General features: G+C 42.4%; 56 protein-coding genes and 2 pseudogenes (1 of these 58 running past the window's edge). 40 read left to right on the forward strand and 18 right to left on the reverse strand.

Translation table 11 applies throughout. From position 1 onward, the window contains the following. The first annotated feature begins 101 nt into the window (after positions 1 to 101). On the forward strand, positions 102 to 878 hold the full coding sequence (locus ACE01R_RS01350; RefSeq protein WP_395544352.1) for a hypothetical protein: 777 nt from the start codon (positions 102 to 104) through the stop codon (positions 876 to 878). Between the two features lie 181 nt (positions 879 to 1,059). Here ACE01R_RS01350 and ACE01R_RS01355 read toward each other — a convergent pair whose 3' ends face one another. Further along, entirely contained in the window at positions 1,060 to 1,866 is an 807-nt protein-coding gene (locus ACE01R_RS01355; RefSeq protein ID WP_395544353.1) for an inner membrane protein YpjD, read from the reverse strand. Positions 1,867 to 2,004: 138 nt separating this feature from the next. Between ACE01R_RS01355 and ffh the strand changes: the two genes are divergently transcribed. The 3 genes from ffh to ACE01R_RS01370 all read left to right on the forward strand — a co-directional run bounded on the left by ffh (position 2,005) and on the right by ACE01R_RS01370 (position 4,900). Continuing rightward, the gene (gene ffh / locus ACE01R_RS01360; protein WP_395544354.1) at positions 2,005 to 3,408 is read left to right on the forward strand and encodes a signal recognition particle protein; all 1,404 of its coding nucleotides are present in this window, start codon (positions 2,005 to 2,007) and stop codon (positions 3,406 to 3,408) included. A 191-nt stretch (positions 3,409 to 3,599) separates the two neighbouring features. Further along, positions 3,600 to 4,175 (forward strand): RBBP9/YdeN family alpha/beta hydrolase, encoded by a 576-nt coding sequence (locus ACE01R_RS01365; RefSeq protein ID WP_395544356.1) that lies wholly within the window; start codon positions 3,600 to 3,602, stop codon positions 4,173 to 4,175. 161 nt (positions 4,176 to 4,336) lie between these two features. Next, positions 4,337 to 4,900, forward strand: a complete 564-nt coding sequence (locus tag ACE01R_RS01370; RefSeq protein ID WP_395544357.1) for an RBBP9/YdeN family alpha/beta hydrolase — start codon at positions 4,337 to 4,339, stop codon at positions 4,898 to 4,900. Between the two features lie 16 nt (positions 4,901 to 4,916). On the opposite strand, the gene ACE01R_RS01375 is transcribed toward ACE01R_RS01370, so the two are convergent. Both ACE01R_RS01375 and ACE01R_RS01380 read right to left on the reverse strand, forming a co-directional pair. Next, complete coding sequence (locus ACE01R_RS01375; protein ID WP_395544358.1) at positions 4,917 to 5,654, reverse strand: type III pantothenate kinase; 738 nt, start codon at positions 5,652 to 5,654, stop codon at positions 4,917 to 4,919. Positions 5,655 to 5,663: 9 nt separating this feature from the next. Continuing rightward, positions 5,664 to 6,422, reverse strand: a complete 759-nt coding sequence (locus ACE01R_RS01380) for a biotin--[acetyl-CoA-carboxylase] ligase (RefSeq protein ID WP_395544359.1) — start codon at positions 6,420 to 6,422, stop codon at positions 5,664 to 5,666. Positions 6,423 to 6,452: 30 nt separating this feature from the next. On the opposite strand from ACE01R_RS01380, the gene ACE01R_RS01385 reads away from it, so the two are divergent. The 7 genes from ACE01R_RS01385 (at position 6,453) to bfr (ending at position 16,886) form a co-directional block, all read left to right on the forward strand. After that, positions 6,453 to 7,262, forward strand: a complete 810-nt coding sequence (locus ACE01R_RS01385; protein ID WP_395544360.1) for a sulfite exporter TauE/SafE family protein — start codon at positions 6,453 to 6,455, stop codon at positions 7,260 to 7,262. A 352-nt stretch (positions 7,263 to 7,614) separates the two neighbouring features. Beyond that, positions 7,615 to 8,310, forward strand: coding sequence for a GntR family transcriptional regulator (locus ACE01R_RS01390; RefSeq protein ID WP_395544361.1), 696 nt, complete (start codon positions 7,615 to 7,617; stop codon positions 8,308 to 8,310). Positions 8,311 to 8,320: 10 nt separating this feature from the next. Next, positions 8,321 to 11,773 carry a chromosome segregation protein SMC gene (smc, locus tag ACE01R_RS01395; protein ID WP_395545202.1) on the forward strand — a complete coding sequence of 1,151 codons (3,453 nt, stop codon included), beginning with the start codon at positions 8,321 to 8,323 and terminating at the stop codon, positions 11,771 to 11,773. A 1-nt stretch (position 11,774) separates the two neighbouring features. Then, positions 11,775 to 12,743, forward strand: a complete 969-nt coding sequence (locus ACE01R_RS01400) for a cell division protein ZipA C-terminal FtsZ-binding domain-containing protein (protein ID WP_395544364.1) — start codon at positions 11,775 to 11,777, stop codon at positions 12,741 to 12,743. A gap of 91 nt (positions 12,744 to 12,834) precedes the next feature. Next, on the forward strand, positions 12,835 to 14,874 hold the full coding sequence (gene ligA / locus ACE01R_RS01405; protein ID WP_395544369.1) for an NAD-dependent DNA ligase LigA: 2,040 nt from the start codon (positions 12,835 to 12,837) through the stop codon (positions 14,872 to 14,874). A gap of 169 nt (positions 14,875 to 15,043) precedes the next feature. Further along, positions 15,044 to 16,018 carry a 23S rRNA (adenine(1618)-N(6))-methyltransferase RlmF gene (rlmF, locus tag ACE01R_RS01410; protein ID WP_395544376.1) on the forward strand — a complete coding sequence of 325 codons (975 nt, stop codon included), beginning with the start codon at positions 15,044 to 15,046 and terminating at the stop codon, positions 16,016 to 16,018. Between the two features lie 403 nt (positions 16,019 to 16,421). Continuing rightward, positions 16,422 to 16,886, forward strand: a complete 465-nt coding sequence (gene bfr, locus ACE01R_RS01415) for a bacterioferritin (RefSeq protein WP_395544385.1) — start codon at positions 16,422 to 16,424, stop codon at positions 16,884 to 16,886. A gap of 349 nt (positions 16,887 to 17,235) precedes the next feature. Here bfr and ACE01R_RS01420 read toward each other — a convergent pair whose 3' ends face one another. Continuing rightward, a complete protein-coding gene (locus ACE01R_RS01420) occupies positions 17,236 to 17,820 on the reverse strand; it encodes a peroxiredoxin (RefSeq protein WP_395544388.1) in 585 nt (194 codons plus the stop codon). A 145-nt stretch (positions 17,821 to 17,965) separates the two neighbouring features. Here ACE01R_RS01420 and ACE01R_RS01425 point away from each other — a divergent pair. The 6 genes and pseudogenes from ACE01R_RS01425 (at position 17,966) to bioD (ending at position 23,266) form a co-directional block, all read left to right on the forward strand. Beyond that, positions 17,966 to 18,294 (forward strand): annotated as a pseudogene (locus tag ACE01R_RS01425) (DUF6176 family protein). A gap of 254 nt (positions 18,295 to 18,548) precedes the next feature. Next, positions 18,549 to 19,280 carry a hydrolase gene (locus ACE01R_RS01430; protein WP_395544389.1) on the forward strand — a complete coding sequence of 244 codons (732 nt, stop codon included), beginning with the start codon at positions 18,549 to 18,551 and terminating at the stop codon, positions 19,278 to 19,280. An 85-nt stretch (positions 19,281 to 19,365) separates the two neighbouring features. Next, positions 19,366 to 20,661, forward strand: coding sequence for an adenosylmethionine--8-amino-7-oxononanoate transaminase (bioA, locus tag ACE01R_RS01435; protein ID WP_395544390.1), 1,296 nt, complete (start codon positions 19,366 to 19,368; stop codon positions 20,659 to 20,661). After that, positions 20,658 to 21,845: an 8-amino-7-oxononanoate synthase gene (locus ACE01R_RS01440; RefSeq protein ID WP_395544391.1), complete on the forward strand. Its 1,188-nt coding sequence runs from the start codon at positions 20,658 to 20,660 to the stop codon at positions 21,843 to 21,845. The genes bioA and ACE01R_RS01440 overlap by 4 nt, the downstream gene beginning before the upstream one ends. A 9-nt stretch (positions 21,846 to 21,854) precedes the next feature. Next, positions 21,855 to 22,625, forward strand: coding sequence for a malonyl-ACP O-methyltransferase BioC (gene bioC, locus ACE01R_RS01445; protein WP_395544392.1), 771 nt, complete (start codon positions 21,855 to 21,857; stop codon positions 22,623 to 22,625). Then, complete coding sequence (bioD, locus tag ACE01R_RS01450; protein WP_395544393.1) at positions 22,622 to 23,266, forward strand: dethiobiotin synthase; 645 nt, start codon at positions 22,622 to 22,624, stop codon at positions 23,264 to 23,266. Before bioC ends, bioD begins: the two co-directional genes overlap by 4 nt. A 413-nt stretch (positions 23,267 to 23,679) precedes the next feature. On the opposite strand, the pseudogene rluB reads toward bioD, so the two are convergent. From rluB to ACE01R_RS01465, 3 genes and pseudogenes are all read right to left on the reverse strand, one after another. Next, positions 23,680 to 24,534, reverse strand: a pseudogene (gene rluB, locus ACE01R_RS01455) (23S rRNA pseudouridine(2605) synthase RluB); the annotation flags it as partial. Positions 24,535 to 24,575: 41 nt separating this feature from the next. Beyond that, positions 24,576 to 25,166, reverse strand: a complete 591-nt coding sequence (scpB, locus tag ACE01R_RS01460; protein ID WP_395544397.1) for an SMC-Scp complex subunit ScpB — start codon at positions 25,164 to 25,166, stop codon at positions 24,576 to 24,578. Next, positions 25,163 to 25,957, reverse strand: coding sequence for a segregation and condensation protein A (locus tag ACE01R_RS01465; protein WP_395544406.1), 795 nt, complete (start codon positions 25,955 to 25,957; stop codon positions 25,163 to 25,165). Before ACE01R_RS01465 ends, scpB begins: the two co-directional genes overlap by 4 nt. Before the next feature lie 483 nt (positions 25,958 to 26,440). Between ACE01R_RS01465 and ACE01R_RS01470 the strand changes: the two genes are divergently transcribed. Then, positions 26,441 to 27,175, forward strand: coding sequence for a GNAT family N-acetyltransferase (locus ACE01R_RS01470; RefSeq protein ID WP_395544407.1), 735 nt, complete (start codon positions 26,441 to 26,443; stop codon positions 27,173 to 27,175). 9 nt (positions 27,176 to 27,184) lie between these two features. On the opposite strand, the gene ACE01R_RS01475 is transcribed toward ACE01R_RS01470, so the two are convergent. The 3 genes from ACE01R_RS01475 to ACE01R_RS01485 all read right to left on the reverse strand — a co-directional run bounded on the left by ACE01R_RS01475 (position 27,185) and on the right by ACE01R_RS01485 (position 28,890). Then, positions 27,185 to 27,472 (reverse strand): hypothetical protein, encoded by a 288-nt coding sequence (locus tag ACE01R_RS01475; protein WP_395544411.1) that lies wholly within the window; start codon positions 27,470 to 27,472, stop codon positions 27,185 to 27,187. A 53-nt stretch (positions 27,473 to 27,525) separates the two neighbouring features. Further along, a complete protein-coding gene (locus ACE01R_RS01480; RefSeq protein ID WP_395544417.1) occupies positions 27,526 to 28,143 on the reverse strand; it encodes an L-threonylcarbamoyladenylate synthase in 618 nt (205 codons plus the stop codon). Between the two features lie 84 nt (positions 28,144 to 28,227). Beyond that, positions 28,228 to 28,890, reverse strand: coding sequence for an elongation factor P hydroxylase (locus ACE01R_RS01485; RefSeq protein WP_395544420.1), 663 nt, complete (start codon positions 28,888 to 28,890; stop codon positions 28,228 to 28,230). Positions 28,891 to 28,987: 97 nt separating this feature from the next. On the opposite strand from ACE01R_RS01485, the gene ACE01R_RS01490 reads away from it, so the two are divergent. The 6 genes from ACE01R_RS01490 (at position 28,988) to lysM (ending at position 33,006) form a co-directional block, all read left to right on the forward strand. Continuing rightward, positions 28,988 to 29,545, forward strand: a complete 558-nt coding sequence (locus ACE01R_RS01490) for a YceD family protein (protein ID WP_395544425.1) — start codon at positions 28,988 to 28,990, stop codon at positions 29,543 to 29,545. 77 nt (positions 29,546 to 29,622) lie between these two features. Continuing rightward, entirely contained in the window at positions 29,623 to 29,805 is a 183-nt protein-coding gene (gene rpmF, locus ACE01R_RS01495) for a 50S ribosomal protein L32 (protein WP_004279227.1), read from the forward strand. Positions 29,806 to 30,010: 205 nt separating this feature from the next. Continuing rightward, positions 30,011 to 30,997 (forward strand): ACP S-malonyltransferase, encoded by a 987-nt coding sequence (gene fabD, locus ACE01R_RS01500; RefSeq protein WP_395544431.1) that lies wholly within the window; start codon positions 30,011 to 30,013, stop codon positions 30,995 to 30,997. After that, entirely contained in the window at positions 30,994 to 31,728 is a 735-nt protein-coding gene (fabG, locus tag ACE01R_RS01505) for a 3-oxoacyl-ACP reductase FabG (RefSeq protein ID WP_395544437.1), read from the forward strand. The genes fabD and fabG overlap by 4 nt, the downstream gene beginning before the upstream one ends. Before the next feature lie 83 nt (positions 31,729 to 31,811). Then, a complete protein-coding gene (gene acpP, locus ACE01R_RS01510; RefSeq protein ID WP_004651013.1) occupies positions 31,812 to 32,048 on the forward strand; it encodes an acyl carrier protein in 237 nt (78 codons plus the stop codon). 475 nt (positions 32,049 to 32,523) lie between these two features. Further along, positions 32,524 to 33,006 carry a peptidoglycan-binding protein LysM gene (gene lysM, locus ACE01R_RS01515; protein WP_395544443.1) on the forward strand — a complete coding sequence of 161 codons (483 nt, stop codon included), beginning with the start codon at positions 32,524 to 32,526 and terminating at the stop codon, positions 33,004 to 33,006. A 38-nt stretch (positions 33,007 to 33,044) separates the two neighbouring features. Here the strand turns inward: lysM and ACE01R_RS01520 are convergent, their stop codons facing one another. Next, complete coding sequence (locus tag ACE01R_RS01520) at positions 33,045 to 33,644, reverse strand: hypothetical protein (protein WP_395544447.1); 600 nt, start codon at positions 33,642 to 33,644, stop codon at positions 33,045 to 33,047. A 423-nt stretch (positions 33,645 to 34,067) separates the two neighbouring features. Between ACE01R_RS01520 and rutD the strand changes: the two genes are divergently transcribed. The 8 genes from rutD to ACE01R_RS01560 all read left to right on the forward strand — a co-directional run bounded on the left by rutD (position 34,068) and on the right by ACE01R_RS01560 (position 41,114). Beyond that, positions 34,068 to 34,889 carry a pyrimidine utilization protein D gene (rutD, locus tag ACE01R_RS01525; protein ID WP_395544448.1) on the forward strand — a complete coding sequence of 274 codons (822 nt, stop codon included), beginning with the start codon at positions 34,068 to 34,070 and terminating at the stop codon, positions 34,887 to 34,889. Positions 34,890 to 35,231: 342 nt separating this feature from the next. Next, the gene (gene rutA, locus ACE01R_RS01530; protein WP_395544449.1) at positions 35,232 to 36,347 is read left to right on the forward strand and encodes a pyrimidine utilization protein A; all 1,116 of its coding nucleotides are present in this window, start codon (positions 35,232 to 35,234) and stop codon (positions 36,345 to 36,347) included. Beyond that, the gene (gene rutB / locus ACE01R_RS01535) at positions 36,344 to 37,105 is read left to right on the forward strand and encodes a pyrimidine utilization protein B (RefSeq protein WP_395544450.1); all 762 of its coding nucleotides are present in this window, start codon (positions 36,344 to 36,346) and stop codon (positions 37,103 to 37,105) included. The genes rutA and rutB overlap by 4 nt, the downstream gene beginning before the upstream one ends. 20 nt (positions 37,106 to 37,125) lie before the next feature. Next, a complete protein-coding gene (gene rutC, locus ACE01R_RS01540) occupies positions 37,126 to 37,506 on the forward strand; it encodes a pyrimidine utilization protein C (protein ID WP_131289406.1) in 381 nt (126 codons plus the stop codon). Between the two features lie 172 nt (positions 37,507 to 37,678). Next, on the forward strand, positions 37,679 to 38,188 hold the full coding sequence (gene rutF, locus ACE01R_RS01545; protein ID WP_395545204.1) for an NADH-dependent FMN reductase RutF: 510 nt from the start codon (positions 37,679 to 37,681) through the stop codon (positions 38,186 to 38,188). Between the two features lie 32 nt (positions 38,189 to 38,220). Beyond that, entirely contained in the window at positions 38,221 to 39,576 is a 1,356-nt protein-coding gene (gene rutG / locus ACE01R_RS01550) for a pyrimidine utilization transport protein G (RefSeq protein WP_395544451.1), read from the forward strand. A gap of 9 nt (positions 39,577 to 39,585) precedes the next feature. After that, positions 39,586 to 40,458 (forward strand): NAD(P)-dependent oxidoreductase, encoded by an 873-nt coding sequence (locus ACE01R_RS01555; protein WP_395544453.1) that lies wholly within the window; start codon positions 39,586 to 39,588, stop codon positions 40,456 to 40,458. A 242-nt stretch (positions 40,459 to 40,700) separates the two neighbouring features. Further along, the gene (locus tag ACE01R_RS01560) at positions 40,701 to 41,114 is read left to right on the forward strand and encodes a TM2 domain-containing protein (RefSeq protein ID WP_395544458.1); all 414 of its coding nucleotides are present in this window, start codon (positions 40,701 to 40,703) and stop codon (positions 41,112 to 41,114) included. A 42-nt stretch (positions 41,115 to 41,156) separates the two neighbouring features. On the opposite strand, the gene ACE01R_RS01565 is transcribed toward ACE01R_RS01560, so the two are convergent. The 6 genes from ACE01R_RS01565 to ACE01R_RS01590 form a co-directional block, all read right to left on the reverse strand. Next, entirely contained in the window at positions 41,157 to 41,762 is a 606-nt protein-coding gene (locus ACE01R_RS01565; protein ID WP_395544467.1) for a DUF805 domain-containing protein, read from the reverse strand. 193 nt (positions 41,763 to 41,955) lie between these two features. After that, positions 41,956 to 42,531, reverse strand: coding sequence for a hypothetical protein (locus ACE01R_RS01570; RefSeq protein ID WP_395544468.1), 576 nt, complete (start codon positions 42,529 to 42,531; stop codon positions 41,956 to 41,958). Positions 42,532 to 42,606: 75 nt separating this feature from the next. Beyond that, positions 42,607 to 42,996 (reverse strand): hypothetical protein, encoded by a 390-nt coding sequence (locus tag ACE01R_RS01575; protein ID WP_395544471.1) that lies wholly within the window; start codon positions 42,994 to 42,996, stop codon positions 42,607 to 42,609. Positions 42,997 to 43,205: 209 nt separating this feature from the next. After that, positions 43,206 to 44,489 (reverse strand): ribonucleotide-diphosphate reductase subunit beta, encoded by a 1,284-nt coding sequence (locus ACE01R_RS01580; RefSeq protein WP_395544474.1) that lies wholly within the window; start codon positions 44,487 to 44,489, stop codon positions 43,206 to 43,208. 137 nt (positions 44,490 to 44,626) lie between these two features. Continuing rightward, complete coding sequence (locus ACE01R_RS01585) at positions 44,627 to 44,758, reverse strand: preprotein translocase subunit YajC (protein WP_086196044.1); 132 nt, start codon at positions 44,756 to 44,758, stop codon at positions 44,627 to 44,629. Between the two features lie 339 nt (positions 44,759 to 45,097). Then, entirely contained in the window at positions 45,098 to 47,926 is a 2,829-nt protein-coding gene (locus ACE01R_RS01590) for a ribonucleoside-diphosphate reductase subunit alpha (RefSeq protein WP_395544476.1), read from the reverse strand. A gap of 590 nt (positions 47,927 to 48,516) precedes the next feature. Here ACE01R_RS01590 and bfmR point away from each other — a divergent pair. Continuing rightward, a complete protein-coding gene (gene bfmR, locus ACE01R_RS01595; RefSeq protein ID WP_086196042.1) occupies positions 48,517 to 49,230 on the forward strand; it encodes a response regulator transcription factor BfmR in 714 nt (237 codons plus the stop codon). 31 nt (positions 49,231 to 49,261) lie between these two features. Further along, entirely contained in the window at positions 49,262 to 50,932 is a 1,671-nt protein-coding gene (gene bfmS, locus ACE01R_RS01600) for a sensor histidine kinase BfmS (RefSeq protein WP_395544478.1), read from the forward strand. A gap of 47 nt (positions 50,933 to 50,979) precedes the next feature. Here the strand turns inward: bfmS and ACE01R_RS01605 are convergent, their stop codons facing one another. Beyond that, complete coding sequence (locus tag ACE01R_RS01605) at positions 50,980 to 51,336, reverse strand: hypothetical protein (protein WP_395544479.1); 357 nt, start codon at positions 51,334 to 51,336, stop codon at positions 50,980 to 50,982. Positions 51,337 to 51,870: 534 nt separating this feature from the next. Between ACE01R_RS01605 and ndhC the strand changes: the two genes are divergently transcribed. The 6 genes from ndhC to nuoG all read left to right on the forward strand — a co-directional run. Further along, a complete protein-coding gene (gene ndhC / locus ACE01R_RS01610; RefSeq protein ID WP_395544484.1) occupies positions 51,871 to 52,416 on the forward strand; it encodes an NADH-quinone oxidoreductase subunit A in 546 nt (181 codons plus the stop codon). Between the two features lie 7 nt (positions 52,417 to 52,423). Continuing rightward, on the forward strand, positions 52,424 to 53,101 hold the full coding sequence (locus tag ACE01R_RS01615) for an NADH-quinone oxidoreductase subunit B family protein (RefSeq protein ID WP_086199188.1): 678 nt from the start codon (positions 52,424 to 52,426) through the stop codon (positions 53,099 to 53,101). Between the two features lie 87 nt (positions 53,102 to 53,188). Continuing rightward, a complete protein-coding gene (gene nuoC, locus ACE01R_RS01620) occupies positions 53,189 to 54,976 on the forward strand; it encodes an NADH-quinone oxidoreductase subunit C/D (RefSeq protein WP_395544492.1) in 1,788 nt (595 codons plus the stop codon). Positions 54,977 to 54,990: 14 nt separating this feature from the next. Further along, positions 54,991 to 55,500, forward strand: a complete 510-nt coding sequence (gene nuoE / locus ACE01R_RS01625; protein WP_313033409.1) for an NADH-quinone oxidoreductase subunit NuoE — start codon at positions 54,991 to 54,993, stop codon at positions 55,498 to 55,500. Beyond that, positions 55,497 to 56,825, forward strand: coding sequence for an NADH-quinone oxidoreductase subunit NuoF (gene nuoF, locus ACE01R_RS01630; RefSeq protein ID WP_395544502.1), 1,329 nt, complete (start codon positions 55,497 to 55,499; stop codon positions 56,823 to 56,825). Before nuoE ends, nuoF begins: the two co-directional genes overlap by 4 nt. 11 nt (positions 56,826 to 56,836) lie before the next feature. Beyond that, positions 56,837 to 57,671 carry the 5' portion of an NADH-quinone oxidoreductase subunit NuoG gene (gene nuoG, locus ACE01R_RS01635; RefSeq protein ID WP_395544503.1) on the forward strand. The gene runs 1,844 nt beyond the window's last position, so only the first 835 of its 2,679 coding nucleotides appear in the window; it begins with the start codon at positions 56,837 to 56,839; its stop codon lies off the right edge, out of view.

Here is a 57,671-nt window from a genome sequence, read left to right on the forward strand (position 1 = left end):
AAAGCTTCTTTGAATTGATGTATTTCATCCGCAGATTATGCACGAATGCTAAGAAAATTAGAGTGAAAATATCAATCAAAAAGGTGGTCATTTTTTGATTTATGAAAGAGATCTATTATTTCACACAAATAACAACATTTGAAAAATTTAAAAGCTGGTTCTTTCGTATCCTAATTTTATATGTGATATGGATGATTTTTTACATACCTTTTTGGTTTAATTCAAATGATTTATTCGGAACTCTACTAAATATTCCAATCGGTTACTTTGTTTTATGGTATCTATCTGGAGTAATAATTGGTGGTAGCCTTTTATTTTTTTGTAGAAATATGGATTCTAAGTATTTGTTAATACTAGCTGTATTTCTATACCTAGTGGGATACCTTTTACAGCAAATTGGAAATTTGCATATATTTACAGGAATTGTAGATAAATTATTAAATTGGTACCCAATATCAAGAAACTTCCTATTTAATTGCTTTCCTTTGCTAGCTATAGGATTCTTGATTAAAAAGAAAGGTTTAGATTTAAAAATAAATATATCTCTGGGTATGGTACTTTTCTCAATATTTTTAGTTATTTTGGAAAGCTATATGAATTATAGGTTTATAAGTATAGATGAATCATTAGATCACTTATTTACGATATTGATCGTAGCCCCAGTCATTTTTATTTATGTGAAAAATATAAAAATAATGGGAAATAATAAAAATTTAGCACTATTTTCAACAGCAATATTTTTGATTCATCCTTTCTTTATGAAAGTACATAGCTTTTTTTCGATTGAAATATCTAGAGTCCTTTTCGTTTTAGTATTAAGCCTAATTGCTGGATTGTTCTTAGTATTACTAAATAAGAAACTCAAATATTTACTTTAAAAAATCTAAACTGAGCATAATACATGTTATACGAAATGCTTGTGTTAGAAATCATTTTATTAGATCTTGCTACTCTGATCTGTAGGGTAGCAGGGTAGCAACTCCTTTATTTTTTGCGTTCCATGCTTATTATTTAATCATTGTTCCATGTTTTTAATTAGCTAAACTGAACAAAAGAATCTTACTTGCCCAAAATCATTTCCAGTACAAACTTTGAACCAATAAAACCTACGGCCAATAAGAAGAAACCAATCAAGGTAAAGCGAATGGCTTTTTGACCACGCCAGCCAAACTGGTAATGACCAATTAAAAGGGAGCCATAGACGAACCAGGAAATAATGCTAAACGTCGTTTTATGGGCTAAGTGCTGGGCAAAGAAATCTTCAATAGTAAAGAAACCAAAACCAAGCGCTAAAGTCAGCAGGATAAAACCGGTAATGATTAAATCAAATAATAACGATTCCATGGCCTGGAATGAAGGTAATAAATTGACCCATAGTCTTTTGGTTTTATTTTTTAATTCACGGTTCTGAAACCACAAAATCACGGCTTGAATGGTGGCCATCAGCAGAACGGCATAGGCTGATAAAGACAAAATAATATGAATGTCTAAACCCAAAGAGTGCTGTTCAATGACCTGATTGGTCTTGCTTAAGGTAAAACCTAAAATGAGACCGATTGCAGCAACAGGAATACCCAGTAAATTCAGTGCCAAAATGGGACGAAAGGTACTAAACAGCAGGCTGAGCAGTAGCATCAGACCAGAGGTAAATGACATCAACACAAAAACATCATAATTGATGCCCGAAGGGGTCAGCATATCGTTATACAGAACAGCGCCATGCAACATTACCCCTAAACCCAGTACAAGCCCAATAAACCAATGGTTTGGATCACGTTTTGACATTAAGTGGATAAACAGATACCAGAAAGATGAGGTATAAGCGATTAATGCTAAGATCGTGTAAACCAGGGGCAGGCTAATCATGTCAAACCTTTTTCAGGATGATGAATATTCATTTATATAAATTCGATGCGAACTACAGTATCCTATAGCATTCTATGCATAAATTTTCTATTTTAAGAAACAATTTTTTGCTCACGGCTATTTTAAGCGGAATTTGCAATGTTTGATACCTTAACAGAACGACTCACGCAGAGTTTAAGAAATGTTACTGGCTCAGGGCAGCTAACCGAAGACAATATTAAAGATACGTTACGTGAAGTACGTATGGCACTTCTTGAAGCCGATGTGGCGTTACCTGTAACTCGTGAGTTCATCGCGAAAGTTAAGGAAGAGGCATTGGGTCAGGAAGTGATGACTCAGTTATCACCAGGCCAGGCATTCGTAAAAATCGTCCATGACGAATTGACTAAAATGATGGGTGAGGCCAATGAAAGCCTTGACCTCGCAGCCAAACCACCCGTAGTTGTACTGCTTGCAGGTCTGCAAGGTGCGGGTAAAACCACCACTGCTGCAAAACTTGCACGCTTCTTGCAAGAACGTCAAAAGAAAAAAGTGGCAATGGTTTCTGCCGACGTATATCGTCCAGCAGCAATCAAGCAGCTACAAACGGTAGCAGGTGAAGTCGGCGCGATTTTCTTTGAATCGAGCGCAGATGAGAAACCAATTGATATTGCCAAACGTGCCATTGAACAAGCTAAAATCCAGTTTGCTGATGTACTGATTGTCGATACCGCAGGTCGTCTACACGTCGATGACGAAATGATGGACGAAATTAAAGAACTCCACGCTGCCATCAAGCCAACTGAAACCCTATTCGTGGTCGATGCCATGACTGGTCAGGATGCGGCAAATACAGCGAAAGCCTTTAATGATGCCTTGCCTTTAACCGGTGTGATCTTAACCAAAACTGATGGTGATGCACGCGGTGGTGCAGCACTTTCTGTACGTGCGATTACCGGCAAGCCAATCAAATTCCTGGGTATGGGTGAAAAACTTGATGCGCTTGAACCATTCCATCCTGAGCGTATCGCGCAGCGTATTCTCGGCATGGGTGACGTACTTTCTTTGGTCGAAGAAGTTGAACGTAAAATCGACAAAGAAAAAGCCGAAAAAATGGCGAAAAAATTGCAAAAAGGCGGCAGCTTCAACTTTGAAGATATGCTGATGCAATTTGAACAAATGAACAAAATGGGCGGCATGATGGGCTTCCTGGACAAGTTGCCTGGTATGAGCAATGCCGGCATTCAGGATGCAATTGCCCAAGCCAACCCTGAAAAGCAAGTGAAAAAGATGGAAGCGATTATCCAGTCGATGACCATCAAAGAACGCCGTAATCCGGACCTGATGAACCCAAGCCGTAAAAAACGTATTGCAGCAGGTTGCGGTATGGATGTTGCTGAGGTGAATAAGCTGATCAAGCAACATGCGCAAATGGCGAAAATGATGAAGAAATTTGCCAATCCATCTGGCATGGCAAAAATGATGCGTTCATTGGGTAATATGCAAAAACAATTTGGCGGCGGTGGTATGGGCCCACTGTTTGGTAATAAAGACCAGAAATAAAGATAGACTTTGTCCAAACTAAAAGAAGGCGCTTAATGCGCCTTTTTTTATTGCATTTTTCCTATCCTAAAAACACTTTGAAACAATCCAGTTTATTTTGTGATGAATAGGCTGGATTTTTTGCTTCTCATCGGCATATCATAATTGAATAAATATGACTCATTCTACAATTTATAATAAGAAGAACAGATATGTCACAATTAAAAAAGCAGGTTTATATTGTGCATGGTGATCAGGCTTCTCCCAATGATCATTGGTTTCCATGGCTCAGCCAACAGGTTCAGCATTCAGGTCATCTGGCAAGGCGACTAATCTTACCCGATCCGAACGCACCGAATTTTCAAAGCTGGCAACAAGCCTTAGCGCTGCAAATACCAAAATTAGATCAAGACAGCATTATTGTGGCGCATAGTCTAGGCTGTCTTGCGAGTTTACATTTTCTCACACAGGCCCTTAGTCAAAATCAAATTAAAGGGCTGATTCTGGTGGCCGGATTTAAAGACAAACTCACCGCATTGCCCGAATTGGACGGTTTTATTCGACAGGCCAAATTAGATATGGCCATTTTGCAAAAACAGATTGCGACACGATTTTTACTATTTTCCTGCAACGATCCTTATGTGTCACCGCCCAAAGCTGTATTGCTCGGACACTTCATTAATGCCCAGATGCAGGAGGTGAACCATGCCGGGCATTTTATGCGTAGTGATGGTTTTGATGAATTTAATCAGGTTTGGGATGTGCTGAAACCTTTACTGCTTCATTAATCTGGCTGGAATCTCTTGCAATCTTTTGGCGAGTGATGGGTTAAATTGCCAGGTGCACACATTCGGCAATTTATTTTTATAAAAAGTGCAACGAATGAATCACTTTATTCAGGCTGAGCGTATTGCACACTAGAGCATCCTGATGAAATGGAACAACAATAATGGCCCAAGTGATTGTCATCCATGGCTATACCGCCAGTCCGGACGAAAACTGGTATCCCTGGTTCCAAAAGCTGGCTACTGAACAGCATTTTAGTTTGAATATTTTGCGTCTGGACCCTTCAATGCATCCCCAGCTGTCAGTATGGCAGTCACAAATCGAACAGCAGGCAGGTCGTTTGGATGAAAACAGTATTGTGATTGCACATAGCCTTGGGACTATCGCGGCATTAGATTATTTATCCAAACATTTAATTCATCAGCGTATCAGGCAGCTGGTTTTGATTGCCGGTTTTAATGGCCGTTTGGGACGTCTGGATGAAGTGAATCCGTTTATTGATGCGGCACAGATTGATTTTGAATTGTTAAAACGCCAGATTGAACATCGGGTAGTGATTTATTCGGAAGGGGATCATCATGTTCGGCCCGAATTTAGTATTGAACAGGCCAAAAGTCTAGATGCTGAAATGATTGCAGCCCGGCATCAGGGACATTTTATTGATTCTGAAGGCTGTACCGAACTGCCGGAAGTCTGGCAGATCATACAACCTTATCTGATTCGTTAAATCTGATGCGTTAAAATCAGGCTTCAGCCAAGGAGTAAATATAATTTTGTAGGCCTTTCAGCAACAGGTCCGGCTCAATCACAGGCTGATACTGTGCAAGATATTTTGCAAATAGCGGAGCATCACCACCGGTTAAAATCAGTTTGCCTGGATATTTTTCCAAGACCTTTTCAATGGTACTGACCAGACTGAGCAGAATGCCATGGTGAACGGCATCGATGGTATTGCGACCCGGGGTCAGTTCATCAAATATAGCATCGGGAATCTTGATGCCTTTGGTATTTTGAATCAGGGAATCACGCTGCAAATACAGGTTCGGCAGGATATAACCGCCCAAGTGCTGCATGCCATCAGTTAAATCAATGGTTAAAGCGGTTCCACAACTAATGACGCAGTATTTTTGCTCCGGATTGTTGACCACTGCCAGCATTTGTAACCAGCGGTCGACACCAAATTTGCTGGTATCTTCATAAGCGCAGCGTAAGCCGTTATATTCAGCATGCACTTTGGCAAAGCTCACCGGAACATTTAAAAACTTGAGAATTTTCTGGATGCGTTCATTGTTCTTTTTGTCCTGAACCGAAGATACCCCGACTTGTTGCAAATCCAGACTTTTGAAATGCTGGATCAGACCTAAGAGCAGGTCGGCAGGGGATTGCAGATGCATTTCTGCGCCCTGTTCAATCACCTGATGATTTTCAGTAATCCAGTATTTAAGTCGGGTATTGCCGATATCGAGCCATAAATTCTTCATTGCATTTCTCTACGCAGAGGTATTCAGGCGGCGTAAACGCCCTTGATAAAACTGTTTTAAACCTTCAGGCGTTTCAATCGTGACAGAACCATCATCCTGAATGCCCAGGAAGATCCCTGAACATACTCCCGAATGATCTTCAAATTCAACAGCCTGGTTTTTAAAAGCCGCATAATAATTAAAACGGGCCGCCAGATTACAGCAGTCATGATTGAACCATGCACCGGCTTGCTGAATGGACATATACAGTTCTGCAATCAGCTGAATACGGGAAATATCCTGTAATCCTAATTCACGCAGTGACGTTGCATGCTGGTCAATCTGTGCCTTGGGAACAGGCTCAAGGTTAATCCCGACACCGACAATGACCTGATGCGGGGAAATCGGTTCAACCAGAATGCCGCCCCATTTACCTTGGCGACTATACAGGTCATTTGGCCATTTCACTTGCAAATCTAAATCCTTCAAGCTCGGCATTTGCAGGATATTTAATGCAATTTCAAGCGCAAGCCGCCCATCAATGGCTGTTCGGGTATTCAGCAATGTGCTTAAATAGATGTTGCCTTCAGGGGACACCCACTGTCGTTGACGCTGTCCACGACCTTGAGTCTGCCGGGTACTGCAAACCAGAACGCTGTGCACGCCTTTGAGTGCAATTTCACGTACATCATCATTGGTCGATGTGGTGACGGGTTTGAGTAGCAAAACTTCAGGAAGCTGATGGGCATCATCGAGGATTTTTTGTAGCTGTCTGGTCTCTAAATCCATTTAAATCTAAGCAATAGTGGAATGTGAATAATGGAGTTAATCATATATTTATTGATTGGTGCAATGGCAGGTTTTGCTGCCGGGCTGTTTGGCGTCGGTGGCGGCCTGATTATTGTGCCTATTCTTTATATTGTATTTACCCAGTTACATTATGATGCTGCGGTCATTATGCATCTGGCGGTTGGTACATCTTTAGCCACCATTATTGTCACCTCCATCAGCTCAATTAGCGCCCATCATAAAAGAGGCGCGGTGATGTGGGATGTATTTCGTAATTTAGCACCAGGACTGGCTTTGGGGGCATTTTTAGGGGCAGGTATTGCGGATTATATGTCCGGTCAGGGCTTGCAATTATTGATTGGCTTTTTTGCTATTTGGGTGGCTTACACCATGTTTAATGGTGCAAGCAAAGCTATTGATCCGAACCATCATCTACCCTCCAAGGGCATGCAAATACTGGCGGGTGCGGGCATCGGGGTTGCCTCTGCCATATTCGGCATTGGTGGTGGCAGCCTGACCGTGCCGTATTTAAGTCGTCATGGCGTGGTGATCCAGAAAGCGGTGGCTACCTCAGCCGCAGGTGGTTTGCCGATTGCCATTGCCGGTGCTTTGGGCTTTATGTGGTTTGGTTCCAATACTGAAACTGGAATACCGCATAGCATTGGCTATGTGCATATCTACGCCTTTATTGGCATTAGCATCATGAGCTTCATGACTGCGAAATTAGGCGCAAAAGTGGCGCATAAGTTATCGCCAGCCATGCTGAAAAGATGTTTTGCCTGTCTGTTGGCAACAGTGGGTGTGTATTTTATTTATCAAGGTTTTTCGACCTTTTTTTAATTTTAAAAAAACAATATAAAATAGGTAAAAAGGTGTGCTATGGTTTTTGCATACGCACCTTGATATCGCTCATCCTGTAATTTTTTGGGATGTGATGAATCAAAAATAAATCTTATTTTATAATTTAAATGAATTACTTATGATGGAGTGAGTCTAGAAATAGCTATTGGAAGGGGATAGAAGGTTTTATTCAATCCGCTAATAACAAACTGATATTGGCCTTAACGACTTGAAAATTGTCTGACAATGTCATATTTTTTGCAGTTAAAATCAAGTAAAAAAGCAAGTAACAGTCAGGATTTATCCAAAAGTTTTTTTTGATTGCATCTTATAAAAACAAGATAGGAACAGTATGCAAGAACAAGAAAAGGACAGTTTGTCCGAGCAAATTGCCAGGCATATTAGTGAGCAAATCATTCGCGGTGAACTGGTTGAGGGTGAGCGCATTCAAGAATTGCGAATTTCCTCTGAACTGGATGTCAGCCGTGGTTCGGTACGTGAAGCATTATTGCTGCTGGAACGTACCCAATTGATCGAAATTTACCCCCGTCGTGGTGCGATTGTCTCGGAAATGTCTGCCCAGCAGGTACGTGCCTTGTTTGAGATGTGTGCATTGCTCAGCGGACAGATTGTGCAGCGCATGGCAGAAACCTGGCGTCCCCATGAAGCCGAAAAAATTCAGGCATTACTGGCACAATTGCAGGAAGAAACACGTCAGGGGCATACCGAAAAATTTTATGATCTAATCTTTCAGGGCTTGTCACGCCAGCATGAAATGGTGGGTAATCCTTACTTGATGAAAGTCTATCAGGAACTGTTACCTTCACTGCGCCGCAGCTATTTTTTAACCTTAAATATCTCGCATCGCGAACTGCAAGAATCATTTGAATTGTTTAAGTTGGTGACTGATGCAGTTTTGATCCGAAAATCACAACAAGCTACTTTATTTATGGATGATTTTTGTCGACACTTGCGCAACCTTGTGTTGGAATCGCTAACACGGATGAAACAAATCGAACTTGCATGGGCAAGACGTTCACGACGTTGATCAGGACATTATGCGTTTAAGCAGCTTAAAACTTTCCGGCTTTAAATCTTTTGCCGATAGTACGACTTTACATTTCAAGGCCAATCGTACCGCTGTGGTTGGGCCCAATGGTTGTGGTAAATCGAATGTGATTGATGCCATACGCTGGGTGATGGGTGAATCCAGTGCACGCCAGCTGCGTGGCGGCAGCATGCAGGATGTGATTTTTACCGGTACTGCGAAACGTAAACCGGTTGGGGTAGCCAGTGTTGAACTGCGTTTTGACAATACTTATGGCAAGCTCGGTGGTGCTTACAATGCCTATAATGAACTGGCGGTGCGTCGTCAGGTCAACCGCGATGGCAAATCCGAATATTTTTTAAATGGCACCAAATGCCGTCGTCGTGACATTACTGACATCTTTTTAGGTACAGGTCTTGGTCCACGTTCCTACGCGATTATTGAACAGGGCATGATTAACCGTCTGGTCGATGCCAAACCTGAAGAAATGCGGGTGTTTATTGAGGAAGCTGCCGGTGTTTCACGTTATCAGGCACGCCGTCGTGAAACTTTACTGCACTTAGATCACACTACACAGAATTTATCGCGTCTTGAAGATATTGCATCCGAACTGAAGTCGCAGCTAAAAACCCTGAAACGTCAGTCGGAAACGGCCATTCAATATAAAGAACTGGAAACCCAGATTCGCACCATCAAAGTTGAAGTGTTGTCTTTTCAGTGTGAGCAAAGCAGCCGTTTGCAGCAAGAATATACCCTGCAGATGAACGACCTGGGTGAAACTTTCAAGCTGGTACGTTCCGAATTGACTACCTTGGAACATGATTTGACTGCCACTAGCGAGTTATTTCAGCGCCTGATTCAGCAATCCACACCGTTGCAAAATGAGTGGCAACAAGCGGAAAAGAAACTGGCTGAATTGAAAATGACGCTGGAGCAGAAGCAGTCATTATTCCAGCAAAATACGACAACCTTAAGTCAGCTGGAACAGCAAAAACTACAGACCAAAGAACGGTTGCAACTGATTGAATTGCAAATTGAAACTTTGCAAGCTCAGCATGAACAGCAGACTGAACAATTACAACAGCAAGAAAGTCAGGGACAAGATCAGAGCCAAAACCTGGGTGATTTGAAAGCACAACAGCAACAAGTACAGCAACAGTTTGCACTGGTCAAAGCTCAAGTTGAAAAGCAGCAGCAGCAAAAAATGCAGATGCTGGCGCAAAGTGAACAATTAGCCAAAAATATTGCCCGGATTGAGCAGCAAAAGCAGACTTTAGAACAGCAAGCTGCGCAGATTCAAAATCAAAGTCAGCTGGATGCTATGGAGCAGCTGATACAGGCCAAGCAAGAGGCATTGAGCCAGCAGTTGCAACGTGAACAAAGTATTATCGATGTCCAGTTGCAGTTAGATGATTTACAAATCCAGTATCAAAGCCAGCAGAGCACACTGAATCAGCTGAATGCGGAAATTCAGGTTCTACAGGCGGAACAAAAGCATTTAAACCAGTTATTGGTCAAAGTCAATTCACAAACTAAGAGTGATCAACCGCAGTTGATGCAGGTTTTGACACTTCATGATGAAGCCAAACCTCATGCCTCTTTGATTGAGAAGTTCCTGGCCAAATGGCTGTCGGCACATTGGCTTGAATCTGCCAGTGATTTTGCTGACAGTGTTGCACGCCAGCTGACTGCACAACCAGTGGCTGAGTCAATTCAGTTGTCAGGTTGTGCAAGTCTGGCCAGCTGGATTGAATCGCCGCAGTCTTCCTTATGGCAAAACGTGGCACTTGCCAATGACCTGCAGCATGCATTGACGCTGCAAAACCAGTTGAAAGCCGGGCAGTCGGTGTTGAGTCTGGATGGTTATCATGTCGGTGCAGACTGGGTGATTGGCCTGTACTATGACGAAGCCAGTCAGGCAGGACAGGGGGCGCTGAGTCATCGTATCCGTCTGGATGAAATTGAGCAGTTACTTGTAGATAAACAGGCAGAGCACACCCAGTTGCAGGTGCAGGTCGCAGAACTGAAAACTCAGGTGCAGACGGTAGATGAACAACTGAAAACCGATCAGCAACTGCTACGTAAAGAAATTCAGGCTACCCAGCAAATTGAGCTTAATATCACCAAAGTCCAGACTGCCCATCAGGCCTTTGAACTACAAAAACAGCAACTGGCCAATCAACTGGCACAGCTGGATGAGCAGCTTGAAGAAGATGCCATGCAAAAAGATGATCTTGAGATCGATCTGCATGCCTTAAACCTCAAGCTGGAGCAAAATCTACCCAACTATAAAACCATGCAGTTTCAGGTCGAGGAGCTGAGTGAGCAGCTGGAAAATACCCAGCATACCTGGCAGCAAGCTCAACAGGAGCTGGAGTTGCTGCGTCGTCAAACCACGCAAACCCAGCAGCAGATAGAGTTGCTGGAAAAAGATGCATCATTCTCAAAAGCACAATATCAGCAGATTATTGTGCAAATGGAGCAGGCGAAAAAGTTTGTCGATCCGGTACAGTTGGAACTCCCTGCGCTGCAATCGCAATTCAACGAGCAGGCGAAAATTACCGAGAAACTGCAAAAAACCTGGAACGAATGGCAAGTTGAGTTGAACAGTGTCCAAGAAAAACAGCAACTGTTGACCGAACAGCGTCATCAGCATCAGCAGCAAGATGAAAAATTGCGTGGTCAGCTCGAAGAGAAGCGTCTGGCCTGGCAAGTGGCCAAATCGGACTTTCAACATTATTCAGAGCAATTGGCTGCATTGAATAGTGACGTCATTAACGGTTTAACAATTGATATCATTAGCCATCAAAAACAGCTGGAACAGGCACAGCAGCGCTTTGAAAAACTGGGTGCGGTCAATCTGGCAGCTTCTGAAGAATATGAGGAAGTATCCAAGCGTTTTGAAGAGCTGAGTCATCAAATTGAAGACCTGGAAAAAACAGTTGATCAATTACAGGGTGCTATGAAAAGTATTGATCAGGAAACCCGCAAGTTGTTTATGACCACCTTTGATCAGGTGAATCATGAACTGCAAGACCTGTTCCCTAAAGTATTTAATGGCGGGGAAGCCAGTTTAAGCCTTGAAGATGACTGGCAATCGGGTGTAAAACTAATGGCGCGTCCACCGGGTAAACGTAACAGTTCTCTGGCGTTATTGTCCGGTGGTGAAAAAGCATTAACAGCATTGGCATTGGTGTTTGCCATCTTCCGTTTAAATCCGGCACCGTTCTGTGTGCTGGATGAGGTAGATGCACCTTTGGATGATGCAAACGTGGGGCGGTTTTGTAACCTGGTAAAAGAACTTTCTGAACAGGTTCAATTCATTTACATTACCCATAATAAAGTTGCAATGACGATGGCAACCGATTTGTTAGGTGTTACCATGCCAGAACCGGGCACCTCAAAATTAGTCACTGTCGATTTGGAACAGGCAAAAGAATACGGTTTAGTTGCGGAGTCATAGTATGGAAGTCACCACGATTGTTGGCATTGTTATCGCCATCATTATTATGCTATTCGGTTTAAGATTATTGTTTAAAAAACCTGCGGATGCAGCACCGTCATTAGATTCGGAACTTCATGTCAATTCTGACAGCCAGCAACCGGTAATTCCTCGCCATGTTCGTGATCAATTACAAAGTGCAACAGAAGCTGAACAAGCCGAACGTGTTGAACCGACTTTAGCTGAAACGGCTGCTGAACAGGTTCCTGCATCTAAGCAGGCAGAAGCGAAAACTGAAAAGGTTGAAAGTGCACAGGTTGAACAGGCAGAAGCACCCGCTCAGGCGGAGTCAAAAGCTGATGCGACAGCTGTAGAAGAGTCAAAACCGGCAGCCAGCACAGAGCCAGCACAGCAAGGTCTACAGGTTGAAGATAAAGATGCTGCTGAATTTAACCTGAACAGCACGATCGAAAAAGCTGAAATTTCAGACTTTGAAGATGAAAGCAGCATTCTGGATGAACATTTGCATGAGCAGCAACGTGTGGATGAAGCCAGTGCATTATCTACCGCAGCCGAGTTTATTGCTCTAAATATTTATCCGGAACGCCGGGTGCTTTCGGGTGAAAAAACCTTAAAAGTCTTGCTGAAATATGGCCTGCGTTTTGGTGAAATGGCATGTTTCCACCGTTATAGTGAAGATGGCAGCAAGTTGTTATTTTCAGTCTTGCAGATTACTGACGAAGGTGCAGCCGGTTTTGATCTGGAAACATTGTCGACTGAACAGGTGAAAGGTTTGGCTTTCTTCCTGGCATTGCCACACAGCGATGTGCAAAATGCCTTTGATACTATGGACAGCATTTCACGCCTGATTGCCCGTGAAATTGACGGCACCGTGTATGACCAGAACAATCAGGAATTTACGCCGCAATTACGTGAACAATGGCGTCATTTAGCGATTGATTACCGTGCAGGTCAGACCACAGAAGTTTAGTTTGAAACTGGCGGACTCGATTTCTATAATAGCGAGTAGATTAAATATTTGTGAAGGGCGGAAATAGACCGCCCTTTTTTATGGTGTAGATATGACCGAACATTCAACTGTCGTGGCGCAAATGCGTCAATTGATTCAAATTTTAGCCAAGCATAATCATGCTTATTATGTGATGGATCAACCATCAATTGAAGACAGTGAATATGATCAACTCTTTCATCAGCTCAAGGCTCTAGAAGAGCAACACCCCGAATATGTACAGGCGGATACCCCGACCAATAGAGTAGGCGGCAAAGCACTGACAAAATTTGCCAGCGTGACCCATACCGTGCCTATGTTGTCATTGGGCAATGTATTTAACCAGGAAGAACTGTTCGCCTTTGCCCGCCGTATTGAAGAACGTTTACCCAATCAGAAGATCCAATACGATGTCGAATTAAAGTTCGATGGCCTGGCCATTTCCCTGTGGTATGAAAATGGCGTGCTGGTTCGTGGCGTCACCCGTGGTGATGGCGAAACCGGTGAAGACATTACCCATAATGTCAAAACCATTCGTAACTTACCGAAAGTACTTTCATCTGCCCACACGCAAGTTCCCACATTTTTAGAAGTGCGTGGTGAAGTGCTGATTCCTAAAGCCGGTTTTGAAAAGCTGAATGCTGAAAATGAAGCCAAAGGTGAAAAGACCTTTGCCAATCCACGCAATGCAGCGGCCGGCAGTCTGCGTCAGCTGGATCCCAATATTGCTGCATCCCGTCCATTAGCCTTCTATGCTTATGGTATTGCACAGTGTGAACCGCATCATGGTCAGACTACCATGTATGCCAGTCTGGAGTGGCTCACCCAGTTTGGCTTTGCCGTGGGTGAACGTCATTTTATTTGTGACAATATTCAGGATGTGCAAAAGGCTTATGAACAAATCAATCAAGAGCGTCCTGATCTGGACGTAGAAATTGATGGCATGGTCATTAAAGTCGATAGTTTGAAACAGCAGCAACAACTGGGTTTCTTAAGTCGTGAACCGCGTTGGGCAACCGCCTATAAGTTTCCGGCAGTGGCTGCATTAACCACGGTGGAAAATATTGACTGGCAAGTGGGGCGTACCGGGACTTTAACGCCTGTTGCACGTTTAAACCCAGTGGCTGTTGGTGGGGTGACCGTATCCAATGTCACCCTGCATAATATTGGTGAAATTCACCGGCTGGATGTTCGTATCGGTGATACCGTCAGCGTGTACCGTAGTGGTGATGTCATTCCGAAAGTGGAAAAAGTCTGGCTGGAATTCCGCCCTGATGAGGCGGTAGAAGTGCATTTACCTGAAAATTGCCCGGTATGTGATTCACCTGTGGTGATGCCTGAAGGTGAAGCTCTGGCACGCTGTTCAGGTGGGTTGTACTGTGCAGCACAGCGTATTGAAGCGATTCGTCATTTTGTTTCACGTAAGGCCATGGATATTGAAGGCTTGGGCGATCGCTGGGTGGAATGTTTACTCCATCTCGACCTGCTTAAAAATGTCGCGGATATTTACTGCTTGCACGAACATCGTGAACAACTCTTAAGCATTGATAAAATGGGGGAAAAGTCGGTTCAAAACTTGTTTGATGCCATCGAAAACAGCAAGAAAACGACACTGGCTTCCTTTATTTATGCTTTAGGGATTCGTGGTGTGGGAGAAACCACGGCACGTATGCTGGCCAATACCTTCCAGACCTTTGAAGCACTACAAAATGCCGATATTGAAGCACTGAAGAAAACGCCGGATGTCGGGGATATTACCGCTGAATGGATTATTGATTTCTTTCAGGCACCGCATAACTTAGAAGTATTGGATCGTCTGTTGGCGGCGGGTATTCACTGGGATGCACCAATTGCACCAACGCGCCAACCACTCAATGGCGAAAGCTGGGTGGTGACGGGAACTTTAAGTTCTATGGGGCGTGATGAAGCAACTCAATTACTGCAAGCTTTAGGCGCACGCGTCAGCGGCAGTGTGTCGAGTAAAACCAAATGTGTCGTTGCTGGTGAGAAAGCCGGTTCCAAGCTGGATAAGGCAGAAAAACTCGGTGTCGCTGTGATCAACGAAGAACAGTTTATTGCTTTGATGAAAGAGCATGGTCAACTTCCTGCTTAATCGATCTTAAGCATGAATTAAAAAAGACATCCTCGGATGTCTTTTTTATGGCTTGATTGGGTTGGGATCGTCATGATGAGCTGAATTCACGTACAATATCGATCTATTGACAGGTATTGAGCCTGTCTTATCAGATGATTCTGTTCTCCCGTTGATTATTGGCATACACATGGCGCAAGCAAAGAAAACTTTTCCGCAACAAAAATCGCAATTACATGCACGAAATCTGCATCGCAGTCGTTACGATTTTCCTCAGTTAATGCAGACTTGTCCGGAACTTGCACCTTTTGTTAGCCCAAATAAATATAACGATCTTTCAGTCGATTTTTCTGATCCACAGGCTGTGAAAATGCTCAATAAAGCATTGCTGAAACATTTTTATGGCATTCAATATTGGGATATTCCTCAAGATTTTCTTTGTCCGCCTATTCCGGGTAGAGCTGACTATATCCACTTTTTGGCTGACTTGTTGAGTGCCAATAATAAAGGTCAGATTCCAACAGGGCATGCCGTTCAAGTGTTGGATATTGGGGTGGGAGCAAACTGTATTTATCCGATCATTGGTCATCGTAGCTATGGTTGGAAATTTGTCGGCTCAGACATTCATTCTACATCCTTTAAAAGTGCTCAATTCATTGTGGAGGCGAATCCAAATTTGCGTAAAGGGATTCAGATTCGATTGCAGAAGAACTCAAGCAATATTTTCAAAGGTGTGATTAAACCCACAGATCATTTTGATTTGACGATGTGTAACCCGCCATTTCATGCCTCGCAAGATGAAGCAAATGCCACAGCAACTCAAAAATTAAGAAAACTTGGCAAGCCGGTTGATCGGACGAAGGTGGTGTTAAACTTTGGTGGTCAAAAAAATGAACTCTGGTGTGACGGTGGTGAAGAACGCTTTGTCTGCCAAATGGTACAAGAGAGCATACAGTTTGCTGAGCAATGTCTTTGGTTTAGCACACTGGTTTCCAAGAAAACAACATTGCCTGTGCTTTTAAATGCGTTGCGTAAGAGCGGAGCAGTGGATGTGAAAACCATTAAAATGACGCAGGGGCAAAAAGAAAGTCGTTTTGTCGCTTGGACTTTTTTAGATTTAAAGCAACAACAAGCATGGAGAAATGCACGTTGGACTTCAGCTTAAGCCTATTTTCGCTGAGGATGAGTGAGCTTGTCGGTGCATGACTAAGATTTGGCCTGCTTATACCAATGAACAAGCTCAATTTTGCTTATATATAATAACCTGATGCCGATGCACTCAGCGTTTCTGATTTGATACGCATATAGTTCAATGAATATATGCCACAATGATTTTGAATCTAGTTACAAAAAACCAATACATTATAAAAGTACTTTGATCTTGTTCATCTAAGCTGAGTACTGAGTGCAAGACATTGTTTTATAAATGGGAATTTATTCAACTAAAACTGTAAATGTAAGTGCTTCTCATTTTAATTGTTTAAAAATCATATATTTACGGAAATTTTATTTTGCAAATCCAGATGATTTTCTCCATAATAAGCCCATAAAGGTAGGGAGTTATAAAAATGCGTGGTAATCCAGAAGTCGTAGATTATTTAAATATGTTGATCGGTGGCGAACTGGCTGCTCGCGACCAATACCTGATCCACTCTCGTATGTATGAAGATTGGGGGCTGACCAAAATCTTTGAACGTATTGATCATGAAATGCAGGAAGAAGCACAGCATGCGGATGCCATTATTCGCCGTGTATTGTTTTTGGAAGGTACACCGAATATGAACCGTGATGACATCGAAACCGGTGAAGATGTGGTGACCTGTTTAAAAGCTGATTTAAAGCTCGAATATCATGTACGTGAAAAATTGGCACAAGGTGTGAAATTGTGCGAAGAGAAAGGTGATTATGTGACCCGTGATATGCTTCGTCAGCAAATGTCGGATACGGAAGAAGATCATACTTACTGGTTAGAAAAACAGATTCGTTTGATTGAATTGATTGGTTTGCAAAACTATATTCAATCGCAAATGTAAGATTTGTTTTTCACTGCTTTATTTTGGATGAAGCAGTGAATGAAGTTACACATCGTGAAAAGCCTCTGGATGAATGTCTAGAGGCTTTTTTATGAGCTAATATCAAACTTGAGCAGCCTGATACTATTTGTATTACCGCATATTGCAATGAGATTCTGATTGGGCTTGTATAGGCGATGCCTTTCTTTTTAGCGATAAAAGTAAAAAAATCCTGTGTTGGCTGAGAGCTTCGTCCATGAAGCTCCAGCCAACGGTGGCATCTATACCACCTCGCACGATAGCAAAATTTCGAGGTGTGAAAAAATGAGATGAATTTGTATATTTAATAGATTTTATTTTTGAAAAATCATTATTTCTTTTTAGAAAATTTCTGAATATCCGCCAAGACTTGAGCCGCATGGGTTTGAGTATTGATACTACTGTAGTGATAAACAATGGTGCCTTGTGGATCAATCAAAAAGCTTTCCCGTTTGGCAATCTGGGTAATACCCAGGTTACGTACAATGCCGAATTGATTCGCCAGTTGATGGTGAACATCGGCCAAAAGAGGAAAAGGTAAGCCGAGTTTTTCTGAAAATTTTTGGTGAGATTTGACATCATCCAGACTCACACCCAACACGACAGCATTATTTTTAATAAATTGAGGATACAGGTTTTTGAACTGATTGGCTTCCTGGGTGCAGCCTGGGGAATTATCTTTGGGATAAAAATAGAGTACTACCCATTTGCCCTGATACTGTTTCAGTTCATGCCATTTGCTGTTTTGGTCTTGCAGTTTAAAGTCCGGTGCAGGTTTACCGACCCATTGCTTTTGCGAATTTTCTGATTTTAAGAAAACAGACTCTTCTGCAGCATGCGCATGCGTTGTTGTATTTAAGCAGAGCAAAGTACTGAATGTAAGTAAGATAATGCTTAATTTTTTTGAGTCATTCATATCGTATACTTTTTAGAATGGATAAGAAGATGTATTGATCTTAGCAAAAATTACAATGTTGTGAATATTAGAAATGATCGGTATTTATTTTGATCGCTCGTATGATACAGTCCAAATCACTTAAATATAAGAAAAATAGAAGCTTATGGATGTTGGTGCGGTACTCATTAAGTTGAAACCGGATGTTTTGGATCAGGTGGAACAATGGCAAAATGAAATTAATGCACGTAAAGATGAAGCGATTGAAACCTTGTAGGCTGAAGGAATAGAAGTGGAATCGTGGTTCCATCTACAGCTTGAGGATTCGGATTATTTATTAGCTTATATGCGTGCGCAAGATATTGCCAAAGCGCAGGAAATTGGCAGAAAGAGCCAGTTTCCAATTGATCAGGCGCATAACAGTTTAAAGACACTTGGGCAAAAGTGATCCCTGCACAGTTATTGGTAGATTTGGAAAATCTTGATCGGAGTTGATTGCTTTCTTTAGGCTGTAATATTGGATAGGCATCCTTTAAAAATTACATATGATTGTAATTTACTTTTGACGGGGCAAAAGTAACAAAACCCCTCTGTTGGTCAAAAGGGATATCCCTATCACCCTTGACTAACGGCGACATTCATGTCGCCTACCTCGATAGCAGATTGTGAGCGAATGTTGAAATGCAGCTACGTGAATTGAAAGAGACGTTTTATACTGTCTCAATGATTTAGTTTTCTTAGAGTTTACATTGAACCAACGTATTTTACTCATCACTGGCTGGGGCGGCGGAACCAAACTGCTAGATCCCTTAAAACAGGCTTTGGCAGTACAAGGACATGATGTTGAACTTTGCAACATCTTTAATGCTTTAGATGAACAGGTTTTACAACAGAAAGTGGAACTGGCTCGACAATTTGATGTGATTACCGGTTGGTCTTTGGGTGGTCAGTTGGCCACAGTTCTGGTGGATCAGATACAAAAGCAATATGAACTAGAAAAAGTATTGATCACTTTGGGTTCCAATCCCTGTTTTGTGGCAAATGAAATATGGCCTACTGCAATGGATCAGCCGACGTTCCAGCAGTTTAAACAGTCATTTGAGCAGGATGCGATTGCCACGCTGAAAAAGTTTGGCTATATGGTATGTCAGGGCACTGAAACCACCAAAACCGACTTTATCAGCTTGCAAAGTTTGATTCAGGCACAGAATTTAGAAACCCTTCGTGAGGGATTAAATTGTCTTGAGCATCTAAATAATGCAGATATCTTAAAAAATTATGCAGGGCGTCAGTATCATATCTTTGCAAAGCAGGATTTTTTAGTTAGTTACAAAGTAGAGCGAAATCTTCGAAAATTCAATGCAAAGTTTTTGGAGACAGAGCTGCTCAGTGGTTCCCATGGCTTTCCTTTATTTGAAGCTGAACTAATAACTGGCAAAATCTGCCAATTTTTAAAGAAAATAGAACAAACAAACGGATAACTGGTTTATATCGCAATTTATTTTTACTTCATGCAGGTTTAAGATCAGGAAAAATTGATTTTCAAGCATCTGCATGGAGTGAAGGATGACCGAATTAACTGATCTGGAATTTGATCTGGCACATATCTGGCATCCCTATACGTCCATGACCAATCCATTGCCGACCTTTAAGGTGAAACAGGCTCATGGTGCCATTATCGAACTGGAAGATGGGCGGCAACTGATTGATGGCATGTCGTCCTGGTGGTGTGCCATTCATGGCTATAACCATCCTGAACTGAATCAGGCCGTTCAGGATCAATTACAAAAAATGTCGCATATCATGTTTGGTGGTCTGACCCATGATCCTGCGATTGAACTTGGAAAATTATTATTAAAAATAACCCCGCCCAGTCTGGATAAAATTTTCTATGCGGACTCGGGTTCAGTTGCTGTAGAAGTCGCGTTAAAAATGGCTGTGCAGTTTTGGACTGCACAGGACCAGAGTCAGAAAACCAATTTTGTCACGCCGCGATCCGGCTACCATGGCGATACCTGGAATGCTATGTCGGTTTGCGATCCGGTCACTGGAATGCATCAGATTTTTGGTTCCAGTCTGCCGAATCGTTTCTTTGTCGCAGCCCCACAAATTGGCTTTGATGATGAATGGAATCCAGCCGATATTTCCGAGCTGGAGCAAGTGTTAAAACAGCATCATTCCACCATTGCTGCTTTAATTCTGGAACCGATTGTGCAAGGTGCGGGTGGGATGCGTTTTTATCATCCGGAATATTTACGTCAGGCCAAATTGCTGTGTGAACAATATGATGTGCTGCTAATTTTTGATGAAATTGCCACTGGTTTTGGCCGTACCGGTAAGCTGTTTGCTTGGGAACATGCCGGCGTTGAGCCGGATATCATGTGCATCGGCAAAGGGTTAACTGGTGGTTATATGACGCTTTCAGCGACCCTCACCAGCAAGCGCGTGGCTGAAACCATTAGTCAAGGCGAGGCGGGGGTGTTTATGCATGGCCCCACCTTTATGGCCAATCCGCTGGCCTGTGCGGTGGCTGTGAAAAGTACCGAGGTTTTATTGGCTCAGGACTGGCAAGCCAATATTCAGCGCATCGAGCAACAGTTGCAACAACATTTACAACCCCTGTCAGCGCTGGATTATGTCAAGGATGTGCGGGTACTTGGTGCGATTGGGGTAGTTGAATTGAACTTCAATGTGGATATGAAAACCCTGCAACAACAGTTTGTGCAACGCGGTATCTGGATTCGTCCTTTTGGAAAATTGGTGTATGTGATGCCGCCTTATGTGATTAGCGAACAGCAGTTGAATACTTTGCTGGAACAATTGGTCAGTGTAGTTGAGCAGATGCAAGAGGTGTCCGCATGAACCTGTTAAATGATGATGCATTCAATAACAATCTGTTAAACGATTATGCAATAAAGTTGGATACCTTAAAACAGCAAGGGAATTTACGTCAGTTTAGTGCCAATATTCAGAAAGGCCGGATGATCGACATTCACGGTCATCAGATGCTGAATTTGTCATCCAATGATTATTTGGGGCTGGCAGCAGACTTAACTTTGCGTGAACAGTTTTTTGACGAAACCCCGAATGAACTGCGCAGAATGAGTTCATCCTCTTCAAGGCTGTTAACTGGAAACTTTCCTGAATATGAACAGCTGGAAGCCAGTTTAAGTCAGGCTTTTCATGGCCGTGCGGCGCTGCTGTTTAACAGTGGCTACCACATGAATATCGGGATTTTACCGGCCTTAAGCGACAGTAAGACTTTAATTTTGGCGGATAAACTGGTTCATGCCAGCATGATTGATGGTATCCGTTTATCGACAGCAAAATATGTACGTTATCGACATAATGACCTAAATCATCTGACACAACTTTTGCAGCAGTATCATGCTGATGAGGCATTTGATCGCATTATTGTGGTGACGGAATCCATTTTTAGCATGGATGGTGACGAAACCGATCTGGCTGAACTGGTTCGCATCAAACAGCAGTTTGCTAAAGTGATGCTCTATGTCGATGAAGCGCATGCCATTGGTGTACGTGGCGAGCAGGGTCTAGGCTGCGCAGAACAGTATGATGTCATTGATGATATTGATTTGCTGGTCGGGACTTTTGGCAAAGCCTTGGCATCGGTCGGTGGCTATCTGATTTGTCACCCGATCATTCGTGAATATCTGATTAATTCAATGCGTCCACTGATTTTTAGTACCGCACAGCCGCCAATTTGTATGGCGTGGACCGATTTTATTTTCCAGAAAGTTTTAAGCTTAAATGATCAGCGGCAAAATTTAAATCAGGTCAGTCAGCAATTGCAGCAAGCAGTCAAAAATCAAGGTTTTGATTGTCCTTCGACCTCACATATTGTTCCGGTGATTATTGGCGAGTCACAAATGACCGTAGAAAAAGCCCAGCAGCTGCAACAGGCCGGTTTTTATATCATGCCGGTGCGTCCGCCGACTGTGCCGAAACACAGTTCAAGATTACGTATTTCACTAACTTCTCAAGTCAATGCAACTGATATCGATCAGCTCGTGGATTTGCTGTGAGTAGCTGCCGTGAATATTGATAAATCTCAGGTCGCACAGCGTTTTGAAAAAGCGGGGAAAAGTTATACGGCACAGGCCATAGTGCAAAAAAAGATTTGCCAGCATCTCCTGCAATTAATGCAGCAATATTTGCCTCAAAAAAGTTTGGAGCGGGTCTTTGAGATTGGCTGTGGATCGGGGAATTTAAGCCAGTTATTGCTGCAAAATTTTGATATGAACACACTGTTTTTAAATGACCTTTATCCGCGAGTTCAGCAGCATTTTCAGCCCAATCCAATCCTTGAATGGCAGATTGGCGATATTGAGCAACTCGACTTTCCCTCCTCTCTAAACCTGATTGCCTCCAGTTCTGCCTTGCAATGGATTTGTGATTTGGACGCAATTTTCAAAAAATGTGCCCAAGCCTTGGTACCCGCAGGTTATTTGTGTTTTTCCACATTTGGTCAGGAAAATTTAAAAGAAATTAAGACTTTGACTGGGCAGGGGCTGGATTATCTTCCAATTGAAGCCATTCAGGACAAGTTAATCCAACAGGGTTTTGAAATTTTGCAGCTCGAAGAAAGTTTGGAAATGTTGAATTTTTCTTCTCCCAAAGAAGTGCTGCAACATTTAAAGGCCACCGGTGTGACTGCAACAGCATCGCAGCATCGCTGGAGCAAACAGTCTTTACAGCAATTTTATCAGGATTATCAGCAGTTTTCAGAGCTTGATCAGACTGGTCAGCGCCAATATCAGCTCAGTTATCATCCTATTTATTGCATTGCACGGAGCACGTCATGACAGCACCCGTTTATTTTATCAGTGGCATCGATACCGGTATAGGCAAGACCTTTACCACGGGTTATCTGGCCAAGTTATGGAATGAGCAAGGCAAGAAAACGATTACCCAGAAACTGGTTCAAACTGGGAATACCGATATTTCTGAAGATATTGAACAGCATCGTGAAATTATGCAGATGGGCTGGTTTCCAGAAGATGAAACTAAACTCACCATGCCGGAAATTTTTACTTATCCGGCTTCGCCACATTTGGCGACGAAAATTGATGGCCGTGAAATTGATTTTCAGAAAATTGAAAATGCAACCCGGCAATTAACTGAAAAATACGAAGTGGTGTTACTGGAAGGTGCAGGCGGTTTAATGGTGCCTTTGACCACGGAACTGTTAACAATTGATTATATTGCGCAGCAAAAACTTCCGGTGATTCTGGTGAGTTCTGGGCGTTTGGGCAGTATTAATCATACGATTTTAAGTTTAGAAGCCTTAAAAAGCCGCGGGTTGGAACTGTATGCATTAGCGTATAATTTGAATGATCAATCACAAGATGAACTCATTTCTAAAGACACAGCAGACTATCTTAAAGGCTATTTGGCGAAGCATTTTCCCAATGCACAGTGGATTGATATTCCAGTTTTATCCTAATGCTATCTCAAAAAAGTCAGTGATAAAAAAGCCACTCAATCGAGTGGCTTTTGATTTGCAAGGAAAGCTTTTAAAAATTAAAATTTCTTAAAGCTTTTATTGCCAAATGGTTTGCGTGGTGCATTTTCATCACGACGTTCACGTTGGCCATAAGTACCTTGATTGCCAAAGTTGTCAGGGCGGTTTTCACGCTGTGCATAGCTATTGCCTTGACGCGGTTCACGTTGAGCATAAGTATTTTGGTTGCCATCCTGACGGCGTTCGCCGCGTTGGGCAAAACCGTTGCCATTGTTGCCGTCACGACGTTCACGTTGGGCAAAACTATTGCCATTATTATCACGGCGTTGCGCATAACCATTCTGGTTTTCACGACGATCACGCTGTGCATAGGCCATTGGGCTCTGGTTTTCACCTTCTTCGCTGTCACGGCGTTGCTGACGTAAATAACCACCACGACGTGCAGCCATTGGTTTTTCTTGCATACGTTCAGTACGGCGTTTTGCCATACCGAATAAACCAGTACCTTGACGCGGTTTCAACTCAACAGATTTGGTCAGGTTGTCGATGTCGGCTTTATCCAGCTCCATCCAGCGGCCGGTACGAAGTTCACGCGGTAAAATCACGGTACCGTAACGGGTACGAAGCAGGCGACTTACTTTTAAACCTTGAGATTCGAAAATACGGCGCACTTCGCGGTTACGACCTTCTTTTACCACCACTTGATACCAACGGTTAATCCCGTCACCACCAATTTCAGAGAATGATTCAAATTTTGCCGGACCATCATCTAAAACCACGCCTTTAAGCATGTTGTTTTTGATTTGTGGCGTTACTTCACCCATAACACGAACGGCATATTCACGTTCAATTTCATTTGATGGGTGCATCAGGCGGTTGGCCAATTCACCATCATTCGTGAACAGTAAAAGACCGGTTGAGTTAATATCCAGACGGCCGACCATCACCCAGCGATCATTGGCAATTGCAGGCAATTGTTCAAATACGGTAGGACGTGATTCAGGATCATTGCGTGAGCAAATTTCACCTTCTGGTTTATAGTAAATTAGAACACGACGACGAATTTCGTCTTCAATCTGGAATTGGACTTTACGACCATCGATGCGAAGCTCATCACCCGGTTCAATGCGTTCGCCCACTTGGGCAACGCGTCCATTGATACTTACACGACCAGCGGCAATGACTTCTTCCATATAACGGCGAGAACCCAAACCTACACGTGCAAGCACCTTTTGTAATTTTTCACTCATGACAGCATAACCTTAGAAATTATCATCAACAGTTCACCTATCTACGACTTCGCTGCGTGAGCATCGAGCGCCATAAAAGCTTCCTTGGCATCCTGCAGGGGAGGCAATTGACCTAAAGACGCCAGGCCAAAAGCATTTAAAAATTGTGGCGTTGTAACTAACAACGCGGGTCTTCCCGGGAGTTCTCTAAAACCGGATTCTTTAATCCAGTTCCAGTCAAACAATGATCGAAGGATTTGACTATTGTTTGAAACTCCACGAATCTGTTCAATATCTGCCCGGGTTACTGGTTGATGATAAGCAATCACAGCAAGGGTCTCGAGCAGGGTGGGTGATAAACGAGTTGGTCGTTCCGGCCACACCTGGGTAATGATATTGCGATATTTTGCCCGAACCTGGAAACGGAACCCTTGTGCGGTTTCTACCAGTTCAATTGATCTGCCATGTTGTAGCATGGCGAGTTGTTGTAACAGCTGACGCAATTCCTGTTTATTATATTGATTTTGGAATGCTTCTTTCAAACGTGCAAGCGAAACTGCTGTTTCACTGGCAAAAATAATGGCTTCCAGTTGCATCAGCACTTCATGCTGATTTTCCGCCACAGATAAAGTGGTCGCTTGATTATCCATCATGCTTGAACTCCCTGAATCGCCAGTGGGGCTTCAATACCGGTGGCAATAATAGTCACTTTTTGTTGGCGAGTAAGCTCTAAAATAGCCATAAACGTAACCACCATGCCCATACGCCCCTGGATTGGACGTAACAGTGCTTCAAACTGCAAAACCTCACCAGAGGCAATTTTTCTTTCAATAAAGGCGATGCGCTCTTCAAGCAACACCGGTTCTTGCTGAATCTGATGGGTAATCGGTTCCGGTCGATTAAATACACAAAACAGGGCATCGCGTAGCAGGCTGACATCATAGCCTTCGTTGTTTTGGGCCACATGACCCAGACTGACATTGCTCGGAAAGGTATCACGTTCCAGTACAGGCATTTGACCTAGACGTTCAGCCGCCTGTTTCACTCTTAAGTAAGTTTCAAGCCGGTCAATCAGTTCTTGTTTGGGATCTTTTTCAACAATAACGCTGGAGCTTGGTTTTGGCAGCAACAGTCGTGATTTCAGGTCGGCCAATAAGGCGGCCATCACCATATAATCTGCCGTCAGTTCAATATTCAAGGACTTCATGGCATTCATGTAAGATAAATACTGTGCGGCAATGGGTGCGATATCGAGCTGTAATAAGTCGAAACCACTTTTTTGAATCAGGTAAATCAGGAAGTCGAGTGGACCTTCGAAATGCTCTAGCAGAATTTCAAATGCAGCAGGAGGAATGTATAAATCCTCTGGAATCGTATCTTGCCACTCATCCATAACGCGGATATGTGAGCTTGGCTCCATAGGATCATGGATAGGTTGATTCATTGCAGTTTTAGGCCACGCGAATTTTCAAAGGCATGCAGAAGATGCTTTTGCCTCGATCTCGCATCGAAAGAAAAAGCACGTAAATTAGTAAGCGCTAGTGTAATGGAAATTTGACTTCAAATAAATTAGTTAAGTCAACAAATACAAAAAAACCTGAAATTAACTAAGGTTTTTTGCAAATTGATTATGTGAAATTGCTTAGGTTTGATTCAGTTTGATTTTTTGACTCATGTATTGGATTGCATGTTTAAATCTTGATCATAAAAAACCCTCTATCTCACTAGGCTTCTTTCATCCTTGTTGATCACTACATTCTTTATTTTTCTTTCCGGGAGAGAAATAAAAGCAATGTATGAACGATGTGTATTTAGTCCTATATCCTGAAGAAAACAAAATTTTAAAGAGAATAAAATCAAGTTCTAAATAGAATAAAACAAAAAAAATAGGCAATATGAAAGCCAATAAAAAGAGATTTCATCTGTCATGAAAGACAATCAAAAAGTACAAGAAAATGAATATGGTCAATTTGTTGGTATGCCATTGACGAATACCTTACCTGTCAATTTTTTAGCAAAAACCCTGTATGGCAAGCATGCCACCTTGCAGCTGCTGTCTTCAGCACTACTTGACCCGAAGCGGATGCAGCAAATTTGGCAATGTGTAAATAGCGAGGTCGATCGCAGTTGTTGGACCTATTTACCTTATTCAGGTTTTGTAAATGAGGCGGAGTTGCAGATTGCTTTAGAAAATAGTTTCGGTTTTAAAAATTCGACCCATTATTTAATTGAGATTAATCACATGATTGTGGGGTGGGTGGGCTTGCTGAACCAGCGTTCTGCAGATCATGTTATTGAAATCGGCAATGTTTATTTTTCCCATCAAATGAAACAGTCTACTGCATCGACAGAAGTGATTTATTTGCTGTTGCAGGGGTGTTTTAAGCAGGGTTTTCGCCGTGTGGAATGGAAGTGCGATGATTTGAATCTGCCGTCTAAACGAGCTGCTTTACGCTTTGGCTTTCAGTATGAAGGAACCTTTCGCCAAGACCGTATTGCCAAAGGTCGTAATCGCGATACGGCCTGGTTTTCAATTCTGGATGAAGAGTGGCCTGAATTGGAAAAAGCCTATAAGGCTTGGTTCAATGCAGATAATTTTGATCAAAATGGACAACAGAAAGTTCAGCTAAAAAACTTTGTGGATTTATATGCGATACTGTAATGGTTGAACTTATTTCCGTTGCCTAGTTGCCATCGCAAATTCAATGATGTGTTGGCATTGATCTCTAAGACATAAACTTTGATGGGCAAACTGAATCATGAGTTCATCTATAATGGAAACATCAAGAAAATATTCAAAAACTTGGTGGTCGATTGTGATTGTTTTTGCATGATCATCCAGATGGCAAATAACTTGAGTAACCTGAGCTTCCGATTCTAATGTCCAGGGGCGCTGAACATAGATGGTGTATTCTTCAGAGAACTGGTCGATATTGAGCAATACATGAAATAAGTCCATTGAACTTTTCTCAACATCTTTATTTATTTTTTTAGGGGCGGTGAATCAAGCGCTTACTCAAAAGCGCTCACATCACCTACACCACGACGGATCACTTCAGGATTGTCACCCGATAAATCCACAATGCTGGTGGTACTTAAGGTCCCCAATCCGCTATCAATAAATACATCAATACGCTTTTCCAGCTGTTGTTCAATGTCATAAGGGTCATCTAAAGGTTCATCCTGACCGGGAAGAATCAGAGTGCTAGTTAAAAGCGGCTCTCCTAATTCCTTGAGTAACATTTGGCAAACAGGGTTGCTTGGTACGCGTAAACCAATCGTTTTCTTTTTCGGGTGCATCAAGCGTTTAGGCACTTCACTGGTCGCCGGCAGAATAAAAGTGGTGATTGCCGGGGTATTGTTTTTTAGCAGACGATACATGGCATTGTCCACTTTGGCATAAGTGGCAATGTCGGATAAGTCACAACAAAGAATAGCATATTGATGTTTTGGACCGAGACCACGAATCTGCGCAATCCGTTCCATTGCATTTTTATTGCCGATCTGACAGCCAATGGCATAAGCGGCATCGGTTGGGTAAACCACGACATCGCCGGCGCGAATACGTTCTACTGCCTGAGTGATCAGGCGCGGTTGAGGATTATCAGGATGTACTCTTAAATGCAGCATATTTATTCTCCCCTGATTTGTTATTAGACATTATCTGTTGATTTTACAAAGTCTTGCAATCAGACTTTGATGATTTTGTGTAATTTAATCCAGCATGTCACGTCGAAACTCGTCACTTTGTAATGTTTTGCCACCCCGGGTGCAGGCACAGATACATGCGATAAAGTGTGCAGCATCGCGTGGAAGCTTTGCTTCACCTGAAAAATAACGTTGTACTTGAGCAAAGACATTGTCTTTAAACGTGCTGCCATTACCGCCATCACCGGTCAGGTTATCTAGGGAAACGCGAAACTTCCGCTCAAAGGCCTTGGCAAACATCCATTCAATGGCTTGCGGCTTGATTTCCACTTGTTCAAATAAAGCCTGCTGTTCTGCGCTGCGTCCATCTGGCGCATACCAATAGCCTAAATCGGGTAATAGACGTCTTTGATCACCGGCAATGGTCCAGTGACTGATTTCATGCAGGGCACTATTAAAGAAACCATGGGCAAATTGAATGCGGGCAGGGGCATCTTCCGTTGCCGGGAAATATTCAGGTTCAAAATCACCTTTGACTAAACGCACATTTAAGTGGGAAAACCAGTGATTAAAGTGTAGTATAAGCCAGTCTACTTGTTGAACTTCCGTTTGCAAACTGGCCCAAGGTGAGAGTTGCACAGGGTCAATATAAACAGCAGAACTTGAGGTTGAATAAGTGGTTAACTGTAATGAAGTGGTGACTTCAGGTTGCGGCTGCAACTGATGCATGACTTGTATTACCCAAATGATCTGTCTAAATAAGTACAAAATTGTATCTTAATCTTTGACAGAGTACCGATGAATTTGTAGAATTGCCGCCTTAATTATGTCAGCAAATACCTTTCCGGCACAGATTGAGCCGTTTAAATGGGCTGAACAAGGTTTTACATGGTCAGGTACACTGCCATTGTCTCGCTTTGTTCGAATTTCCCGTGAAGCTGTTGGGTCAATTGATAATCAATTGATCAACATAGACTGTAAGCTATCAATGGATGCGTATCATCGTATCGTATGGTTAGATGGTCATGTTGAAACGAAAGTGCCAATGGAATGTCAGCGTTGTCTGAATTCTGTTGAAATCCCTCTCGTTTCAGACTTTCATTTAGCGCTTGTGGATGATGAATCACTGATAGAGCGCTTGGATGAGGATGCTGATTTCATCGTCTTAGGTGAAAGTGAAGCAACGACAAAAGGTAGCTATGATGCGCCTGCGACGGCTGATTTACTTTCTCTGATAGAAGATGAATTGTTATTGTTGGTGCCTTTGTCTCCTAAGCATGACGTTTGTGAGCATAAGCATCAGCCTGCCGCTGATAACATTGTCGAAGAAAAACGGGATAACCCGTTTGATGTTTTGGCAAGTTTGAAGGGTAAACTTAACTAATTTTTGTGTTATACTGTTAAGTATAAGACAACTGAATTTGTTCTGATCCATTTTTTCGATCTTTGTAAGGAGCCATCATGGCCGTTCAGCAAAACCGTAAAAGTCGCTCTCGCCGTGACATGCGCCGTTCACATGACGCTTTAACCGAGAATGCATTAACTGTAGACCAAGCTACTGGCGAGACTCACCGTCGTCACCACGTATCTAAAGATGGTATCTACCGTGGTCGCCAATTATTCGCTAAAGCATCTGCTGAATAATTGATGATGTATTAAGCGTCAAGCTTAGTAGAAAAAATGGGAGCGTTAAGCTCCCTTTTTTTATGGCCTCTTTTTGTTGTATTTGGCAATTACCAAAACAAAAATTAAGTGTTAAATTCCGTTCCGTAAATAAGCTTACATAAGTGTATGTTGGTTATTTAACCAGTTGTTGAATAATAATAGCACTTCATTAAAGGATTTTTTTATGTCTGCTAAACAACTCGAGCAGGTCGCTCAAGCAACGAAGACAGCATTTGTATTTCCGGGTCAAGGCTCACAAAAAGTTGGTATGCTCGCAGAATTGGCTGAACAGTTTAGTAGCGTGACGGAAACTTTTGCAGAAGCATCGGCAGCTGTGGGTTTTGACCTTTGGCAGATCGCACAAAGCGGTGAAGGTTTAAATCAAACGGAATTTACCCAGCCTGTACTGCTCACCGCAAGTATTGCACTATGGCGTGTGTGGCTAGAGTTGGGTGGGGTGGCGCCAAAATATCTTGCAGGACACTCACTGGGTGAATACAGCGCATTGGTTGCTGCCGGAGCGATGTCACTGGGTGATGCGGTTAAACTGGTGAATTTGCGCGGTAAACTGATGCAGGATGCTGTTCCTGAAGGTCAGGGTGCAATGGCGGCTATTTTAGGCTTTGATGATGCTCAAGTGATTGAGCTTTGCGCGCAAGCGAGTGCCGCTGGTCAAGGCAATGTTGAAGCAGCTAATTTCAATGCGCAAGGTCAGGTTGTGATTGCTGGTGATAAAGCAGCTGTAGAAGCAGTAATGGCTGCTGCAAAAGAGCAATCAGGTAAAGCAATTGCATTACCAGTCTCTGTTCCATCGCATTGTTCACTGATGAAACCTGCTGCTGACAAATTTGCACAAGCTTTGGAACATACTGCCATTGAGCTACCTGGCCTTCCTGTAATACAAAATGTCAACGCGGAAATCGCGACAGATGTAGCAGGATTACGTCAGGCATTGACTGCACAATTGTATCAATCTGTGCAATGGACCAAGACCATGCAGTTCCTCCTGGATCAGGGAGTGGAGTACGTGGTTGAATGTGGTCCGGGCAATGTGTTGGCTAACCTTGCGAAGCGTTTACCAAATATTAATAAAGCATTCCCACTCGACACCAAGAGTCGTATGGAAGATGCACTAAACGCCATTTTAGTGGCTGAAGGAAAAATTGCATGACACAGGAACGCAAAGTTGCATTAGTGACAGGCGCGAGCAGAGGGATTGGCGCAGCCATCGCTCAGCAATTGATTCAAGACGGTTATTTTGTAGTGGGGACAGCCACTTCAGAAGCGGGTGCGGAAAAATTATCTGCAAGTTTTGCTGAAAATGGCGCTGGTGCATTGCTCGATGTGCGCGATGCGGCAGCCATTGATGCATTAGTTACAGATATTGAACAAAAATATGGTCCTGTTCTTGCATTAGTTAATAATGCCGGCATTACCAAAGATAATTTGTTACTGCGTATGTCTGAAGATGACTGGGATGACATTCTCAATATTCATTTGAAAGCGGTATACCGTCTGTCTAAACGTGTTTTAAAAGGCATGACCAAGGCACGTTTTGGCCGCATTATTAACATCAGTTCTGTTGTGGCACACTTTGCAAATCCGGGACAGGCTAACTATTCTGCTGCCAAAGCAGGTATAGAAGCATTTGGTCGTAGTCTTGCAAAAGAAATGGGTAGCCGCCAAATTACCGTGAATGCCGTGGCACCTGGCTTTATTGCAACAGAAATGACTGATCAATTAAGTGAAGACATTCGTAAGAAAATGAGTGATCAAGTGGCATTGAACCGTTTAGGTGATCCACAAGATATCGCAAATGCCGTGAGTTTTTTAGCGAGCGAAAAAGCAAGTTATATCACTGGTACTGTTTTACATGTAAATGGCGGTTTATACATGAGCTAAGCTCAAGTATAAACTTTGCAAAAATAATATATTCAATTAAACTAACGGCATTAAAAACGCCACAAGCAATGAGGAGAATTCCTGTGAGCGATATCGAACTACGTATCAAACAAGCGGTTGCAGAACAACTTGGTCTTAAAGCTGAAGAGATTAAAAACGAAGCATCTTTTATGGATGACTTAGGTGCTGACTCTTTAGACTTAGTTGAGCTTGTTATGTCTTTCGAAAATGATTTTGACATCACTATCCCTGATGAAGATTCTAACGAAATCACAACTGTTCAATCAGCTATTGACTATGTTTCTAAGAAACTAGGTTAATTGTTGTTTCAGCTCTGCTGAATATAAAAAAGCCACCTTTAGGTGGCTTTTTTATTGCGAATACAAATTAGATATATTTTATAAATTAAAAAATGTTCAATATTGGATTTTTTAAAATCAGCACAGCCTCATTTGATTGATTTCATTTTTATACCTTTGTATAGGCAATACTTCTACTTTTGAAAGGTCAAAAGCAGACAAAAACCTTTTGTTTCCATACACGACTTCCTTGTCGTGATGGGAAACGTGTGGCATCCATGCCACACTCATGAATCCAATACCTGCTAAACTCTATTTTTTATTTTAGCTTTCCTAATAAGATGTAGTCATTGAAAAATCATTTTATGAAAGAAGCATATTAAAATTACATATCTTTACGGTTACTTGACCAAAGACAACCTTTCTTTGTATCAATTTTATGTATAAAAAAGAGCGCTATTTCAAATCGCATGAATAATAATGATGGAGAAATACAATGGGACTTTTTGATTTTGTAAAAGGTATTGGTAAAAAAAATACAGCACCCGCAGAACCACAGCCAGCACCGGCCGCTTCAACCACTCCAGCAGAACCTTCTGCACAAGAAATCGCAAACAAGCTTCTGGGACATATTAAAGCTCTGGGTTTGCCCATTACGGGCTTGTCGGTAAGCTATAATAGTACTTCCGACTTGGCGACCATTAAAGGACAAGTACAAAGCCAGGCTGACCGCGAAAAAATTGTATTGGCGGTAGGTAATGTCGATCATGTGGCTAAAGTAGATGATCAAATGACGGTAGTTACACCAGCGCCGGAAAGTAAATTCTATACGGTTAAATCGGGCGATAGCTTGTCCAAGATTTCAAAAGAATATTATGGTGATGCCAATCAATATAATAAAATATTTGAGGCTAACCGCCCCTTGTTAAAAGATGCTGATGACATTTTTCCCGGGCAAGTACTGCGTATTCCCGCTTAAACAGGAATAGATAAAAAAGCGCCAAGAGCGCTTTTTTATTAAAATTTGTGCTGTAATTTCCGTCTGGCAAATTGTTCTCTACCTAGAAAAAATTTGGGGTCTAAATAATAGTGTTGCGCCAAAACCTGGATCAGTTGTCGTCGATTGTCTTTATTGAACATATTAAGGTCAATATGTGCCATTTTATATTGCTTGCGAAATTCAGGTTTTAATATAAAGCCGAGACTGCTCATTTTCCACAGTTGTTCTTGGCTGAATGCTTTTGTTGTAAGTAACTTAAGTGCACGATACCTTGAAGTATGTGAAGAGTACAGTTGGGTCTTTAACAGCCTGTTGCGCTGCACCATATTGCTAAGCTTTATTCCAAAACTTTGTATGGAGATGCTTTGGCTGGTGACGACCAATTTCATATTTATTGCAATCAATGCCAGCATGATGACGAGAGTCAGCATGAACCAACCCGGCAGGGATTGATGTAATAAATACTGAATCAGGCTACTGAAATCCTGAACCATAGTGTAGGTGCTGAGTGAGTGCTGTGCTAAAACAACAAATATGGCAGGAGTAAAGATCAGTCCAATTAAATAACGGGGCAGATAACGACATTGAAATAAGGGATATTCAGTGGGTATGTCCATTAATCATCACCTTTCAAAAAAAGTATAAGGGCATGATGGCTATTTTTTGTAATGATTGTTCCTCGGGGAGACTGAGATTGCATTCAATTATTATAAATTTGCCTCCAATTCAGTTACATGTTGATTTTTAATGCCTGTTTTAACACATTTTTTCTTGTGTTCATCTTTATTGAATTCATCTATTTTAAGTTTCTGAGTCTGCTTAGCTTTATCTATTTTGTTAGAGATTTGAATAGGAAAGTAAATGCTGTTGTTGATTGTTTAAATAGCTACTCTTTATTGTTTTCTATGATAGTTGGATTTTTATATTTAATGGCAATATGAACTTGATAGGTTATATCGCTATATAGACTAAATTTATGAAAATTTTCAGGCACAAGTTTTGCTGGTTGTTATTTAAATTATTTGAATGAACGGTAAAAAATGAGCTATCAAATTCATCCTTGTAAAGAAAATTCAGCAGTAGATTTTATAATTTTATCATCAGGTCTGGGCGGGCATGCCAGTTTCTGGAAACCTCAAATTGAAGCATTCACCCAATATTTTCATGTTTTAACGTATGATCAGGAAGGTTGTCATGCCGATTCCTCCATTTTGCCAGATCACTATACAATTGCCGATATGGCGGGACAGTTGCTGGACATTCTCAAACGGGAAAAAATTCAGTGTTTTCATTTTATTGGGCATGCGATTGGCGGGTTTATTGGTGCGGAACTGGTGCTAGCTATAAACTCATCGGAACTGAAATTACTCAGCCTGACCTGTATTAACTCCTGGGATGAACTTGATCCGCATACCCGAAAATGCTTTGAAGCACGGGTTCATTTATTAAAGTCTGCTGGTTCAGAAGCCTATGTCAGAGCACAGGGCTTGTTTCTATATCCACCGGCATGGATTTCAACACATCATCAATATTTAACAACTTTAGAAAATGTTCAACTTGAAGATTTTCCACCTTCAGAAAATGTGCTCAAGCGAATTCAGGCAGCACAGCAATTTAAAATCAATGATCAGCATAGGCAGGCATTGCAGTACAGCCAGTTACATTTCATTGCCAATCAGGATGATTTTTTGGTTCCTGTACACAAGTCGAGTAATTTAAAGCAGCGACTTGGTCATGGGCAACTCAGCATTTTGGCTTCAGGTGCACATGCATCCACAGTCACAGAGCCTGAATTGCTCAATAAAACCATGCTGCAATTTTTTCAAAATCATTTTTTAAAAGTTGCTTCACTGTCGAATTAAGCAGGCTTATTTATAGCCATAGCCGGTAAATTTCTTATTAAACCGTGATTTCTAAAATCGCGGTTTTTTATTGATTTTTACCTTAAAAATTCCAGTATTGCTAAATAATGAATGTATGGTTTTTTATCAAAGAATGCATTTTTTTGGAGCCAAAATTGCTATAACGGTGCACTGTTTTAAAATAGTATTTTACTATTTGATAAAATAAATAAATTATAAATATATGATAAACAATGATTAAAAATAATTGGCATAGAATATGCTAAATATTAATTATAACAAACCCAAGGCTGTTTCTTAAAGCATATTGATAACCAGATGGTAAAAAAAGAGGTATTAGAAATGAAAATAGGCGTCTTTTGTCCAATCGGAAATAATGGCTGGTTGCTCTCGGAAAATGCACCGCAATATAAACCAAGTTTTGAAATGAACAAGCAAATTGTACAGCGTGCAGAACATTATGGATTTGACTTTGCACTTTCGATGATCAAGCTGCGTGGCTTTGGCGGGAAAACTGAATTTTGGGATCATAACCTCGAAACATTTACTTTAATGGCAGGTCTTGCTGCAGTCACCAGTAAAATTAAAATTTATGCCACTGCGGCAACTTTGGTGATGCCACCTGCGATTGTAGCTCGTATGGCATCGACCATTGATTCCATTTCAAATGGACGTTTCGGTCTGAATGTGGTTACTGGCTGGCAAGCCCCTGAATATAAGCAGATGGGTATGTGGCCGGGCGATGAATACTTCGCGAAACGTTATGACTATTTATCTGAATATGTCGAAATTTTACGGGAGCTTTGGGCGACGGGTAAATCGGACTTTAAAGGTGAGCATTTCCAAATGGATGATTGCCGGGTCAGTCCGTTACCACAAGCAGATATGAAAATCATCTGCGCAGGGCAATCCGATACCGGACTGGAGTTTTCCGCCAAATATGCAGACTATAACTTTGTTTTTGGGAAAGGCTTAAATACACCAACAGCTTATGCAGACATCAATGACCGCTTAAAGGCACATACCGACAAAACCGGACGCGATGTACAAACCTATGTGCTGTTTATGGTGATTGCCGCAGAAACTGATGAAGAAGCTTTTGCAAAATGGCAAAGCTATAACGATGGGGCAGATGTCGAAGCGATTAACTGGCTAATGAATCAAGGCAGTAAAGATACCAAATCAGGCGCCGATACCAATATTCGCCAAATGGCATCCAGTGTATCTCCAGTGAATATCAACATGGGAACCATTGTCGGCTCTTTTGAAAATGTCGCAAAAATGCTGGATGAAATTGGTGAAATCGACGGAACCGAAGGCATTCTTTTAACTTTCGATGATTTTATTCAAGGCGTGGAAGATTTCGGTCAAAAAATTCAACCGTTAATGAAATGCCGTGAACATATTGTCATTGAAGCTGATGTGACTCAAATCCAAAATTTGGAGAAATCAGCATGAATACAAATGAATCCTTGGAAAATGTGGTCTGTGCAGGATTTACCAAAGCCGCAGGTACTGGAAAAGTGTTAAAGGCAGAACCGGAAGCCATTCAACTAGCGCCCGAGCAAACTGCTTTAATTGTGATTGACATGCAGAATGCCTATACCTCTAAAGGTGGCTATTTAGACTTGGCGGGTTTTGATGTTTCAAAAACCAAGCCGGTGGTGGAGAACATCAAAAAAGCAGTCGATGTGGCACATGCATCAAACATTCAGGTGATTTATTTTAAAAATGGCTGGGATGATCAGTATGTAGAAGCAGGAGGAGTTAATTCTCCCAATTTCCATAAATCCAATGCCTTAAAAACAATGCGTAAGCATCCTGAATTACAGGGGAAATTACTCGCCAAAGGCGGCTGGGACTTTGAACTGATTGACGAGCTCAAACCTTTGGCTCAAGACATCGTAATTGAAAAACCTCGTTATAGTGGTTTCTTTAATACGGCGCTGGACAGCATGTTACGTAGCAAAGGTATTCGGAATTTGGTGTTTGTCGGTATAGCCACCAATGTTTGTGTCGAGTCGACTTTAAGAGACGGCTTTTTCCTGGAGTATTTTGGTGTAGCACTGGACGATGCCTGTTATCAAGCAGGACCGGTGGAAGCGCATGCAGCCAGTCTGTACAACATTAAAACCTTCTTTGGCTGGGTATCCGATACGCAGAATTTCGTCGAAACGTTTCAATCCAAATCAGACATCTTAGAAAAATCAGCTTAAGTCGTTATAGGGGAAAACACATGCCTAAAGAAATTATTTTACCCGCAGGAACAGGAAAACCATTGGCACCGTACGTGCCGGCAACCAAAGCGGACAATATTGTATACGTGTCAGGTACTTTGGCTTTTGATGAAAATAACAATGTCGTGCATGTCGGGGATGCTGCTGCGCAAACCCGTCACATTCTGGAAACCATTAAAAAAGTCATTGAAACAGCAGGCGGCAGCATGGATGACGTGACCTTTAATCATGTCTTTGTGAAAGACTGGGCTGATTATGCCGCGATCAATACTGTCTATGCTGAGTATTTCCCGGGCGATAAGCCGGCACGCTATTGCGTACAAACCGGATTGGTGAAGCCGGATGCTTTAGTTGAAATTGCATCTATTGCCCATGTTTAAATGAAGAAAATTTTCAAGAAAACAGATCTAACCAGAGATCAATAAAGGACAAAGCTGAAATTCAGTTTGAACGATCAAGATTAGAATTTCAGTGATGGAGGTGATGATGAACAGCAAAATCCTGACAGTTCAGTCTGCAAAAGATTTACTACAGCATGCGCAAAATTTTCAAATGACTGCTGATGACGCACCTATAGAAATTGCTTCGTCTACTTTTAGACAAGGGATGTCCAATTTAGGTGCAGCCGTCAATGTAATTACCACAGATGGTGCAGCGGGTCAGGCGGGTTTTACCGCTTCTGCTGTGTGTAGTGTCACTGATTCGCCGCCAACCTTATTGGTGTGTTTAAACCGTTCGGCGTCTGTATTTGAAACCTTTAAATGCAACCAGGTACTATGTGTAAATACTCTTGCTGCACATCACACTGAATTATCAAATGTTTTTGGTGGGAAAACGCCAATGTCGGAACGATTCTTGCGTGGAAAATGGTCAACACTGATCACACAAGCGCCCGTATTGGAAGATGCATTGGTGTCGTTTGATTGTGAAATAGTGCAAAGCATGTCGGTCGGCAGTCACGATGTACTGATTTGTCAGGTCAAAGCAATGAAACAAAATGAAGGCAAGAATGCATTGATGTATTTCAACCGTGCTTATTGTGAGCCGCAACCCATGAATTAATCCAATATCCTAATTAAGGGGAGGGGAAACCCATGCAAAAAAAAGAATCGTGGTTTCCGAAATTTAAGCCTTACCAAGGCAATCTAGATACAACACCAGTACAGGTAGATGAATATTTACCTGCGGGGAAAAGTATAGTTTTAGGCTTGCAACACGCTTTTGCCATGTTTGGGGCAACGGTACTTGCACCTTTGTTGATGGGTTTCGATCCGAACTTAACCATTCTAATTACCGGGATCGGGACCATTTTATTTTTCCTGATTACTGGCGGCCGCATGCCGAGTTATCTGGGGTCGAGCTTTGCTTTTATTGGTGCAGTTGCTGCAGCAACCGGTTATGCCGGTGCGGGATCTAACCCCAATATTGCCTTGGCGCTGGGCGGAACTATTGTCTGTGGTCTGATTTATGCAGGTATTGGTTTAATTGTCATGAAAACCGGTACCAGCTGGATTGAAAAACTGATGCCCCCGATTGTCACGGGTGCCATTGTGATGATTATCGGGTTGAATCTTGCACCCGTGACTATTAAAAGTGTGTCTGCAAGTTCATTTGATACCTGGATGGCGGTGGTTACCATTATCTGTATTAGCCTGGTGGCCGTGTTTACCCGTGGAATGGTGCGCCGTTTATTACTTTTACTGGGTATTGTGGCTGCCTATTTTATTTATTTCCTGATGACCAATGTCATGGGTTTCGGCACACCAATTAATTTCAGTGCTGTTTCTGAAGCTGCCTGGATTGGCTTACCGACTTTGCATAGTCCTGTTTTTAATGCCAATGCCATTTTATTGATTGCACCAGTTGCACTGATTTTGGTTGCAGAAAACTTGGGCCACTTTAAAGCGGTTTCGGGCATGACCGGCAAAAATCTTGATCCATATATGGGACGTGCATTCTTTGCAGACGGTATATGTACTTCAATGTCTGCATCGGTCGGTGGTACGGGTATGACCACTTATGCTGAGAATATTGGCGTAATGGCAGTCACTAAAGTCTATTCAACGACAATTTTTGTTGTAGCGGGTCTGTTCGCCATTTTACTGGGCTTATCACCAAAATTTGGTGCCGTAATTAGTACTATTCCAGTGGCATTATTGGGCGGTGCATCCATCATGGTATTTGGTTTAATTACTGTAGCCGGTGCAAAAATCTGGATTGATAACAAAGTCGATTTCACCAAAAACAGCACGTTAATTATTGCTGCGGTCAGCCTGATTATGGGAGCAGGTAACTTTAGTCTAAAAATTGGTATCTTCGATTTAGGCGGTATTGGAACCGCAACTTTGGCGGCGATTGTACTGAATCTGTTTTTAAATCGTGGTGAGGAAAAAACCAGTTCCAGCAGTGAAAATACAGAAACCCCGGCTACCCCTGTAGTTAACCCTTAGGAGGATATTTTGAGTCAGACAATTGCATTTATTGGACTCGGGGCAATGGGGTGGCATATGGCCTCCCATCTTCCTAAACTTGGACATGAAGTTTGGGTCTGGAACAGAACTCAGTCCAAGGCAGATCATCATTCTGTGCTTTTTCAAACGCAATCTGTCGATATCGAAAAAGCAGTCCAAGCAGATTATATATTTTCATGTTTACCTACCAGTGCAAATGTAGAACAGCTGATTGCAGCGCATCCTCCCAAGTCCGGCAGTATCTGGATTGATTGCACCAGTGGTGTTCCACAATCCGCACAACAGTTAAATCGAGCTCTAAAAAAAATAGGGGTTGAATATCTGGATGCACCGGTTTCAGGTCAAACCATCGGCGCTGAAAAAGGTACTTTAACCGTGATGATTGGTGGCGATGCTGATGCTTTTGATAAAGCCAGACCGATCATTGCTGCATTTTCAGGTCTCATTGAATATGTCGGCGAAAGCGGTTCTGGCTTTGCGGTGAAAGCGATTAACAATACCTTGATGGCTACCCATTTATGGGCTTTGGCAGAAGGTCTAATGGTATTGAAATCTAAAGGTGTGAATTTATCAGCAGCTTTGAATTGTATTAATCATTCCAGCGGTAAAAGCAGTATGTCTGAAAATATTATGGCACAGCGCGTGTTGAACCGAAGTTTTGATAAAACCTTTGCGCTGGATTTGTTGCAAAAAGATATTGGCATTGCTATCGATTTGGTTCAGCAAGAGTCCTTGCAGCTTCCAAGTATGCACCTGATTCAGCAACAATTTACCCACTTTGAAAAAGATGAGGCGAGTCAACTGGATTTCTCTGCTGCCATACAGGGTTTGGAAAAGATCAATCAAATCGAGTTGCGATAAATATATAGCTCGTCAGATTAAACCAGTTATTAAAGACTCGGATTTAAAAGTCCGGGTTTTTTATTTGAAGCACTTTTGGCATTCAGTTATTTAACTGGCCTGTTTTATAAAATGACAGAACAACGATTAGATGTACTGACAGTGGGATATTCTCCGAATAAGCTGCCTATTGATACCTGTTTTAAATTTGTACAATTAACCCTATAATTTAAAAGCGAATATAAATAAAAATAAGGGGATTTATGAAAGGGCAGATATTGGATTTTTCCATTCAGAGCAATTCCGGAGTTATCAGCGGAAATGATCAAAACCGTTATCAGTTTTCTGGAGCAGGCTGGCGTGGGAAAATTCCACCTGCCCGGGGTCAGAACGTTGATTTTACAGTGGATGGAACTGGTCAGGCCAATGATATTTATGTGCTGAGTTCAGCTTCAGTATTTCCAACTCAAGTGGGCGAAAAAAACAGGATTGTTGCAGCAATTTTGGCTTTTTTCCTTGGTGGCTTTGGGGTTCACAAATTTTATTTGGGTCAAATTGGCTGGGGCATTGTTTATCTGATTTTCTGCTGGACATTCATTCCAGCAATCGTGGCTTTCATCGAGTTCATTATTTACTTGTGTACCTCAGATGAAGAATTTGCTCGCAAATACGGCTAAATGATTATTTAAAAAGGGCGCGATCGCCCTTTTTTACTTGTTTTACTTAGCAGGTTGTCCCCACTGATTATTTTCCCGTTTGGTGTCTGAAGCCCACCAGATAATGAGCGGAATAATGCCAATAACGGTCAGGATCAGCAGTTGCCACCAGCCAGAACGCTCTACATCGTGCAGACGACGTGCACCTACAGCCAGGCTTGGCACGAGTAAGGCTAAATTTAATAGGCCATTCAGTAATTTGTCAGTACCTAAGATTGCGTCAATGATTTGTACAATGATGCCTAAAATCATCGATGCTAACATGAAGTACCAAAATTCCTTCCTGCGTGAACGTCCATCAAATACAGCATAGTTTTTCAGGCATTTTACAAACCAGTCAATCATATTGAATTGTTCTTCAGCCTTATTTTGGTCTGAGATTTTGTCGAGTTGCTCTGAAATATTCTGTATGGGATTGCTCGGCGTTAATGCGGTAAAGATTTGAATTGCACTGCCAGTCTGATCAACATCAAAATCCACGCGATCACCACGAGTAGGCGGGCGTTGTCCGTGCCATTCTGCACCGGTAAAATTGTAGCGGTTCTGGTCGTCGCCACTGATAATGCCTGTGTTGGTCTGGATGGAAAAATCCAAGATACTGCCTTTCATTTTTAACCTCTATTTTTATGGTATGCGTTATCAATTTAGTCTTGTTATTGCATGTCATCATAGCAGAAATGATTAAAATTCAAACTTGTTATTTGTTTTCAAGTTGCTGTATTAATAACGTTTTTTTAATGAAAAATCCCGCCATATAAACGGAATTTTTTATTGGTATTTTTATTTTGCTATATAAATATGACTATTCAGCTACTACTTGAATATTTTTCAGGCTTGCTGAATCAATAAAATAGTCGTGAAATAATTCCTGTTTAATTTCTATATAATATTTTCGCTGCGTTTGTAATTGGTTGTTAAATCCAGAAATGTGATCTGAGATATAAATTTTATCAGTCCCTACATTTGCTGCTAAAGCTGGAGGTAAATGCCAAATTTGCACATTATTTTCCATACTTTCTAAAGTAAGCATACTGTTCAGGGTTGAATGGTGAGCTTCACTGTACCAACGGTTCAATTGTAAGTTAACAAAATAAAGGGAAGCACCTAAAAAAATACCGCTACAGATGGTTCCAATGAGTGGATATTTCTTATTTTCTGCCCGAATAAAAGGGTATGCCAATGCGGTCATCGCAATGATCAATGGAATTGCCCATAAATAAGATTCAACAGCAAAGTGTTGTGCCTTGAATAGAAATACAGGGGCAAACATCGCAGCAATTACTAGGAGGACACTGAATATAATCAGCGATGGGGTGCGATTGCCAATATCTTCACTCGCATATTTAGCCTGGATTGGTTGTACAACAGTGTGCTCCACTTGTGTGGCATCAAAGCCCCAATGATGTTGAATCGCACTAATCAGTTCATGCCGCTGTTCTGTTGAAAAAATATGCTAGGGTAGTATGACCATGTGTATGGAGCATAAACTCAAGTGTTGTTGCTGATGTTTAAACCATAAATACCCATGTTCACGCCAATGTTCATCATCATGCTGTGGGGTTTTTTTGAATAAAGGCTTTAACAACAGGGGATACTTCATTCGTTGTTGTGATTTTACATCCGGTACGATTTTGATATCTTCTATATATTGTCGTTCAATTTGATATTTCAGGAATGGAATACGCTGAGCAATACGATGCGTGGTGAGAATAACCCGCATTGTAGAGAACCAGAGAGCGCCAATAAAGAGCACCACTAAATCTAAAATTTTGCCTAAGGGAAAATTATTTTCGACCAAGCTGGGCCAGCGGATCATCAAGATGATCACTACTGCGACCATCATTAAAGCAGCGCAGAATTTATAAGTCTGAGGATAGATATTAAGCAATTCACGCTCAGGAGAATTTGGTGGCTAGGCGGGATGTATATTTTTTATCATATTGTTGTTCTGGTGCTTTATCACATTTAAGTTTTTGTTTTTTATCAATTTATCATAATTATTAAGTATAAAAAATCCCGCTACATGAGCGGGATTTTTTTAGAATTTTTCAATTACCAGCTTAACGCACCACCAGTTTGGTAATCCGTTACACGCGTTTCAAAGAAGTTTTTCTCTTTACGCAAGTCCATCATTTCCGACATCCACTGGAATGGGTTATTCACGCCAGCGAACTGTTCAGGCAAACCAAGTTGCGCTAAACGACGGTTACAGATGAACTTCAGGTATTCTTCCATCATCGCAGCATTCATGCCGAGTACACCGCGTGGCATGGTGTCACGTGCATATTCGATTTCAAGCATGGTGCCTTCAAGAATCATCTGGATGATTTCTTCCTGGAATTCAGTAGTCCATAAACCTGGGTTTTCAATCTTGATCTGGTTGATCATATCGATACCGAAGTTCAAGTGCATAGACTCATCACGCAGAATGTACTGGAATTGCTCGGCAACACCATTCATCTTGTTACGACGGCCCATAGACAGGATCTGGCTGAAACCACAGTAGAAGAAGATCCCTTCAAGTACACAGTAGAACGCGATCAGGTTACGAAGCAAAATCTGGTCGTTTTCAGGTGTGCCAGTTTTGAAAGTAGGATCACTTAAAGACTGGGTGTATTTCAGACCCCAAGCGGCTTTACGCGCAACTGACGGTACTTCGCGGTACATGTTGAAGACTTCGCCTTCATCCATCCCTAAAGATTCGATACAGTACTGATAAGCATGCGTATGAATCGCTTCTTCAAATGCTTGACGCAAGATGTACTGACGGCATTCAGGGTTGGTAATGTGACGGTAAATCGCAAGTACCAGGTTGTTTGCAACCAGTGAATCGGCAGTCGAGAAGAAACCAAGTGAACGCATAACAATGGTACGTTCATCTTCAGTCAAGCCATTTTCAGACTTCCACAACGCGATGTCGTGGTTCATGTTGACTTCTTGTGGCATCCAGTGGTTTGCACAACCGTCCAGATATTTCTGCCAAGCCCATTCGTATTTGAACGGTACAAGCTGGTTCAAGTCAGCACGACAGTTGATCATGGCTTTATCATCAACTTGTACACGCTGAGCGCCCATTTCAAGTTCTTCCAGACCTGGAGCAACATCAAGGTTCTCTAGGGAAGAAGATGCTCTTGCCAATGAATCGGTTGGATTTGATCCTCGGTTTTGAGTGGCTCTAAGGGGTTGTGCAGTTGCCACATCCGACGGTGCGTTGTGTGCATCAGATACCACCTGTGTATGAGCCGCTTTTTGCGGTTCGACGGGCGCAGACTTGTGTTCAGGTGCAGCCGGTTTTTGCGAATCATCTTCGAAATCGTCCCAACTTAGGATAGACATATCAATTCTCTCTTCGATGCTTATATCTGTTATCTGACATCTCACAAACGAAGATGTCTACTATACGCTTAAATTGTGTAAGCAAAATTAAGTTTTGCCGATCACTGTTTTAATCTTGTTCGATAGGACAGATATCCTCACGACTTATTTTGATTACGCTGCTGTTTGCGAATGGCTAAAAACGCATAAACCATAGGCGTGTAAAAGAAAATAAAGGCAAACACCAGTACTGCAAGTCCTAACATGTAGTTATGGGTCATATGGAGCATGGTGTTTTCCTTTGTGTGTTTAATGTGATTTAGAATTTTTTGTCGTGGTTACCATAGTAATTATGGTTAGTGATGTTATTTATAATTTTCATATTTTGCGAATTATCTCTATTTGCTTTAAATGAAAATTTTAACTTCACTGCATACAACGTTGCTAAAAAAGCTATTAATCCTAAAACACATATGATTATAAAGCTGTCCATTTAATCACCGTTAATTTTGGCGATTTAGCTATCTCCGACTATTAACAACATCCTTGATAGCCAAATTGGCTATTTTCAGAGCTAATTAATTCATTAAATTAATTAGCTCGACGGATAAATTGCTTTTAATCAGTGATTACTGACAAGCCTCACAATCAGGGTTGTCAATTGAACATGCCATTGGCACTGGTGCTGCTTGAGCAAAATCGTCTTCAACAGCTGCTTCAGCTTTCACTTCAGGCGCTACCGCAGCAGTAACAGGCGCTGCAACAGTGGCAGGTTTCACTGCATTCAATGCACCCGTGTTAATCGTAGATTTCTCTGCAGAAGTCGCACCCAATGCACGGAGGTAATAAGTTGTCTTCAGACCACGTAACCAAGCCATTTTATAGGTCAGGTCAAGTTTCTTACCGTTTGCACCAGAGATGTAAAGGTTAAGAGATTGAGCTTGGTCGATCCATTTTTGACGGCGTGATGCCGCATCTACAATCCAGCGTGGTTCAACTTCGAACGCAGTCGCGAAGATCGCTTTAAGCTCTTCAGGAATACGAGAAATTTTCTGTACAGAACCTTCGAAGTGTTTCAGGTCGTTGACCATCACTGAATCCCAAAGACCGCGATCTTTTAACGCACGTACCAGGTACGGGTTAATCACTGTGAATTCACCAGAAAGGTTAGATTTCACATACAGGTTTTGGAATGTCGGTTCGATAGACTGAGAAACACCACAGATGTTCGAAATAGTCGCAGTCGGAGCAATCGCCATTACGTTCGAGTTACGCATACCGTCTTTTTGAACTTTGGCACGTAAAGTGTCCCAGTCCAAACGCTGTGTGCGGTCAACTTCAAACATACGTTCTGGGCGTGATTTCGCAACGATGTCTAAAGAATCGATTGGCAGGATACCTTGATCCCAAAGTGATCCTTTAAATGTTTCGTAAGTACCACGTTCAATCGCCAAGTCGCTGGAAGTCTGAATTGCGTAGTAGCTGATCACTTCCATCGATTCGTCAGCGAAATCTACAGCTTCGTCAGAACCGTAAGCCAGTTTCATTTCATATAAAGCATCCTGGAAGCCCATGATACCCATACCAACTGGACGGTGTTTCAAGTTCGAATTTTTCGCTTGAGGTACTGCGTAGTAGTTGATGTCGATTACGTTATCGAGCATACGAACTGCGGTTTTAACCGTACGCGCCAATTTTTCACGGTCTAGTACACCACCTTGAACGTGTTGTACCAGGTTGATCGAACCTAAGTTACATACCGCAATTTCGTCTTGGTTTGTATTGAGCGTGATTTCTGTACACAAGTTAGATGAATGCACTACGCCCACGTGTTGTTGTGGTGAACGCAAGTTACATACGTCTTTGAACGTGATCCAAGGGTGACCAGTTTCAAACAACATAGAAAGCATTTTGCGCCACAAGTCTTTGGCACGGACTTTCTTATGCAGCATGTCGGTTTCTTTGGCAATGCTTTCATAGTAAGCATAACGTTCAGCGAATGCCTGACCAGTTAAATCGTGAAGATCTGGCGTTTCAGAAGGTGTGAATAGTGTCCATTCAGCATCTTCGAATACACGTTGCATGAATAAGTCTGGAACCCAGTTTGCTGTGTTCATATCGTGAGTACGACGACGGTCATCACCCGTGTTCTTACGCAGTTCCAGGAATTCTTCGATGTCCAAGTGCCAAGTTTCTAAGTACGCACATACCGCACCTTTACGCTTACCACCCTGGTTAACCGCAACAGCTGTATCGTTGGCTACTTTAAGGAATGGAACAACACCTTGTGACTTACCGTTTGTGCCTTTGATATAAGAGTTCAAGGCACGAACTGGTGTCCAGTCATTACCTAAACCGCCCGCCCATTTAGACAGCATCGCGTTATCGCGCATTGCGCCATAAATGTTGTAAAGGTCATCGGCAATCGTGGTTAAGTAGCAGCTCGACAATTGTGGACGTAAAGTACCAGAGTTGAACAGGGTCGGTGTAGATGCCATGTAATCGAAGCTAGACAATAAGTTATAGAACTCGATTGCACGTTCTTCGCGGTTATCTTCATTTAATGCCAGACCCATCGACACACGCATAAAGAACAATTGCGGAAGTTCAAAGCGGACGCCGTCAGAGTGAATGAAGTAACGGTCAAATAAGGTTTGCAGACCTAAGTAAGTAAACTGGTTAGAGCGTTCTGGTTGAATCGCCGCTGCCAATTTTGCCAGATCAAAGTCAAGAAGATCTGCAGATAACAGATCAAGCTCTACACCTTTTTTCAGGAATGTTTCTAAAGCATCACTCTCTAAAGTGTCTTTGCCTAAGCCCAAGAACTCTAAACCGGTTGCCACCAAGTTGTCGCGAAGCAGGCGAGCAGTGACATAAGTATAGTTAGGTTCTTGTTCAATACGAGTACGCGTCGCCATCATCATGGTCGTTGAGATGTCAGACTCTTTTACGCCGTTATATAGGTTTTTTACGGTTTCATCGACAATGGCCTTAACGTCAATACCTTCCAAACCTTCAGCAGCTTTTGCCACATGTGCTTCTAGTGCACCCAGGTCAAGCGGCTTAAGCTGACCATTAGCAGTCGTTACCTGTAAAGTAGGGTGGTGATGAGCGCCAGTCTGTTTGCGTGCTTCAGAGCGTTGTTCGCGGTAGATGACATACGCACGTGCAACTTTTTGTTCACCTGTACGCATAAGCGCAAGTTCAACCTGGTCTTGAATTTCTTCAATATGAATCGTGCCGCCTGACGGTAAACGACGGTTAAACGTGTTCATTACCATCTCGGTCAGTTGCTCGATACGGTCATGAATACGGCTAGAATCAGCACTTTGCTGGCCTTCTACAGCCAAAAAAGCTTTACCAATCGCTACAGAAATTTTTTCTGCGTCAAAAGTGGCAACATCACCGGTGCGTTTAATCACCTGAAGTTGACCAGGAGTTGAAGTGATTACGCTCATTGTGGCATAGCTCCATTGTCATCTATTGTTTTATATGTGCGGACCATTTGAACTGGATGAAATTTCATCTCAGTGTTTGATGATTAAACACAAGAACTAGTGGTTTAAAATCGGAATAAGCACAAGATACGGGAAAATTCAGGGTAGATCAATATTGACATTTCTTTAAAATTTTTGATTGAACTCTGCAATGATCCTTTGCAAAAACATCCCTTTTTTTATGTTTCTTGTAGAAGCCTTATTGGACAAGGGCATAGCATAGCAAAGCTAAAAAAATGTGCTTATAGATAACATTGTGGATAACTTAAAAGAAATTGATTAACTAGTCAGAAACTGTGCAAATAGCAAGAAGGATCAAAAAACAGACATTTTGTAACTAGATATTTCTATAAATAGCCTAAAAATCACTAAAAAATGAAAAATCCAATAAATTCAATGTTTAAAAAAAATATAACAAAATGCTACTTTGATGTATCAGTTTGGTGAACAGCATCTTGTTTACAATGTAAACGTGTGTATATTGCTGAATATATTAAAGCGTATCCAACGGATTTTTAAGGATACCTTAATCCAATATAAAGGGGCATTTTATGAGCCAAGAAGAAAAGTTACCTAAAATTTTAATTGTTGAAGACGATGAACGTCTTGCGCGTTTGACTCAAGAATACCTGATTCGTAATGGATTAGAAGTTGGGGTAGAACCTGATGGTAATCGTGCAATCCGCCGTATCATTGCTGAACAACCAGATTTAGTGGTGCTTGATGTTATGTTGCCGGGTGCGGATGGTTTAACCATTTGTCGTGAAGTACGTCCACATTATCATCAACCGATTTTGATGTTGACCGCACGTACCGAAGATATGGACCAGGTTTTAGGTCTGGAAATGGGTGCAGATGACTACGTCGCCAAACCGGTTCAACCGCGTGTATTGCTTGCCCGTATTCGTGCATTATTACGCCGTACCGACAAGGCTCCTGAAGATGAAGTGGCTCAACGCATAGAATTTGATGATCTGGTGATCGATAATGGTGGCCGATCAGTCACCTTGAATGGCGAGTTGGTAGACTTTACCAGCGCTGAATATGACCTGTTATGGTTATTGGCTTCAAATGCGGGTCGAATTCTTTCTCGTGAAGATATTTTTGAGCGTCTGCGCGGTATTGAATATGACGGTCAGGATCGTTCAATTGATGTGCGTATCTCGCGTATCCGTCCAAAAATTGGCGATGATCCTGAAAATCCAAAACGTATTAAAACGGTACGCAGTAAGGGTTATTTGTTCGTTAAAGAAACCGGTCTTTAATTTCTGCCCGCTAATTTTATAGGACAACTTCGTGTTTAAACACAGTATATTCTTGCGCATTTATGCGGGGTTGGTGATTTTAGTCGCCTTGGTTGCCTTATTTGGCTACCTGTTGGTACAAATCATCAATTACCAGCGTGCGCAAGAATATCGTGAATCTTTGACCGATGGTATTTCTTATATCATTAGTGAGGGTATTGCCCGACAGCCGAATGAGCAGCAGAAAAAAGACTGGATTTCTGATGCTTCTGATTTGCTTGAACTGCCGATTTACTATGTCGATGCAGCTAAGGTAGATTTATCTCGTACCGAGAGAAAACGGATTGAAGAACGTAAAGCAGCAGTTCGTTATGATGCTGAAAATTCCATCGCCTATATCATTATTGGCTTGAAAAATGATCCTCAGCATTTGCTCTATGTGAAAGTGAATAAAATAGGCGAGCGCCAGATGAAAGCGTTACCTATTTTTATTCTGGATTATCTGGTGTATTACCCTGGTCAAGAAAAAGAATATCTTGCCAAAATTAAATCGCATTTTTCTTATCCCATTGCCATTGAAAAAGTTCAGAACCTTCCACTCGATTCTGAACAAATCGGCCGACTTCGCCTGGATCACAGTATTATTCTGTACCGTGACAATGCCTCGGTACGTGGAACGACGATTTCAATTGTTTCACCTATGCCAAGTTCACCTTCCGAGGTGCTGGTTCTAGGTCCGGTGCCTTTATTTAACTGGATGCCTTTCCAGTTGGCTGCAGGTATTACCTTACTGAGCCTGTTTGTGTTAAGTCTTGGGGTGTATGGATTGCTGGTGCCGATGCAGCGTCGCTTACGTGAAGTCAATTACGCCTTGCATCGCATGAAGTCTGGTGACATGACCTTGCGTTTACCGGTCGATGGTACCGATGAAATGGCCAGTCTGGCGATCAATTACAACAGCATGTCTGATCACATTCAGCGTTTGATTGAAGCACAGCGCGAGCTGATGCGTGCTGTTTCGCATGAACTGCGGACACCAGTGGCGCGTATTCGTTTTGGTATGGAGATGCTGGCGGAAGAAGATGACTATGAGTATCGTTTACAGCAGGTTGAGCAGATTGACAAGGATATTGAAGCACTCAATACCTTGATTGATGAAATCATGACTTATGCCAAGCTGGAGCAGGGTACACCTTCTTTAGACTTTGAAAAAATCGTGCTGTTTGAAGTGCTGGATCAGGTGGTGATTGAAACCGAAGCACTGAAAACACAAAAAGAAATTGAGCTAAAAGCTCCGCCTATTAGTGTGTTGGTTGATGCCGAGCGGCGTTACTTGCATCGTGTGGTACAAAATCTGGTCGGCAATGCAGTTCGTTACTGTGATCACAAGGTAATTGTCAGTGGTGGTATTAATGACGAAGGGCTGGCCTACGTTCGGGTTGAGGATGATGGGGCTGGTGTGCCGGAAGAAGAGCGTCAGCGCATCTTTGAGGCCTTTGCCCGTTTGGATGATAGCCGTACCCGTGCTTCAGGAGGATATGGTTTGGGATTGTCGATTGTTAGCCGTATTGCCTACTGGTTTGGTGGAACCATTGAGGTAGATGAGAGTCCAGCACTGGGTGGGGCGCGTTTCACCATGTCGTGGCCTGTAAAGCGCTTCAATAAAGCAAAAAAGAAAGCCAATATCCTCAAGTCGGATGACGCTATACAGACAGAATTTTAAATAACAAGAAAGAATAAAAAGCACCGAAACTGGTGCTTTTTTACGATTCATTCATGACTGGTGGCATCCGGTTCAATCAATCTTTTTCCCTGTTTTAAGCTGGCGAGTGCATCTGCGTTGAAATCTAGCAGTAAAGAATTGTTTTTTGGGTCAACTGCATAATGGCTAATTAACTTCTGGTCCCCATTTAATGTTTCGACCTTGTATTCATCAGCAACGTTTAAAATAGCCTCTAGATTGGTGGTTGCAGAAGCAAAGTCCTGACGGAAAAGATCATAAATATCACGCAGATCAAAAATAGCATCACGTGCATCTGGGTGTTTCTCAATATATCGTTCCACATGACGCACTAGCAGTTGGGCAAAAAAGAAATATTCCGATTCATGGGTATATTCTAAATTCATTATTATTTCTCCTGTATGTTCACTTTTAGAGTTTTAAATACAAATACCATAAACGTTGAAAGCTGTGTCAAGGTTTTGCAAAAAAGCCACAAGAATGAAAAAATGAAGTTTGTTGATAGGTAGGTAAAAAGTTGGAGTGGAGCTGAATATTGAACAAATAAAGCGCTGGGATCGCGAGTTTAGGCAAAAGTTAATGTTGTCATTATTTTTTAATCAAGAGCGTATTTAATCAAAATCCGGTTTTGAGTTTGAAAATAGACACACCAAATTGCGTAAAAAATCTTAATGTGAGAAAAACTCATAAAGATAATAATCTTTATTTAATAAAGCGATTAATGCTCTGTAGCAAGAGAATAAATGCAAGTTCAATGCTGAAATGAATAAAAAATCATCCAAAAGACTAAGGCTTATAAGCTAGCAAGTGAAATCATAAATCAGGTACAATTGGCGGGATTAATTTTGTGTTTGGTGTATTTGAAGGCCAATACATACATTCTTTGTTAATAAATTAGGCCTGCCAGGAGTTATCCCCGCATGAGTGCCATTACTCCATACGATTGGGCAATTATTGCCTTCGTGATCGGCGTTACATTTCTTTGTGTCTTTATGCTCACAGTTCCTTTACTCCTTGGGGGTAAATCATGGGGCCGTGCAAAGCAAGAGCAATTTGAGTCAGGTGTGGTAGGTGCTGGTGGAGCACGCATCCGCTTATCTGCAAAATTCTACTTGGTTGCTATTTTCTTTGTGGTATTTGACCTGGAAGCACTGTATCTCTACGCATGGGCTACATCGGTTCGTGAAGTAGGGTGGTTCGGTTTTACCACTGTTGTTATTTTTGTGGTCGATTTATTGATTGCTTTGATTTATGCCATTGCTGTAGGGGCATTAAACTGGGCACCAACCGATCGTCTTAAAGCAGCAGTTATGAAATCGAAAATTGGTTCACCAAATATGAACCTTGCCGACATTACGCGCTTCAATTCTATTGAAGAGTTGGTTGTTGATCCTACAGGTCAAATTCCAGCTCAATCATCTGGTCGTGTGAAAAAATCTGCGACTACATCATCTAGTAAGGAGTAACCCGGGAATGAAATATACATTAACCCGTGCGAATCCGGATGCTGATCAATATCCACTTCAAGAGCGTCAAATCGTTACCGATCCGCTTGAAGAAGAAGTGAATAAAAATGTGTTCATGACTCGTTTAGAGGATGTAATGCATACAGCTGTAAACTGGGGCCGTAAAAACTCTGTATGGCCCTTTAACTTTGGTACATCTTGCTGTTACGTAGAATATGCAACCACCTTGACCGGTGTGCATGATATGTCACGTTTCGGTGCCGAGGTTATTCGTGCTTCACCACGTCAGGCAGACTTAATGATCGTTGCAGGGACCTGCTTCGTGAAAATGGCACCTGTAATCCAGCGTCTATACGAGCAAATGTTAGAGCCTAAATGGGTGATTTCAATGGGTGCTTGTGCAAACTCTGGCGGTATGTACGACATTTATTCAGTTGTACAGGGTGTGGATAAAATCATTCCTGTCGATGTGTACATCCCGGGTTGCCCGCCACGTCCTGAAGCATTATTGCAAGCCTTAATGTTGTTACAAGACCAAATTCAATTAGAGCGCCGTCCACTTTCAGCGGTTATTGGTGATGATCTTCAGCCAGTGTATAAGCCAAAGATGCAGCCAGAACGTGACCGTAAGAATGCTGAACGTATTGCAGTGAAAAACTTACGCTCTATGGATGAAATTAAATAATCTGAGCGACAAAATATTGATGCACCCGGTCTGGGTGTAATTGTCGTTTAGATTGACTGAATTTGTATTAAATAGGAAGCCAAGCTAATGGCTGAAACTGACATTGCTATGCCAGAATCAACTCCAGTTGATTCACGCCCAGCATTTGCAATTATAGAAGAGCTCAAAACCAAATTTGGTGAGAACTTCTATGTGCAAACGACTTTTGAAGACTTTCCAACAGTCTGGGTTGAGCGCGCACGTGTACAAGAAGTTTTAATGTTCTTGCGCACAGTGTCACGTCCTTACGTGATGCTGTTCGACTTGTCTGCGGTAGATGAGCGTTTACGTACGCACCGCGACGGTTTACCCGCGTCTGACTTCACTGTGTTCTATCACTTGTTGTCGCTTGAACGTAATACGGATATTCGTATTAAAGTTGCGTTGTCTGAAAATGATGTAAACATTCCAACAGCAACCAACATTTGGCCAAATGCCAACTGGTACGAACGCGAAGCTTACGATATGTTCGGGATCAATTTCGAAGGGCATCCAATGCTCCGTCGTATCTTGTTGCCAACCTATTGGGAAGGTCACCCGCTACGTAAAGAATATTCTGCACGTGCCACTGAATATACACCGTATATGCAGAACCAGGCGAAGCAGGACTTTGAACAGGAACACCTTCGTTTCGTTCCTGAAGACTGGGGTCTAAAACGCGGTAACGCCGATGAAGACTTTATGTTCCTGAACTTGGGTCCTAACCATCCATCTGCGCACGGTGCGTTCCGTGTGATCTTGCAGCTGGACGGCGAAGAAGTAAAAGACTGTGTGCCTGATATCGGTTATCACCACCGTGGTGTGGAAAAGATGGCTGAGCGTCAAACCTGGCATTCATTCATTCCGTACACAGACCGTGTTGACTACCTGGGTGGTTGTGCGCAAAACATGCCTTATGTAATGGGTGTGGAGCAACTTGCAGGAATCACTGTTCCTGACCGTGCGCAATGTATCCGTGTCATGATGTCTGAATTGTTCCGTATCAATAACCACTTGTTGTATATCGGTACTGCAATTCAGGATGCCGGCGGTATGACCCCAGTATTCTATATGTTCGCTGACCGTCAAAAAATCTATGACGCCATCGAAGCAATTACCGGTTACCGTATGCACCCGGCATGGTTCCGTATTGGCGGTACTGCACACGATCTTCCAAACAACTGGCAACACCTCATTCGCGAAATCCTCGACTGGATGCCGAAGCGTATGAATGAGTACTACACTGCAGCACTGAAAAACTCTGTGTTTGTGGGTCGTACCCGTAATGTGGCTCAGTACGATGCAAAATCAGCATTGGCTTGGGGTGTAACAGGTACAGGTCTACGTGCAACAGGTATTGACTTCGACGTACGTAAATACCGTCCTTATAGCGGTTATGAAAACTACGACTTCGACGTACCGGTTGAATATGAAGGCGATGCTTATGCTCGTGTCATCGTTCACTTCCGTGAAATCGAACAATCACTGAAAATCATCAAACAGTGCTTAGACAACATGCCGTCTGGTGCGTACAAAGCAGACCATCCACTGGCTGTTCCACCACCAAAAGACAAGACATTGCAAGATATTGAAACCTTGATTACGCACTTCTTGAGCGTGTCATGGGGTCCTGTAATGCCTGCAGGTGAAGCATCTGTAATGGCGGAAGTGGTAAAAGGTGCGTCTAACTATTACTTGACTTCAGACAAGTCAACCATGAGTTACCGTACCCGTATTCGTACACCAACTTTCACGCACTTACAGCAAATGCCTTCTGTGATTAATGGCAGTCTTGTATCTGACTTAATCATTTATTTAGCGACAATTGACGTCGTAATGGCTGACGTGGATCGCTAAGGGGTAAACGCATTATGATGATTTTGACTGATAAAAAACCACGTGTGAATGTTGAAGGGATTTTGACTGTTGACGAAATCCATGAAATTGAACATCACATTGGTCACTATCCGTACCCACGTGCTGCATGTTTAGATGCGCTGAAGTGTGTACAACGCCGTAATGGTTGGGTTGATGACGCACAAATGAATGCAATTGCTCAACTGTTAAGCATGAGTGTTGCAGATCTTGAAGGTGTTGCGACGTTCTATAACCGTATTTACCGTCAACCGGTCGGTCGTCACGTAATTTTATTATGTGATTCAATCGCATGTTTCTTGATGGGTGCGGAAACTTTGGCAGAAGCATTCCAGCGTGAATTGGGTATCCAGTTTGGTCAAACAACTGCAGATGGTCGTTTCACTTTATTGCCAATCTGCTGTTTGGGTAACTGTGACAAAGGTCCAACCCTGATGATTGATCAAGACACGCATGGTTTGGTTGAAGTGACTTCAATTAAACAGTTATTGGAGAAGTATGTATGAATACTGAACCAAAACCAATTTATGGCGACGGTAACCCAGAAACTCACCCATTAACATGGCGTTTGAGCAAACAGGAACATGTTCGTAGTGCTGATGATTACGAAGCACTTGAAGGTTATGCTGGCTTTAAAAAAGCCCTCGGCATGCAACCGAAAGAAGTTCTTGAAGTGATTAAAGCTGCGACTGTAAAAGGTCGTGGTGGTGCAGGTTTCCCAGCAGGGATTAAATGGTCATTGATGGCGCCAAATGATGGCGGTCCTCGTTACCTGATCTGTAATGCCGATGAGATGGAACCGGGTACCTTTAAAGACCGTTTGTTGATGGAACAGCTTCCACATCAATTGATCGAAGGCATGTTGATTGCAGGCTATACGCTTGAAGCAACTCAAGGTTATATCTTCATCCGTGGTGAATACATCGAAGCGGCTCAGTACTTAAATGAAGCATTAGAGCAAATCCGTGCCAAAGGTTACCTGGGTGAAAACATCCTCGGTACAGGCTGGAACTTTGATTTACACGTGCATACCGGTGCGGGTCGTTATATTTGCGGTGAAGAAACTGCATTGATTAACTCGCTTGAAGGTCGCCGTGCCAATCCACGTACTAAGCCGCCATTCCCGCAAGTTGCAGGTGCTTGGGGTCGTCCTACGATTGTCAACAACGTAGAGACCTACAACAACTTACCAGCGATTATGCTGCGTGGTCCTGAGTGGTACGTTGGTTTGTCTGAAGGCAAATCAAAAGATCCAGGTACCAAAATCTACGGTGCATCGGGTAAGGTGAAATTCCCAGGTCTTTGGGAACTGCCATTCGGTACCACTGCGCGCGAAGTGATTGAAGAGCATGCCGGTGGTATGCGTGACGGTCTTAAACTGAAAGCGTGGTTACCAGGTGGTGCATCGACTGACTTCCTGGCAGCAGAGCACATTGACCTGCCGATGGATGCAGAAAGCATCATGAAAGCTGGTTCGCGTTTGGGTACCTGTCTGCTCATGGTGGTTGATGAAACCCAATGTATGGTTTCAGCAACGCGTAACTTAGAAGAGTTCTTTGCACGCGAATCATGTGGTTTCTGTACACCTTGTCGTGATGGCTTACCTTGGGCTGTGAAAGCGCTGAAAGCACTGGAAGATGGTACAGGTAAGAAAGAAGATATCGATCACTTACAAGAACTGACTCGTAAGCTTTGGATTGGTAAGACTTTCTGTGCCCACGCTCCAGGTGCAATGGAGCCGCTTATGGGCGCACTCAAACATTTCCGTGGCGAATTTGAAGCGAAGGTAGTCAATGCCGCAGCTCAAGTTAGCAACGTAGAACAAGCTTAAGGAATTCGACTATGGCTACAATTCATGTCGATGGCAAATCGTACGAAGTCAATGGCTCAGAGAACTTGCTACAAGCATGTTTGTCTTTGGGTATTGATATTCCGTACTTTTGTTGGCATCCATCCTTAGGTTCTGTCGGTTCTTGCCGTCAATGTGCTGTGACTCAATACGCGAATCCAGAAGATACGCGTGGTCGTTTAGTCATGTCATGTATGACGCCAGCGGCTGACAACACCTATATCTCGATTGAAGACAAAGAAGCGACTGACTTCCGTGCTTCGATTGTTGAGTTTTTAATGACCAACCACCCACATGATTGTCCTGTGTGTGAAGAAGGTGGTCACTGTCATTTACAAGATATGACAGTCATGACTCAGCACGACCGTCGTCGTTACCGTTTCACCAAACGTACACATTACAACCAGGAGCTTGGCTCATTCATTTCGCACGAAATGAACCGTTGTATCGCGTGTTACCGTTGTGTGCGTTACTACAAAGACTATGCTGGCGGTACAGACTTCGGCGTGTATGCTAACGCATCACGTGTTTACTTTGGTCGTCCAGAATCAGGCACTTTAGAGTCTGAATTCTCGGGTAACCTGACTGAAGTTTGTCCAACAGGTGTATTCACCGACAAAACTCACTCAGAACGCTATAACCGTAAGTGGGACATGCAGTATGCGCCAAGCGTATGCCAAGGCTGTTCTTCAGGCTGTAACATCTCTCCGGGTGAACGTTATGGCGAGCTTCGTCGCGTGGAAAACCGTTTCAATGGTGACGTTAACCAATATTTCCTTTGTGACAAAGGTCGTTTTGGTACAGGTTATGTGAACCGTGCAGACCGTC

The sequence above is a fragment of the Acinetobacter sp. BSP-28 genome (genome assembly GCF_044130285.1).
Classification (GTDB): domain Bacteria; phylum Pseudomonadota; class Gammaproteobacteria; order Pseudomonadales; family Moraxellaceae; genus Acinetobacter.

Bases quoted from the DNA above. Each gene is read 5' to 3' on its own strand.
- bfr (WP_395544385.1), top strand. From the start codon at position 16,422: ATGCGTGGTAATCCAGAAGTCGTAGATTATTTAAATATGTTGATCGGT.
- ACE01R_RS01605 (WP_395544479.1), bottom strand. From the start codon at position 51,336: ATGAATTTAGAATATACCCATGAATCGGAATATTTCTTTTTTGCCCAA.
- ligA (WP_395544369.1), top strand. From the start codon at position 12,835: ATGACCGAACATTCAACTGTCGTGGCGCAAATGCGTCAATTGATTCAA.
- ACE01R_RS01385 (WP_395544360.1), top strand. From the start codon at position 6,453: ATGGAGTTAATCATATATTTATTGATTGGTGCAATGGCAGGTTTTGCT.
- bioA (WP_395544390.1), top strand. From the start codon at position 19,366: ATGACCGAATTAACTGATCTGGAATTTGATCTGGCACATATCTGGCAT.
- rpmF (WP_004279227.1), top strand. From the start codon at position 29,623: ATGGCCGTTCAGCAAAACCGTAAAAGTCGCTCTCGCCGTGACATGCGC.
- rutD (WP_395544448.1), top strand. From the start codon at position 34,068: ATGAGCTATCAAATTCATCCTTGTAAAGAAAATTCAGCAGTAGATTTT.
- ACE01R_RS01590 (WP_395544476.1), bottom strand. From the start codon at position 47,926: ATGAGCGTAATCACTTCAACTCCTGGTCAACTTCAGGTGATTAAACGC.
- rutC (WP_131289406.1), top strand. From the start codon at position 37,126: ATGCCTAAAGAAATTATTTTACCCGCAGGAACAGGAAAACCATTGGCA.
- ACE01R_RS01490 (WP_395544425.1), top strand. From the start codon at position 28,988: ATGTCAGCAAATACCTTTCCGGCACAGATTGAGCCGTTTAAATGGGCT.
- ACE01R_RS01475 (WP_395544411.1), bottom strand. From the start codon at position 27,472: ATGGACTTATTTCATGTATTGCTCAATATCGACCAGTTCTCTGAAGAA.
- fabG (WP_395544437.1), top strand. From the start codon at position 30,994: ATGACACAGGAACGCAAAGTTGCATTAGTGACAGGCGCGAGCAGAGGG.
- rutB (WP_395544450.1), top strand. From the start codon at position 36,344: ATGAATACAAATGAATCCTTGGAAAATGTGGTCTGTGCAGGATTTACC.
- ACE01R_RS01380 (WP_395544359.1), bottom strand. From the start codon at position 6,422: ATGGATTTAGAGACCAGACAGCTACAAAAAATCCTCGATGATGCCCAT.
- ACE01R_RS01585 (WP_086196044.1), bottom strand. From the start codon at position 44,758: ATGCTCCATATGACCCATAACTACATGTTAGGACTTGCAGTACTGGTG.
- rutF (WP_395545204.1), top strand. From the start codon at position 37,679: ATGACTGCTGATGACGCACCTATAGAAATTGCTTCGTCTACTTTTAGA.
- ACE01R_RS01440 (WP_395544391.1), top strand. From the start codon at position 20,658: ATGAACCTGTTAAATGATGATGCATTCAATAACAATCTGTTAAACGAT.
- ACE01R_RS01575 (WP_395544471.1), bottom strand. From the start codon at position 42,996: ATGATGGTCGCAGTAGTGATCATCTTGATGATCCGCTGGCCCAGCTTG.
- scpB (WP_395544397.1), bottom strand. From the start codon at position 25,166: ATGATGGATAATCAAGCGACCACTTTATCTGTGGCGGAAAATCAGCAT.
- ACE01R_RS01565 (WP_395544467.1), bottom strand. From the start codon at position 41,762: ATGAAAGGCAGTATCTTGGATTTTTCCATCCAGACCAACACAGGCATT.
- ACE01R_RS01470 (WP_395544407.1), top strand. From the start codon at position 26,441: ATGAAAGACAATCAAAAAGTACAAGAAAATGAATATGGTCAATTTGTT.
- nuoF (WP_395544502.1), top strand. From the start codon at position 55,497: ATGAATACTGAACCAAAACCAATTTATGGCGACGGTAACCCAGAAACT.
- ACE01R_RS01520 (WP_395544447.1), bottom strand. From the start codon at position 33,644: ATGGACATACCCACTGAATATCCCTTATTTCAATGTCGTTATCTGCCC.
- nuoE (WP_313033409.1), top strand. From the start codon at position 54,991: ATGATGATTTTGACTGATAAAAAACCACGTGTGAATGTTGAAGGGATT.
- ACE01R_RS01465 (WP_395544406.1), bottom strand. From the start codon at position 25,957: ATGAATCAACCTATCCATGATCCTATGGAGCCAAGCTCACATATCCGC.
- ACE01R_RS01580 (WP_395544474.1), bottom strand. From the start codon at position 44,489: ATGTCTATCCTAAGTTGGGACGATTTCGAAGATGATTCGCAAAAACCG.
- lysM (WP_395544443.1), top strand. From the start codon at position 32,524: ATGGGACTTTTTGATTTTGTAAAAGGTATTGGTAAAAAAAATACAGCA.
- smc (WP_395545202.1), top strand. From the start codon at position 8,321: ATGCGTTTAAGCAGCTTAAAACTTTCCGGCTTTAAATCTTTTGCCGAT.
- rutA (WP_395544449.1), top strand. From the start codon at position 35,232: ATGAAAATAGGCGTCTTTTGTCCAATCGGAAATAATGGCTGGTTGCTC.
- rutG (WP_395544451.1), top strand. From the start codon at position 38,221: ATGCAAAAAAAAGAATCGTGGTTTCCGAAATTTAAGCCTTACCAAGGC.
- ACE01R_RS01615 (WP_086199188.1), top strand. From the start codon at position 52,424: ATGAAATATACATTAACCCGTGCGAATCCGGATGCTGATCAATATCCA.
- ffh (WP_395544354.1), top strand. From the start codon at position 2,005: ATGTTTGATACCTTAACAGAACGACTCACGCAGAGTTTAAGAAATGTT.
- ACE01R_RS01420 (WP_395544388.1), bottom strand. From the start codon at position 17,820: ATGAATGACTCAAAAAAATTAAGCATTATCTTACTTACATTCAGTACT.
- ACE01R_RS01390 (WP_395544361.1), top strand. From the start codon at position 7,615: ATGCAAGAACAAGAAAAGGACAGTTTGTCCGAGCAAATTGCCAGGCAT.
- ACE01R_RS01370 (WP_395544357.1), top strand. From the start codon at position 4,337: ATGGCCCAAGTGATTGTCATCCATGGCTATACCGCCAGTCCGGACGAA.
- ACE01R_RS01400 (WP_395544364.1), top strand. From the start codon at position 11,775: ATGGAAGTCACCACGATTGTTGGCATTGTTATCGCCATCATTATTATG.
- ACE01R_RS01485 (WP_395544420.1), bottom strand. From the start codon at position 28,890: ATGCATCAGTTGCAGCCGCAACCTGAAGTCACCACTTCATTACAGTTA.
- bfmR (WP_086196042.1), top strand. From the start codon at position 48,517: ATGAGCCAAGAAGAAAAGTTACCTAAAATTTTAATTGTTGAAGACGAT.
- nuoC (WP_395544492.1), top strand. From the start codon at position 53,189: ATGGCTGAAACTGACATTGCTATGCCAGAATCAACTCCAGTTGATTCA.
- fabD (WP_395544431.1), top strand. From the start codon at position 30,011: ATGTCTGCTAAACAACTCGAGCAGGTCGCTCAAGCAACGAAGACAGCA.
- ACE01R_RS01560 (WP_395544458.1), top strand. From the start codon at position 40,701: ATGAAAGGGCAGATATTGGATTTTTCCATTCAGAGCAATTCCGGAGTT.
- bioD (WP_395544393.1), top strand. From the start codon at position 22,622: ATGACAGCACCCGTTTATTTTATCAGTGGCATCGATACCGGTATAGGC.
- ACE01R_RS01365 (WP_395544356.1), top strand. From the start codon at position 3,600: ATGTCACAATTAAAAAAGCAGGTTTATATTGTGCATGGTGATCAGGCT.
- rlmF (WP_395544376.1), top strand. From the start codon at position 15,044: ATGGCGCAAGCAAAGAAAACTTTTCCGCAACAAAAATCGCAATTACAT.
- ACE01R_RS01480 (WP_395544417.1), bottom strand. From the start codon at position 28,143: ATGCTGCATTTAAGAGTACATCCTGATAATCCTCAACCGCGCCTGATC.
- ACE01R_RS01350 (WP_395544352.1), top strand. From the start codon at position 102: ATGAAAGAGATCTATTATTTCACACAAATAACAACATTTGAAAAATTT.
- ACE01R_RS01375 (WP_395544358.1), bottom strand. From the start codon at position 5,654: ATGAAGAATTTATGGCTCGATATCGGCAATACCCGACTTAAATACTGG.
- ACE01R_RS01355 (WP_395544353.1), bottom strand. From the start codon at position 1,866: ATGATTAGCCTGCCCCTGGTTTACACGATCTTAGCATTAATCGCTTAT.
- ndhC (WP_395544484.1), top strand. From the start codon at position 51,871: ATGAGTGCCATTACTCCATACGATTGGGCAATTATTGCCTTCGTGATC.